Raw genomic sequence first — 57,671 nt, 5'->3', positions numbered from 1 at the left:
TATATCCTTCACTGACATGAGGTCAAGACTTATCCGCAGATGGATAAAAGACAGCAAAACTGTTGAGTCATTTTGAACGATATATGGGTTCAAAATGTGGTTGGAAATAAAATGTGGTTGGAAATAAATATGAGTACATACCGATAAGGAGGAGACAAATCATGCCATTTTGTACACAATGTGGGAAAAAGCTTGAAGATGGGGAAGTATGCTCTTGCCAGACGGAAATAAAAGAAGCAGCAGGGCAGGAAGAAGAGAATCCAGTACATGATGCGGAACAGGCGCTCCAGACTGAGGAAACTGCCGGGCAGAGCCAGCCGGAGGCCAAAGAGCCTGAGCAGGACCTGACTTCAGCTGAGAAACCTGATCAGGACCAGCAGAGTGATGATATAACACTTGAGAGCATGTCTGAGGATACTGTACTGGATCAGGATCAGACGGAATCGGATGATGCTGATGAAGTACAGGAGCAGGACACTGAAGCCGGGGCAGCAGATCAAATCCAGCTGGAAATAGAGACGGAAAACCAGAGTGGACCGGGTGCAGAGGACCAGAGTCAGTCAGAAGCAGAGACAGAGGATCAGAGTCAGTCAGAAGCAGAGGCAGAAGGCGAGAGTGATCCGGAACCAGAGGCAATACATCAGGGCCAGCCAGGACAGAAGGGACCAGTACCAGGAATGCCGTATCAGGGTCAGCCAGGCCAGGGAGGACCAGTACCAGGTATGCCGTATCAGGGCCAGTCAGGGCAGGGAGTGCCAGTACCGGGAGCGCCGTATCAGGGCCAGCCAGTACCGGGAATGCCATATCAGGGCCAGCCGGGAGCCGGAGCACCGTATCAGGGCCAGCCGGGTCCTGGAGCGCCATACCAGGGAGGGCCGATACCGGGAATGCCATATCAGGGCCAGCCAGTACCTGGGGGACCATATCAGGGTCAGCCGGGAGCAGGAGCGCCGTATCAGGGCCAGCCGGGTCCTGGAGCGCCATACCAGGGAGGACCAGGAGCCGGGGGACCATATCAGGGTCATATGGGGCCGGGAGCGCCGTATCCGGGAGGACCGGGAGCCGGAGCACCGTATCAGGGCCAGCCAGGTCCGGGACCATACCAGGGACCGTATCAGGGGTATTACGGACAGCAGCATCACCGCCAGCCGGGAGCTTTCGGCGCAGCTATGTCGGGCATGTGGAAAACATTTATCAGCGGCCTGAAGAATCCTGAGTCTTTAAAGCAGTTTACAGCAAAAGGTGACGTAAAAGAAGGAATGCTTCTGTTAGGAGCGGAATCTGTCCTGATGGCACTCTATGTTCTTGTAGTAGTTTTAAGGACACTTTCCGGGTCTACGAGCGGTCTGGGCGGAACTATTTTCCTGATGTTCCTTTCAGTACTGATCGCTTCTTTCGGAATCAACATAGCCTTTGCAGCTGTATTTATGCCCATTTACCACGGGATTTCAAAGCAGCCTGTCAGCTTTGGACAGTCAGTCTGCTGTGTGGCAGCTAAGACAATAGCAGTTCTGCCGTTTTTGGCAGGAGGGATCCTTTTCGGAATCCTTTCGCCGCTTCTTTCCTACATGATAGCAGGGCTCGGTGTCATCCTTGGGTATTTCTTCTTCTTCACCGGTATGAAGGGGATTACAAGAGCCAGTGACAGCCAGCTGGTTTATGCAGCTTTCCTGGGATTTTTAGTGAACAATGTGATTACAATCGTGATTTATGCTTTTGTTATCCTGGGGATTGGTTCTACAGTCCTCAGATATGCATTTGGACAGTTTTCTTTCCTGTTCTGATGTGGGAATCCCCGGCCGTATTTATGCAGCCGGGGATTTGTGCACTCTTGATTAAATTCATTCATAAGAGGAGAAGCGTATGCTGTATAATCTTGTAGATTCCATTTACCCTATGCTAATATACTATGTTGCAGGTTCCGTCCTGTATATACTTCTGGGAACTGCTCTGGGAGATACTCTGGTTACGGCTTTAACGGCGCTTGTCATGCTGCCTGTAGTGCTGTGGCTGTACAGCAGGGACAAGAAGATGGGAAAAATAAGGATCAAAAAAGCAGAATATAAAGCCTGGACATATATCCTGATCGTTGTGGGAGCTGTGATAATCAGCCAGGCTTTTACATGGATCATGAATCTGGCAGGTGTGACTCAGACATTTTCTAATGAGGCACAGGAATCTCTAATGGCAGGCGCTCTTGTGGTTCAGATAGCGGGATTCGGACTCATAGCGCCGGTTACAGAGGAACTGATTTTCAGAGGACTTTTATATGGCAGGATGAAGGCATTTCTTAAAGGGTATCAGGCAGTGCTGCTGTCATCAGCGATATTTGCCCTCTACCACGGAAATATGGTTCAGATCATTTATGCATTTCCCATGGGACTTATCCTGATCTATGTATATGAAAAATGGGGGGACCTCAAAGCGCCGATTGTATTCCATATGGCGGCAAATCTTGTTTCGGTGCTGATAAATGCCTTTTACAAAATGTAATACCTAAATTTGTCATTTTAAACGACGCTGATAAAATGCGGTTTGATGGAGGGATATGTGTTATGACAGTAAATAAAGGTTTGGAATGGACATTTGATACAGTTGCAGCGGCATATGAAAAATTTCGGCCCGGATATACAGATGACCTTTACAAGATGCTTTTTGAGTATATTGACATCGATAATTCATCCCATGTTGTCGAGGTGGGGATTGGAGGAGGACAGGCAACATTACCAATTCTGAAAACAGGATGTATCTTAACAGCGGTTGAATATGGAGAGAAATTCTCAAAATTATGTGAGAAAAAGTTTGAGGAATATAAAAATTTTTCGGTTATAAATGAGAAATTTGAAAATGTTTCTTTTCCTGATTCTCAATATGACCTGGTTTATTCTGCGTCTGCTTTCCATTGGGTACCAGAAGATATTGGATATACAAAAGTTTATGGTATGCTGAAACATGGCGGAGCTTTTGCAAGATTTGCCAATCATCCGTATCGGGATAAGGGCAATCCTGACATTTCAGCAGAAATTGATAAGCTGTATTCAAAATATTATTGTGAATACTACGGCAAAGATATAAAAGCTGAAAGGGAATACAGTGAAGAACAGGCTATTTGTCGGGCGAAAATTGCAGAAAAATATGGTTTTACTGATATAAGGCACGCTATGTTTTACAGGACAAGAACATTTTTGGCTAAAGAATATATTGAATTACTTGGTACGTATTCAGACCATATTGCAATTGAAGAAAAGATAAGAACGGAATTTTTTACAAAAATAGAAGAAACAATAAATCAGTATGGCGGGACATTTACAATATATGATACCATTGATTTACAGCTGGCAAGGAAGCCTTAAAATAACTGTAATTGTGAATCGGATTTATATGTTTATCAGGATGATATTTTGCAGCAAAATTATCTTGTCAAATTAAGCTGTTTATAGGCTTAACTACGGATTTTTAATTTATTTTTGATTGTCCGGCATATTTCTTCTGATGCGATGTTAAGACATAACACTGCATCAGAAGAAAACAGAAGAATAAGTGTACACATTTTGCATTAAAATGATAAATAAACAAATAATCTGACAGTTTGGAAAAAATTTGGGGTTTACAGATTTAAAAAATAGGTGTATATTATCAGCAAACCAAAACAGAAAGGAATGGGCGTATGGAATATAGAGCGCAAAGTCCTGCTGCTCAGAGTCCGGGGCTGTACCGGCCGGAGTTTGAACATGACAATTGTGGAATTGGTGCCGTAGTTAATATAAAAGGTATCAAGACACACAGGACAGTAGAGAATGCATTAAAGATAGTTGAAAATTTAGAACATAGAGCTGGCAAAGATGCCGAAGGAAAAACAGGTGACGGTGTAGGAATCCTATTACAGATTTCTCACAAGTTCTTTTCGAAAACCTGCAGATCCCTCGGCATCTTTTTAGGTTCTGAGAGAGATTACGGTGTGGGGATGTTCTTTTTCCCGCAGGATGAATTAAAGCGTAATCAGGCTAAAAAGATGTTTGAGATCATTGTGGAAAAAGAGGGGATGGAATTTTTGGGATGGAGGATGGTCCCGACCATGCCTGAGGTGCTGGGGCAAAAGGCTGTGGAATGCATGCCGTGTATCATGCAGGCATTTATCAAAAGGCCGGCGCATCTGGAGCGGGGACTGGACTTTGACCGCAGACTCTATGTAGTCAGGAGGGTATTTGAACAGAGCACGGATAATACATACGTGGCATCACTCTCCAGCAGGACAATTGTCTATAAGGGCATGTTCCTGGTAGGACAGCTGAGAACGTTTTTCAAAGATCTTCAGAGCGGGGATTATGAATCAGCGATCGCCACGGTTCATTCCAGGTTCAGCACAAATACAAATCCCAGCTGGGAAAGGGCACATCCCAACAGGTTTATCGTGCATAACGGTGAGATAAATACGATCAGAGGAAATGCAGATAAGATGCTGGCCAGGGAAGAGACCATGTCATCTGAGCACTTTGCAGGGGAACTTCACAAAGTGCTTCCTGTAGTGAATACCCAGGGGTCTGACTCAGCAATGCTGGATAATGCTCTGGAATTCCTGGTAATGAGCGGGATGGAGCTGCCGCTGGCAGTTATGATCATGATACCCGAACCCTGGGCTAATAATCAGACTATCAGCCAGAATAAAAAAGATTTCTACCAGTATTATGCCACTATGATGGAACCGTGGGATGGTCCGGCATCCATTGTCTTTTCAGATGGTGATATTGTGGGAGCTGTTCTGGACAGAAATGGCCTGCGCCCCTCCAGATACTATATCACTGAGGATGGCGAGCTGATCTTGTCATCTGAAGTTGGCGTACTGGATATAAGTCCGGAAAAGATCGTGCAGAAGGAACGGCTGCATCCGGGAAAAATGCTGCTTGTAGATACAGCTGCAGGGAAAGTCATCGATGATGAGGAGCTTAAGGAAACATATGCCAGGAAACAGCCTTACGGGGAATGGCTGGATGAATATCTGGTGCAGCTAAAAGACCTGAAGATACCAAACCAGAGAGTCCAGGAATATTCCGGGCAGGAGCTTGCAAGGCTTCAGAAGGCATTTGGGTATACGTATGAGGAATACAGGACATCGATCCTGAACATGGCGCTGAATGGCGCGGAGAGTATAGGAGCCATGGGGGTGGATACCCCGCTTGCAGTTCTGTCAAAGGAACACCAGCCTTTATTCAATTACTTTAAACAGCTGTTTGCGCAGGTTACGAATCCCCCGATCGATGCCATCAGAGAAGAAGTGGTGACATCAACAACCGTGTACATTGGGGAGGACGGAAACCTGCTTGAAGAGGAGGCTGCAAACTGCCAGGTGCTCAAGGTAAATAATCCGATCCTGACAAACACTGACATGCTGAAAATAAAAAATATGAAGGTGGAAGGTTTTAAGGTCGCTGAGGTTCCTATCACCTACTACAAGAATACAAAACTGGAGAGAGCCATCGATCATCTTTTTGTGGGAGTTGACAGGGCTCACAGAGACGGGGCCAATATTCTGGTGCTGACAGACAGAGGGGTGGATGAGAACCACGTGCCGATTCCTTCACTGCTGGCAGTGTCAGCCGTTCACCAGCACCTTGTTAAGACTAAGAAGCGGACATCACTGGCCATAGTCCTGGAATCAGGTGAGCCAAGGGAAGTACATCACTTTGCTGCGCTGCTGGGATATGGGGCCTGCGCCGTGAATCCGTATCTGGCGCAGGAGACTATACGTGAGCTGATTGACAGCAGGATGCTGGATAAAGATTATTATGCGGCAGTCAATGATTATAACAGCGCTGTGATACACGGTATTGTAAAGATCGCCTCCAAAATGGGTATCTCTACTATACAGTCATATCAGGGATCACAGATTTTTGAAGCTGTGGGCATTGATGAAAGTGTCATTGAAAAATATTTTACAAATACGGTCAGCCGTGTAGGCGGCATCACATTGGAGGATATTGCAAGAGATGCTGACCAGCTGCACTCAGAGGCTTTTGATCCCCTTGGGCTGGAGACGGACCTGACTCTTGAAAGTGTGGGAAGGCATAAGCTCAGGAGTGCAGGTGAGAAGCACAGATATAATCCACAGACAATACATCTGCTGCAGCAGGCATCTCAGAGGGGAGATTACAGGCTGTTCAAGGAATATACCCATCTGGTGGATCAGGAGGACAGCGGGTATCTGAGAAGTCTGATGGATTTTAACTACCCGGAGAATGGTGTCCCCATTGAAGAAGTAGAGAGCGTGGATTCTATTGTGACCAGGTTCAAGACAGGAGCTATGTCATACGGATCCATTTCCCAGGAGGCTCATGAGACTCTGGCGATAGCCATGAACAGGCTGCACGGAAAGTCAAACAGCGGAGAGGGCGGAGAGAGCCTGGAGCGTCTTGTGCCCGGAAAAGATGGAGTCAACAGGTGCTCCGCGATCAAGCAGGTGGCAAGTGGCCGCTTCGGTGTCACATCCAGGTATCTGGTGAGTGCAAAGGAGATACAGATCAAGATGGCTCAGGGGGCAAAGCCCGGTGAGGGAGGCCATCTTCCGGGAGGAAAGGTCTATCCGTGGGTGGCCAAAACAAGACATTCCACACCAGGAGTCAGCCTCATATCACCGCCGCCCCATCATGATATCTATTCCATAGAGGATCTGGCCCAGCTCATATATGACCTGAAAAATGCTAACACAGACGCCAGGATCTCTGTAAAGCTGGTCTCAGAGGCAGGAGTGGGGACAGTTGCAGCAGGTGTGGCGAAAGCAGGCGCCCAGGTTATTCTCATCTCAGGCTACGACGGCGGGACAGGGGCAGCGCCCAGAAGTTCAATCCACAATGCGGGGCTTCCGTGGGAACTGGGGCTGGCAGAAACACATCAGACTTTGATAATGAATGGACTCAGAAATAAAGTCCGCATTGAAACAGACGGAAAATTAATGAGCGGGCGGGATGTAGCAATCGCTGCTTTGCTGGGAGCTGAGGAGTTCGGTTTTGCCACAGCTCCGCTGATTACCATGGGCTGTGTCATGATGCGTGTCTGCAATCTGGATACATGCCCGGTGGGAATTGCCACACAGAATCCGGAACTTCGAAAAAGGTTTAGAGGAAAGCCGGAATATGTCATGAACTTTATGTGTTTCATAGCCCAGGAGCTGAGGGAATATATGGCAAGACTGGGAGTCAGGACAGTAGACGAACTTGTAGGCAGGTCAGATCTCCTGAAGAGAAAGGAGCAGACAGTGACTCCCCATGCTGCAAGAGTGGATCTGACAAATGTACTTGAGAATCCATATGTAAAAGAGCCGGTGAAGGTTATTTATGATCCGGCCCAGGCATATGATTTCCAGCTTGAAAAGACAAAGGATGTCAAAGTGCTTTTAAAGAAACTAAAAGGCCCCCTTGCTTCAAAGCAAAAACGGAGCATTGAGGTGGATGTCACGAATACAGACAGGGCTTTCGGAACTATTTTCGGGTCTGAAATCACGAAGATGTATGGGGACACTCTGGAAGATGACATGTATACTGTGAAATGCAGAGGGGCTGGCGGCCAGAGCTTTGGAGCATTTATCCCTAATGGGCTGACACTGGAGCTTGTGGGTGACAGCAATGACTATTTCGGAAAAGGACTTTCAGGAGGAAAGCTGATCGTTTATCCTCCGGCCGGAATCCATTATAAAGAGGATGAGAATATTATTATAGGAAATGTGGCCCTGTATGGCGCCACCAGCGGAAAGGCTTATATCAACGGTGTGGCAGGCGAGCGCTTCTGCGTGCGCAATTCCGGCGCGTCAGCAGTAGTTGAAGGCGTAGGTGAGCACGGATGTGAATATATGACAGGCGGCCGTGCAGTCATCCTGGGAAGGACAGGGAAAAACTTTGCAGCCGGAATGAGCGGAGGTGTTGCCTATGTCCTGGATGAGGATAATGACCTTTATACAAAGGTAAATAAACAGATGGTGTCTATTGAGAAGCTCACGTCCAAGTACGATGTGGGAGAATTAAAGCAGATGATCATAGACCATACAGCATATACAAACTCGGCCAAGGGCAAAGAGATACTTGAGAATTTTGCAGAATACCTGCCTAAATTTAAAAAGATCATTCCAAATGATTACAATAAAATGATGATGAAAATCGTACAGATGGAAGAAAAGGGCCTGAGCAGCGAGCAGGCACAGATAGAAGCATTCTACGCTAATAAGAAAGGATAGGAGGGATAAGAAAATGGGAAAACCAACAGGATTTTTAGACTATGAGAGACAGACCAGCAGGGAGTTATCCCCCAGGGCCAGAATTAAGGACTTTAAAGAATTCCATGTCCCTCTGTCTAAAGAACAGCAGCAGCTCCAGGGTGCCAGATGTATGGCCTGCGGAGTGCCATTCTGCCAGTCTGGGCAGATGATAGGCTCAATGGTATCAGGCTGTCCTCTGAATAACCTGATACCAGAATGGAATGACCTTGTCTACCATGGAAACTGGGAGGCAGCGTATGCCAGGCTCTCAAAGACAAACTGTTTCCCGGAATTCACTGCCAGGGTATGCCCCGCACTCTGCGAGGCTGCCTGCACATGCAGTTTAAATGGCGAACCGGTATCTACAAAGGAAAATGAAAGAGCGATCATAGAGAATGCGTTCCTGGCAGGACTGGTGAAACCGCAGCCGCCAAAAGTGCGTACAGGAAAGCGTGTTGCCATAGCCGGCAGCGGCCCGGCAGGACTGGCAGCGGCATATTATCTGAACAGGCGGGGACACAGTGTGACTGTGTATGAGCGGAGCGACAGGCCGGGAGGCCTGCTGCGCTATGGCATTCCGAATATGAAGCTGGAAAAAGACGTGGTCGACAGACGTATCGAGCTCATGAAAGCTGAGGGAGTAGAATTTGTTCTAAACACGGATATAGGAGCTGATGTCAAGGCCGAGAAGCTGCTCCGTGACTACGACAGAGTACTGCTTGCCTGTGGCGCTTCTAATCCCAGGGACATCAAAGTACCAGGCAGAGAGTCAAAAGGAATATACTTTGCAGTGGATTTTTTGAGCTCTGTCACAAAGAGCCTTATGGATTCTGGTTTGGAAGACCAGAGGTATGTTCCTGTGAAAGGGAAAAAAGTCCTGGTGATCGGAGGAGGAGACACAGGTAATGACTGTGTGGGGACTTCTGTCCGGCTGGGGGCGGCATCCGTCCTTCAATTGGAAATGATGCCGAAGCTGCCTGATGAAAGGGCTGAGAATAATCCCTGGCCCCAGTGGCCCAGAGTGTGCAAGACTGACTACGGCCAGCAGGAGGCCGCCGCGGTATTTGGACATGATCCGAGAGTATACCAGACTACTGTGACAGAATTTATCGCAGACAAGAAGGGCAATGTATGCAAGGCCAGGCTTGTGAAGCTGGAATCTAAAAAGGATGAAAAAACAGGACGCATGGTCATGGCTCCCAGGGAAGGCACTGAGGAAGTGGTGGACGCAGACCTTGTTCTCATAGCGGCAGGATTTCTGGGAAGCCAGAAATACGTCACAGATGCCTTCCGTGTAGAGGTCAATGAACGGACAAATGTAAAGACAGAGCAGGATAAATACCAGACCTCAGTAAAAAATGTATTTACTGCCGGCGATATGCGCAGAGGCCAGTCCCTTGTAGTGTGGGCCATACGGGAAGGCCGGGAGGCAGCCAAAGCAGTAGACGAATCCCTTATGGGATATACAAATCTCTGACCTGTTATGATCTATTCGTTCAGCAGATATAAGGACAGATTCAGATAAAGCCGTACCTTTGGATCGTCCAGATCCATCTGTATCATTTCATTGATCCGGTCCAGACGGTAAAACAATGTGCTGCGGTGTATATAAAGATCTTGGGCAGTCTTGGTGGCATGGCGTTCATTACGCAGATATGCAGCAAGTGTCTTATACAGTTCAGTCTCATTTGCCTTGTCATAACGGCGCAGTTTAAAGAGTCCCTGGGCACAGACAAGGCCCGGGGGCATTTCCAGACAGCCATGGTCCAGGATGTAGGGCAGGACGTAGTCAGAAAAATGGTGGCACCATACAGTGCTGTTTTTAGATACGCCATATTCCAGGGCTATCTCTGCCTGACGGTAGAAGTAGGAGAGCTGGAAAAAATCACGGCAGATATTGCCCACACCGGCTTTAAATAATCCTTCGCGGATGATATAGGCAAGCTGTGTGAGGCATTTACCGCTGTCTATCCCGCCTTCTGTCAGGTTGACTACAGTCACAATATCAGATTTGTACTGGAAGGCGTAGCTGCCCGAAATATTCGCCTCAATAAAATTACATGTACTGATCAGCGCCATATTGTCAATGTGGCGCTGTTCTATTGAAATTTTGATGCACATGTATTTATCATCCATACTCCAGCCGCAGAATCCCAGCTCTCTTTCCACAGTTTCTATATCGGATATGCGGCGTTCCAGGACGTCTTCTATCAGATGTTCGATGGGGCGGGAAAAGTTGCCCGCTGTCAGGTTGCGGCGGCGGAGAGCTATTTTGACCATATCCACCAGGTGCTCAGCAGCCAGGAATTGTCCCGGCCTGAGGGGAGTGTGGAGCTCGTCAATACACAGACGTCCTTCATAGCGGCCCTGGTCACCCCAGATATTTACATACAGGATGCGGTATCCTCTGAGGTTTTCAGAAAACATGTGGGCGCCCTTTGTTTTGAGTGTCTCCAGGTATTCAGGGTCTACCTTGAAATCATTGATCAGATCCAGAGGGACCATGTCCATGCCCGTGCGGTCATCCCTCTCCCAGGATGTCATCCCCTTCGTGTGGGTGGGACATTCAATAATGTGGAAGTGGGCATCGTGGATGAACAGGGGATTCTGGAAGTATTCCACGCTGATCCGGCAGAGCTCTGCTATGCCAAGATCGTGGTTGAGGGCATACTGGAGCCGTTCATCCCACCGTCTGTTCTTGTCAAAAATATCCTGGATCCGTTCGAAAAGCACTTCGATGTCAATTGGACGGTGAAGTACGATAAAACTGGATTCTGTCTCCAGCCAGGCCGGAGGGAGGCTGCCGAGTATGATAAAAGGAATGCCTCCCCCAGGAGGTTCAGGAGGCAGTTTGGAGGCCTCAGCCAGATAGACGTAATCCTTATGCAGGCCCAGCTGCCCTGTATAGATGCGCGGGCCGATAAGACGGCATCCTGAACATGACGGACGGGATGTCCTGTCATAGAATAGAATATCGTTGCCTTCGATCCCCAGCTCATCGATGATGATGCCAAGATTGATACGGAAACCTTCACTGACAGAAGTAACAGGGCTTTTCATTGCAGACCTCCTCTGAATCAAATTTAAAACCGGCAAAAGACTGCAGTCAGCCTTTTGCCGGATATTTCTATATGCTTTATTTAATTAAAACATTTCTTTGCTGCATTTGTCAATCTCATCCTTGATGATGGGATCTACATGGGGGAAAATACTTCCTGTCAGGCCATATGTGAGGCAGGGGATGAATCCCGGCACATTCCTGTAATCAGTGCATGCGCGTCTCACCTCTGCGCGGATCTCTTCCTCTGTGGCATCGGCACGGTCAATGATCGCGGCATCCAGCCCGCCCATAAGACCCATTCTGCCTTCTACCAGCTTCCCGATCTTTGGAATATCATTCTGCGGAAGTACACCCTGCCAGATGTCAACACCGATCTCAGCCATATCTTCCACGATTGGTTCCAGATAAGAGTCAGCATGGTGGATAACTTTTACCCCGTGGTCATGCATCATACCATACATTTTTTTATAATGAGGCTTGAACATCTCACGCCATACGTCAGGGCTGAAGAAAAGGCTCTTCTTAGCACCCCAGTCGTCATGAGAAAGGATAAAATCAGGCTTCAGATTCTCTACAAGCATCTCGGCATAAGTATATCTGTATTCTGCCACAGCTTCAATCAGTTCCTTCATATCATCAGGCTCAGCGAGCAGGTTCATCAATGTATCTTCAAATCCCATGAGGAAATGGAGCTGTTCAAAAATTCCTGTTCCCATAAAGCCCATTACGAAATATTCATTTCTGTCAACGGCAGCTGCAGAAGCCAGGGCATCTGTCCAGTCTGTACAATTGGCACGAAGGTCAGGAACCTTTACATATTTGCGCCATTCTGTGACATCAGGACATACTTTGTCAGATACTGTCACGTGAGGCATAGCGGCGAACTGGTCCTCAGGGAATACGATCGTTGTTCCCCAGCGGTCCTTAGATGTAGTGCCCCGGACACGGTTGCCGCGGGTATAGCGGGCAAGCGGTTCATTCATAATTGGGACGAATGGATCGTATTCATTTACAAAACGGTCTGGATGGCCGTCTTTTTTCAGAGTTTCCAAGAGATTTTGTTTAGTGGTAAGCATAATATAAACCCTCCTTCAGTTACTATTCATGGCACAGCGGCCCATTAACAGTAATTCCTTCATACATTTGGTACGCACCATACAGCAGAGGTCAGGACGCCCTGGGGTGTCTGATATACTGCTGATTTACTTTACATATACCAATTATATGACTTTCACAGGAAAGGTTAAATACTCCATTGCGTTGAATGTTTTTCCGATACATTCCGACGTTTTGTAGGAGAGTGATGCGGGCGGTATTTATAAAGCTTTTACTCCTCAAGATGTTCCATGCCCTGGCTCAGAATGCTGCACACATGTTCATCCAGGAGGGAATAGAAGATGGTCTTGCCTTCCCGGCGGAACTTGACAAGCCTGTTCTGTTTCAGGATGCGCAGCTGGTGGGATATGGCGCTCTGGGTCATATTCAGCAGCTGCGCGATATCACAGACGCACATTTCGCTTTCCAGCAGTACATACAGTATCTTTATCCTGGTTGAGTCTCCGAATACCTTAAAGAGTTCAGCAAGGTCATACAGCAGCTCCTCGTCAGGCATACGTGTATTGACAGAGTTGACGATGTCAGGATGTGCATGTATATAATCGCATTTTGGTGCATTTTCTTCATGTTTCATTTTGTAGTCCTCCTTCTATCTAAGCGGCAGACCGCTTCATGCGCTTTAGCCCCATTACTGTGAGGAACATCAGCACAGGGAAAATAATTGCGAATAATAGTCCTATCTTAAGGGAGTCCCCGGCGGCATTGGAGACTGCCCCCACAAGGCCGGGACCCGCTGCGCAGCCGATATCGCCGCCCAGTGCCAGAAGCGCGAACATTGCAGTGCCGGCCTGGGGGCAGTACTCACAGGAAAGGCTGAATGACCCGGGCCACATGATCCCCACCGAGAGTCCGCAGAGGGCACAGCCTGCAAGAGAGAGCAGAGGCCATGGGGACAGCGTGGCAAGGAGATAGCTCAAGATGCATAAGACGGCGCTGCACATAATAAAATGTTTCAGATTTATCCTGGCCCCGAATTTTCCATAGAAGACTCTGGAGGCGCCCATCAGCACGGCAAATGCACATGGTCCCAGAAGATCACCCAGCAGCTTTGAAACGCCCAGGCCTCTTTCGGCGAACAGGGATGCCCACTGCGACATGGCCTGCTCTGAAGCGCCGGAACAGATCATCAGAAGCAGGAAGATCCAGAACAGTTTCATGGAAAACAGCTTCCGCAGAGGCATTGGAGCCTCTTCCATATGTGAGGTGTTCAGGGGGACTTTCGCAAAAAAGAAAGTGTTGAACAAAGGAAGCAGCGCCCATACAGCTGTCAGGATATACCAGTTGGAGACGCCGGCAGTAACAAAAAACAGGGTGGACAGTATGACTACGCCTACATGTCCCCAGCAGTAGAAGGAATGCAGCAGGCTCATTGCAGAAGCTTTCTCATCACCTGGGAGGGACTCCACGATCGGACTGATTACGACTTCGATCATGCCCCCGCCCAGTGCATTGATAAAGACTGCGGTGAGAAGTCCAATAAAAGGATCAGCAAAGAGGAAGGGGAACACACCCATTCCTATCAGTCCTGCTGTGCAGCAGATATGTGCGGCCACAGTACAGATTCTGTACCCGATCTTGTCCACAAATTTTGCAGCCAGGATGTCTACGATCATCTGAATGCCAAAGTTAAAGGATATAAGCAGGCCGATCTTCTCCAGGGAGACAGAGAACTGGTCCTGAAAGGTGACAAACAGCAGCGGTGCCAGATTATTGACGATGGCCTGGGTGATATAACCCAGGTAGCAGGCATATCTGGTGTGGTTGTAATGCAGCTTCATTTGAGAGAACCTCCGTAGTCATAGATAATTTGATATGAGAGTGCAGCGTTGCCATTCCCGGATGGATATGATAAAATAATAATATTGTAACTATTCAGCAGGTCTGTGCATTTACATAATATTTTACAAGCGGGCTCCATCCGACTCACTTGCGTTCATTATATCATCGAATGTAAAGAAAGGAAATATAAAAATGAGGATAGCAGATATGCATTGTGACACCATGGGAAGGATCCACCTGGATGGCCAGTGCCTGAAAGAGAATAAGTATCATGTGGATCTGCAGAAGATGATAAAGGCTGATTACCTTGTCCAGAATTTTGCCATGTTTATTGACAGCAGAAGTGTGGAAAGTCCTTTTAAGGCTGCGGTTGAAATGATAGATACTTATGAAAGGGAGATTGAAAAGAACAGAGCATATATCAGAAAGGCTCTTTCCTTCAGGGATATCGTTGATAATCAGGCGGATGGAAAAATGAGCGCCGTCCTTACTCTTGAGGAGGGGGCAGTCTTAGAAGGGAAGCTCTCCTATCTGCGGACCTTTTATCGCATGGGTGTCAGGATGATGACTCTTACCTGGAATTATGAAAATGAGATAGGTGTCTGCAACCTGATAAAGGACGGGGAGGGGAGGCCCCTGTTCAGGGAGAGGAATCCAAAAGGCCTTACCACGTTCGGGACAGAAGCCGTATGTGAGATGGAACGTCTGGGGATGATAGTGGATGTTTCACATCTGTCGGACGGAGGATTCTGGGATGTGGCAAAGCATACGAAGAAGCCTTTTGTGGCCAGCCATTCGAATGCTGCTGCAGTCTGTGACGTGTGCAGGAATCTGACTGACGATATGATACGCTGCCTGGGAGATAGGGGCGGAGTCATGGGCCTGAATTTCTGCGGGGCTTTCCTGACGCAGCCTGATTCGTGGGAGAAGGACCCGGACAGTACAGTGGAGGCTATTGTGCGCCATGCCCGCCATATCGTCAATACAGGCGGAATTGATGTATGTGCTCTTGGAACTGATTTTGACGGTATTCCTGATAATCTGGAGATAAGCGATGCCGGGAAGATGGGCATGCTGGTCATGGCTCTGGAGAAGGACGGCTTTACAGCGGAGGAAATTGAGAAGATATGCTATAAAAATGTTATGAGGGTATACAGGGAAGTCCTGCATGAGCAGGGAACAGAGGAGTAGAAAATACAAAAGGAGGATGACAAATGGATTTTGAGCAGGATTATATAATGAGAATGATCAAACAGATGATAAGAGCGCTTGCAGTTGTGATCTTTGGCAAGAAATTCCAGGAAGATGAGATAGAGGAAGCCTGGACCACAGAGGGCGGCATGAATGAAAAAGAGCTTATGAAGATGGCAGATGCAGGAAGGATCAACGAAGCCGAGAATATCCTTCTGGAATCTCTTGATACATCCAGAAAAAGTGATCTGAGGGCTGCGCTGATATTTTATGACCATATCAATGATTTCAGCGATGATTTCCTGGAAGAGCACAATTATTCCAGAGAAGAGATCAAGGACGGAATCAAAAGCGTAGTTGAAGATTTCGGGATGATGGATGCAGTCGGTGCCATGCTTGAATAAACCATTAATGAGACAGGATGGTAATCAGAAGATGCAGACTGGCAGTCACAGAAAAAGCAGTACAGAGAATAATGATTCCCGCAAGAGAAACGGAAATGGAAAACAGACGTCCAGCCGGGGATTCTTGTGGGAGAGCACTGTATTTGCAGCAGTTTTTTCTATTATTATATGTATTTATGTGTATGTGCAGACAGGCAGGCTGGATGTGAAGACAGCAGCCATTAGTTTTGCAGGTATGTTTCTGGCATGTACCATACTTTTTGGAGGGGTCAGGCGCTCTGTTGAAAAAAGGCTGGCATCCCTGGAAGATGAGGAAAATGAATTCTGCGCAGGGGAAGGTGCAGACGAGGCTAAAGAGACAGATGTTTCGGAAGACAAAGAACATCCTTTCTGAGTTTCTATGGTCTAAAGCCATGAACTCAGAAAGGATGTTTTGCCAAACTGCGGACCATTATTTTTTCAGACGGATTACATTCCAGGATGCTTTAGAGAGCATACTTGTCAGCCTGCCGCCGTCCAGAGTACTTCTCTTAACTGTCCTGGGAGCGACCAGTTCCTGTCCTGCGCTGTTGCAGAGCTTCATATCATTGCTTTCCAGCACAATGTGCTCTGTAAGCTGATAGCCTTCCATACTTCTCAGATCCGTGATCAGTTCCATATCTTCCTTTGTGTTTCGGTTTACGGCAAAAATAGTCAGCTCATCCGCTTCCTGATTCCATACTGACACACTGGAAAGATCGGTTACGTTCTCATGAGTCTTAGTGTCATGAACGGGTGTGTCAACAAGAGGCTGAAGCACAACGCCGCGCCCGTAACGGGAAGCATGCATGAACGGATAGAAGATAGTCTGTTTCCATGCAGGTCCTCCGTTTTTATCTGTCATAATGGGAGCAATAACATTTACAAGCTGTGCCATACATGCCATTTTTACACGGTCAGCATGTTTCATCAGTGTGATCAGCATCAAACCTACTAAAATGCTGTCTTCAAAAGTATATACATCCTCCAGAAGCGGCGGAGCTGCCTGCCATGGATGATTTGTCATTATATCATCGTCTGCCTCATTGGAATGGAACCATACATTCCACTCATCGAAGCTTAAGTTGATATTCTTTTTGCCCCGTTTTTTCGCTTTTACATAATCACAGGTTGCGATAACGGAACGTATAAACTGATCCATATCATCTGACAGGGCGAAGAAGTCTTCTGTATCGTTATTTTTATTTCCGTAGTACTGATGTAGGGATACGTAGTCTATATGGTCGTATGCATAGTTCAGTGTGGTTGCCTCCCACTCAGGGAAGGTAGGCATTTCCAGGTTGGAGCTCCCGCAGGATACCAGCTCGATGGACGGGTCGATAAGCTTCATTGCTTTGGCAGTCTCTTCTGCCAGGCGGCCGTATTCATCCATGGTCTTATGACCCAGCTGCCATGGTCCGTCCATTTCATTTCCCAGGCACCATACCTTTATGTTGTGGGGATCCTTCACTCCATGTCTGATACGCATGTCGCTGTATTTGGTGCCGCCGGGATGGTTGCAGTATTCCAGGATATTGCACGCATCCGCAATGCCTCTTGTTCCCAGATTAAGTGCCATCATCATCTCGGAGCCGGCCTTTTGTGTCCATTTGGCAAATTCATTCAGGCCGATCTTATTCTCCTCCAGACTTCTCCATGCAAGCTCCAGACGCTTCGGCCTGTCTTCAACAGGACCTACGCTGTCTTCCCACATAAAGTTGGAAACAAAGTTTCCGCCGGGATATCTTACGATGGGGACGTCTAATTCTTTCACCATTTCCAGCACATCTTTGCGGAATCCGTCCTCATCGGAAAGGGGACTGTCCGGCTGGTAGATTCCGTCATATACTGCTCTTCCAAGGTGTTCAATGAAAGAACCATAAATACGTTTGTCTGCTTCTGAAATTTTAAAAGCCTTATCAATTATCATTCTGGATTGTTTCATTATTATTTTCCTCCCGGATTTCTTTAGCCTTTTACGCCTCCCGCAGTCATACCTTCAATGAAGTAACGCTGGAAGCATATAAATAAAATAAGTATTGGTATGATCGCAAAGCAGGAACCTGCAATCAGTATATCATAGTTGTTGCCGTAAGGAGAGATCAGGCTCTGTAAACCAACCGGCAAAGTGATCTTGTCAATATCATTGGTAACGATCATGGGCCACAGGAAGTTATTCCAGCTCTGCATGCCCTGATAAATACCCATTGCTGCAAAGGACGGCTTCATTAAGGGCAGCATGATTTTTATGAAAATACCATATTCACTGCATCCGTCAACGCGGGCAGCATCCAGGAAATCCCTTGGAATTCCGGAGAGATACTGGCGGAAGAAAAAGATCAGCATGGGAACTACCAGGTAAGGCAGGATAATTCCCCACATTGTGTTCATGAGTTTCATATTTACGATCAGACGGTACAGGGGAAGAAGAATAACTTCTGCCGGCACCATCATGACCAGCAGTACACATACGAATGCGATGTTTTTTCCTTTGAAGTCATACATAGCAAAGCCATATCCCACACATGCGCTTAAGAACAGCGCCAGTCCCACCTGCACGATAGTAACGACAAGACTGTTTTTGTACCAGGTAAAATATGGGTTTGCTCCGCTGAAAAGCATGCGGTATTCATTCAGGTTCGCAGTCGTCCAGTCAACAGAAAAATTAAGCCCGTAACGCATCAGGTCGGAGCCGGGGCGCAGGGAGGATACTGCAAGCAGTGCCAGCGGAAGGAGTGTGACCATGGTGATCACAAGGAAAAAGAGTACCAGACATACGGAAATAATCCTTGATTTTTTAATCACTATTTATCCCCTCCTTTTCCCATTGTTCCGTTGAGCCTAAGCTGAATAAAGTTGATTCCAAGAACTATGAGCAGGAAAATAACGCCGATGGCGCTGGCGATTCCAAAATTGTTCTGCTCCAGTCCAAGTCTGTAAAGAAAGCCCACCAGTGTGGTTCCAATATTGTTCGGTGATTTGTTTCCATTGAACAGAATGTATGATTCCGAGAACATTGCCATACCGCCGAAAATGGAGATGGTCAGTACATAGATTGTTGTGGGCTTCAAAAGCGGTATCGTTATGTAACGAAGCTGCTGCAGGGAGGTTGCACCGTCGATGGATGCAGATTCGTATAAATCACCGGGAATCTGCTGAAGTCCGGATAGATAGTACATCATATTGACCCCGGTCCAGCGCCACAGGCACAGAAGGAACATTGCTGTCCACGCAGTCACCGGCTTTCTCAGCCAGACGACAGGTTCTTTTCCAAACACGCTCAGCACCTGGTTCATAAAGGAATTATCCAGCTCTCCAAACATCAGCCGGAAGACAACACCTGCCACAACGATGGAAGTCAGTGCAGGAATAAACAATATGCTTCGGAAGGTGGTTTTCGCACGCATATGTTTGCTGTTCAGCATTGCAGCAAGTACCATAGGAATAGGGATCATCAGTATGCAGCTGCCTATTGTATAAAAGATACTGTTTTTCAGACTTTTTATAAAAACAGCGTTTTTTAAAATATTATAATTTTCAAATCCCACAAAGGTTGTATTCGGTCCCGCTACTTTCTGGAAACTCATAATGATCATGCTGACTATGGAGTAAGCAAAAAATACCAGAAATGTGATGATGAACGGGGAGATAAATACATATGGGGCGGCTTTCCGTGAATATATAAATTTTTTAAATACGCTCTTTTTCTTCATAAGCGCCTCCTTTTTAAAATAAGAGTGCCGTGAAGTCACGGCACTCCCATTCATTACTTTTCAACGCAGTGCTTAGTAAATAATAGAGTCCTGTTCGCTCTGCAGTAATTCCATTGCGTCCTGATCTGCTGAAATTTCAAATGCATTTGCATAAGTTGTGGATACTAAGCTGCCATATACTGCTGAATAAGCGCCTGCAATGTTTGGTGCAATAATATCTGTTCCATTTGCTTTCAGAACGTCAAACGGGTTTGTAGTGAAATAGCTCAGGAATTTATTATCCTTATTTTCTGTGATGGCCGGGTCATCCCATAATTCAGTACGAATGGGGTCAAATCCCAGAACGTCCCATTCATAAGTACAGCCTTCTTTGGAAAGCTTTGCAAATGCGAGGAAGTCTTTCGCAAGCTGTTCATGTTCTGTTCCTTTGATTACAGATGTGCCGGTACCGCCCTGAAGAACTGCACGAACATCGCCTTCGTTCCATACAGGAATGGGATAGATGGCAATTTTGCCCTTCAGATCTGAACAGTAGTCTGTAAATCTTCCCATGTACCACAGAGGCATTGTGAGAGATGCCACGCCGCCGCTGTTTAAGTGGCCGTACCACTCTTCTTTATGAACACCGCCGCCGGGAGCGATTTCACAAACGCCTTCATCTAAAAGACCTCTGATGAAATTGATAACATCTGCATGTTCCTGAGTGGCGAGATTCGGATTTCCTTCTTCATCCACATACTGACCGCCTTTTTCAAGGAGCATTGCCTGTGGAAGGAAGAGGTCATTTGTCTCTACTGCAAACATTGGTTTGCCTGTAGCTTCCAGTACTTTTCTTCCTGCTTCTGCGTAGTCATCCCATGTCACGATTTCTGCCGGATCTACGCCGGCTTCATTCATAATGTCCATATTGTAGTAAGTAACTGTTTCACCAAGATGGAAGTCTACTCCATAGTAATTGCCTTCTGTGTCGCCGTACATGCTGACACGGGAGAAAACAATGTCATCTTTATAAGGTTCTACTGCTTCGTTGATGGGGAGCAGATATCCGTCTTTCAAGAATGAGCCGTAATATCCGATCTCTACGTCTGCCAGATCCGGAGCACCGCTGCCGGACTGACATGCAATTAAAAGTTTACTGTGCATAGGCTGAGATTCTCCTGATGTAACAGTAAGGTTAATTGCTCTGTCCGGATTCTGTTCATTCCAGACATCCGCCATTGTTGTCCAGAAACCTACGTGCAGCTCCTGAAAAGTCCAGAAATTCAAATCAGTAGCTCCGTCAACAAATGTGTTTTTTCCCTGTGTGGATGCATCTTCTGCGGCACTTACGTTCAGCGCCGTTCCCAATACTATTACAGATGCAAGTGTTCCAGCAAGCAACTTTTTCATCATGTTCAATTCCTCCTTTGATTTTGATACTGCGGTAACTGTTTGCAGTGTTTCACGATGTTTTGTATCTCTAGATTAACGTTAATCTTATAATTTGTCAATACTAATTTTAAAGTTTTTCGTTATTTTGTTGGAAATTTACAATAGTGCATTCTTGTTTTTGTGCATTGTGTTATCTCTTGCTTTTTAATGCTTCCTCAGGTAAAATATAAATACAATAGATGAATAGATACATAAAATGTAACTGTGAAGGTATTGAACAGTTACCAAAAATATTACAAAAAATAATACAAGGAGATGGACACATGGAGTCTAAGAACAAACGTGTCACATTGAAGGATATCGCTGATGTGTGCGGATATTCCGTAAACACTATATCCCGGGCGCTTCGAAACGATACGCGGCTTCCGGCTGATACTATTTCCAGAATACAGACTGCTGCCACAGAACTTGGCTATATCCGCAATGTCGCAGCCTCCTCTCTTCGCTGCGGACAAACTAACCTGATCGTGGCCATTATCGATGATATTCAGAACCCGTACTATTCTGAGATGCTGGCGCAGATTGCACGGAAGCTCCAAGCGTTTAATTATCATCTTTTTATTTTGTGCGCGCAGTTTCAGGGGATGCACGATGCAGATGCACTTTCCCTTGTCATTTCCTATAATGTCAGCGGTATTTTTCTCTTTCCGAGAGCAGAGAGCCATTATATGATCCAAACCATTAACCAGAATCAAATTCCCCTGGTTTTCATCGGCCGTGAGCTTCCTAACCGGACAAACGATGTTGTTCGGTGCAATGATTATCAGGGCGGATATCTGGCGGGCAAGTCTCTCATCAGGCAGGGGCACCGCAAGTTCGCCTTTCTGTCAGGTCCGTGGAACAGTGCTTCCCAGGTGCTTCGTTACAATGGCTTTATGCAGGCTCTGGCTGAATCCAGTATAAGCGCCGATAGCGTCAGAGAAGTATCGTACAAAGATTTTCAGGATGCTATCGTCTCCCAATCACTGAAAAAACTTCTGATTCCGGTGGACTACACTGCCATCTGCGCATTCAGTGACCTGGTTGCCTATTCCGCAATGAATACACTTCAGGAAGAAGGATACCGTATCCCGGAAGATGTTTCTATCGTAGGCTTCGACCATCTGCGCCAAAGCCTTCCTCATCTTCTTCCGCTGTCCAGTATTTCCTATACTGCAAACGAACCAATCGCTGATGAAGCCGTAGATCTTATGATCAGCCGGATAAAGGATCCGGCACAGGATATCCGGTCAAAGATCCTTTCTGTCAAGCTTTATGACGAAGGAACAATTGGGGCAGTGCCTAAAGAAACAAATTTTAATAGAATTTAATGCAAGAAAAAACAGCGGAAAGGTCACCGGTAAGGTGTCATTTCCGCTGTTTGAATCCATATATTACCTACAGATCAGAATAATCACTCTTTTCAAAAGGTATCTCAAAGGTCTTCATTACTTCTGAGAGATTTTCCATGTTCCTGGGACCGTACAGAGGCAGGCACGGGAACTCCTGCTGTGTGAAAAAGCCGAGGACCGCCTGGGAGACTGTTATGCCATATTTCTCAGTGAGTTCTTTGATCCTGGCGGCTGTCCTTATATTCCCCTCTGTATAGTAGGGGCTGTCTTTTACGCTGTCCTCCCCTTTTTCCAGGAAGTGGTGGAAGAATCCCCCGCAGATACCCATATAGGGGATCAGGAGGTTTCGGGAATTATTTTTATGATATTCCTGCATTTCACTGTCTGCATAGCAGAGCGTGTCGTCAGCCAGAGGATTCATATATTTGTATCCGATATTAAGAAGCGCCTCATTACCCACAAAGCTTCTGTATCCCATGCGGCGGCAGTATTCATCAGCTTCCTTCATGCGTGAGGAAGTCCAGTTAGAACAGCCGTAATAGCGGATCTTTCCTTCCTTCACAAAAGATTGAAGTGTCTCAATTAATTCAGAGACAGGTATGGATTTATCATCTCTGTGATAAAAGTAGATATCAATGTAATCTGTGCGGAGGGCCTTCAGAGAAGCCTCCACATCATAAACCATATCCTGGCGTGACAGCCTGTTTAAATGAAGGTCCGGGACAGGGATATTCATATCAGGATGGCCTCCCTTGGTAAACAGGATAACATGGTTTCTCTTTTTAGAACGGGAAAACCAGTCGCCCAGCACGCGTTCACTGCGGCCAATCTCAGGCTTCACCCAGTCTGAATAGACTCGTGCTGTATCAATGACGTTTCCTCCGAAAGAGAGGAAGGCATCAAACAGCCTGTCGGCATCTGCGCCGTCCCACTTAAGCCCCGCCTGTGCAGCGCCCAGCCCCAGAGGGAACATGGGGCCAAGGTCTGTGTCTGGAATAATAATCTGTTGTCTCATCATAAAGCTCCTCTCTTAAATACCATGGTTATCTCACCTTGCGTCCGCAGTTCGGACAGTAGACAGTATCTTTTGTCAGCGGAAGATGACAGCCAGGACAGAAGGCCGGGCCGCAGTCACCGATCTCGTCCAGCGGAATACCTGTGTCACTGCCTGAAAAACCTGCGCCTCCCATCAGCAGAGTATCACCTGTATCCTGGCCGCTGCCCGGGGCGTCAGGTCCGGGTACCGGCACGGATGGGGGAACAGGCGGCTTGGCGGCGGGAGTGTTGTCTTTGGCTGCCGGGTTATCTGAAGCAGAGGCGCCAGGCCTGATGTCAGGAGCTGCAGCAAAATCACGTGCAAATTCAGCAGAAAAATCGGCCTCCTGTTTTGGAGCTGCCTGTCCGTAAAAGTTCTGGACGGGAGCCGTATAAGAGGCGGCCGTTCCCGGCCTCTGCCAGCCATACTGTCCCGGATCATCATAAGGGGCAGCGGAGGCAGGATTTTGAGGTGCGCGTCCATACATATCTTTGCCGGAATAGCGGGGATCCTGCTGGGGGACATGGCTGCCGCAGATCATATCCAGCTTGCGGTTAAGCTCCTCTAACAGTTCATTTGTGCGCTGCTGTTCTTTCAGGCGGTGATTGATCTTGAAGTACCAGCAGTTGATCAGCCGGAACAGGAAAAACAGAAGTACAAACACGGCAATTCCAACTACGATATAAAGTGCCAGAGTTGCCGGCTCAGGGATCTTGAATCCATAAAAATACATTATTATCATTCCTCTCTTAATATTATTTGAAGTATTCCCATGTTCTGCCATATAAATACAGCTTTCAGCCAAGAATCAGCCTCTGCTTTTACACAGAAACGAAAAAATGCCCTTTTACAGTGGCTGTGAATAATAACTTTCTTCATGGCTGTTAAGCATCTTCACAGTTATTTTTATTCTATCACCGGACCAGAAAAATAACAATAAATTTCTTGACAAGTTTGGACATGAGTTGTATTATGTAGGCAGATGGAGCGAAACGGTTCGCTCTGCGCGGCCCGGTCAGGATGGAGGTGGTAAATTGGCTGCTACAATACGTGACATTAAGAAGATGACGGGGCTGTCTCTGGCTACGGTATCTAAATATTTAAACGGCGGGAATGTACTGCCGGAGAACAGGCTGGCTATAGAGCATGCCATTGAAGTCCTCCACTATGAAGTAAACGAGGTAGCCAGAGGACTGGCAACAAATAAGACGAAGACCGTGGGAGTGCTGATAGAGCGGTTTGACAATATTTTCGCAGGGACAGTGATCTCGGAAATAGAGGATATCCTCAGGGCACATGATTATGGGACGATAGTATGTGACTGCAGGGGAGATGAAAAGCTGGAGGAAGAGTCCATAAAGTTCCTTCTGGGAAAAAGAGTGGACGGGATACTTACGATACCAACTTCCAGGTCATCTAAATATCTTCAGGCAGCATCAGACAGAGAGGTTCCTGTGGTGCTGGTGGACAGGGCCTTTGAGGACAGGGACTGGGACAGTGTGCTGGTGGATAATACAGCAGCCTCTTATGAGGCCGTAAAGAGCCTGATACAGCGCGGACACAGGAAAATAGCCATAATATGCGGGGAAGATAAGTTCTATACTGCTAGGATGAGGCTCCAGGGGTATTTTAAGGCTATGGAAGAGGCAGACCTGCCGATCTATCCCAGATATATAAAGAGGGGCAGACTGGAGGTGGAGCACGGCTACCATTCCATAACAGAGCTTCTGAAAATGGAGGATTCCCCCACGGCGGTATTTCTTTCCAACTATGAGATCACACTTGGGGCGGTAATAGCGCTGAATGAGAAAGGTGTGAGATTTCCTGATGATATCTCGATCATTGGGTTTGACAATATGATGCTGTCACAGGTGGTGAAGCCAAATCTCTGGATGGTGGTGCAGCCCATGCAGGAGATCGCCAGGCATGCGGCACAGATGCTGCTGGATCGAATGGCTGGCCGGGTGCCGGAGACGACAGAGAAGATAACACTAAAAACAAGCCTGCTGCCGGGTGATTCGGTTGCCGACTTAAGTATAAAACCCTGAGGCAGGTCCGCGGGGAAACCTACAAATCAAAGAGAGAACGAAACGGTTCGTTCACAGAAAGAGAGGTCAATATGTCTTTTGTAACGAGTAAACAGATGCTGCTTGACGCACAGGCAGGAGGATATGCTGTAGGAGCCTTTAACGCAGAAAATATGGAAATGGTGCAGGCAATCATAGCGGCGGCAGAAGAGGTCAAGGCTCCTGTCATGATCCAGACAACACCTTCCACAGTAAAATATGCCAGCCTTGCCCTTTATCTGGCAAATGTGAAGGCTGAGGCAGAGAAAGCAAGCGTGCCGGTATGTATCCATCTGGACCACGGCAGCAGTTTTGAACTGGCTATGCAGGCGCTGAGGACAGGATACACTTCAATCATGATCGACGGTTCACACAGTGTCTTTGAAGAAAATATTGCACTTACGAAAAGAGTTGTGGACGCCTGTGCGCCTTCCGGCGTGCCGGTGGAGGCGGAGCTTGGCAAGGTGGGCGGCAAAGAGGATGACCTGGACGGAGGCGCAGGCGGTTATACTGTACCTGAGGAAGCGAAGGAGTTCGCTGAAAAGACAGGCGTTGATTCACTGGCAGTGGCTATTGGCACAGCGCACGGTGTCTACAGCGGAGTGCCTAAGCTGGATCTGGACAGGCTGACAGAGATAAGAAAGCTTGTTGATATCCCTCTCGTGCTCCATGGGGCTTCCGGGCTTTCTGATGATGCTGTGAGAGAAAGCATCAGGAGAGGAATCTGCAAGGTGAATTTTGCTACAGAGCTGAGGATCGCATATTCTGACGGGGTCAAAAAGGTGCTTTCTGAAAATCCTGAAGTATTTGATCCTAAGAAATACGGGGCAGTGGGACGTGAGAATGTAAAACAGCTGGTCATGAACAGAATGAAGGTCTGCGGCTGTGACGGCAGGGCCTGATAAAGGCGGAACAGGTGGTACATAGATGGAACAGTTGTTATTAGGGATCGATATTGGGACTTCAGCCTGCAAGGTGGCTCTCTTTAACAGGAGGGGCGAGGTGCTCTCCCAGTCAAACAAGGGGTATCCCCTCTACTATCCCCAGCCCGGGTGGGTGGAGCAGGACCCTGATGAGTGGTGGGAAGCAATCTGTGCAGGAATCAGAGAAGTTCTGGATAATTCCGGCGTAAGACCGGAGGATATAGCAGGAATAGGGATAGACGGCCAGAGCTGGTCCGCCATTCCGGTGGACAGGGACGGGAACTGTCTGGCAAAGACGCCCATATGGATGGATACAAGGGCAAGGGATATCTGTGAACGTGTGAAAGAGGAAGTGGGTTTTGACAGGATATTTGCAGTGGCGGGAAATGATTTTCTTCCATCTTATTCCACGCCTAAGATGCTCTGGTTTAAGGAAGAGCGTCCTGAAATCTTTGAAAAGACATACAAATTCCTCCAGAGCAACAGTTATATCGTCTATAAACTCACAGGAGTGATGTCCCAGGATATGTCCCAGGGATACGGGATCCATTTCTTTTGTAACAAGACATGTACATATGATGCAGAACTGGCAGAGGAGCTGGGCCTCTCAGCTGACCTTGTACCTGACATTCTGCCATGTCATGCAGTGGCAGGGACTGTCACGGAGGAAGCGGCGCAGGCAACAGGGCTGGCCCCAGGCACAAGAGTGGTGGCAGGCGGTCTGGATGCGGCCTGCGGGACGCTTGGCGCAGGTGTTATCAAGAAAGGCCAGACACAGGAACAGGGAGGACAGGCGGGAGGCATGAGCATCTGCCTGGAGGAAGCTCTGGCACATCCAAAGCTGATACTCAGCCCCCATGTAGTGCCTGACAAGTGGCTGCTTCAGGGAGGAACAGTGGGCGGAGGAGGAGTCCTGCGCTGGATGAAGCTGGAGTTCGGAGAGGGAGTTTCCTTTGATGAACTGACTTCCCTGGCAGAGAAGATACCGGCGGGAAGTGACGGCGTTATATTTCTTCCCTACATGTCGGGAGAGCGTTCGCCAATCTGGGATCCTGATGCAAAAGGAGTATTCTATGGCTTGAGCTTTGACAAGACAAAGGGGCATTTTATAAGGGCAGCGCTGGAAGGCGTGGCATATGCCCTGGAGCATAATCTGAGGACGGCTGCCGAGGCAGGCGTGGAGGCGGATGAGCTCATTGCCATGGGAGGAGCTTCCAACAGCATCCTCTGGACTCAGATCAAAGCCGATGTGACAGGCAGGAAGATCAAGGTCCCCACATCAGACACGGCTACTACCCTGGGGGCATGTATCCTGGCGGGAGTGGGAGTAGGCGTGTATGACAGCTTTGAGCAGGCAGCAGAGGAGACTATCGTGATCACCAGGGAGCAGCAGCCGGATGAAAATGCACATGAGCAGTATAAGAAATCAATGGAGCTGTATCTGGAGCTGTATGATGACCTGAAGGATACCTTCAGGAGGTTCAGATAAGAATCAAAAAAGAGGTAAGAAGGAGAGACAGGACATGAGCAAAATGAAAGCGGGCGTAGTCTATGGGATGAATGATATACGCTATGACGATATCGAAAAGCCTCAGGCAGGCCCGGGAAAAGTACTGATCAAGGTAAAGTATACAGGGATCTGCGGCTCTGATGTGCCAAGGGTGAACGGAGATGCATGTCATTTCTTCCCGAATGTGCTGGGCCATGAGTTCTCCGGCACCGTGGAAGAGGCCGGGGAAGGAGTAACCTCCCTGAAGCCGGGAGACAGGGTTGCGGGAGTTCCTCTTGTGCCGTGTATGGAATGTGAGGACTGCCAGAAAGGAAACTATTCTCTGTGCAAGCACTACAGCTTTATTGGCTCCAGGGAATTTGGAAGTTTTGCAGAATATGTGGTGGTTCCCGAAAAAAATGCAGTAAAATTTGATGATTCTGTCAGCTTTGAGCAGGGCGCGTTCTTCGAGCCTGCCACTGTGGCGCTGCACGGGCTTCAGAGATGCGATTACACGGGCGGAAAGACCGTGGCTGTCTTAGGCGGCGGTACAATCGGCATGATGACTATGCAGTGGGCAAAGATATTCGGGGCACGGGAAGTAGTTGTATTCGATATTGTGGAAGAAAGGCTTGAGCTTGGCAGGCGCCTTGGGGCAACTGCATGCATAAACACTCTGGAAGAAGGCTTCATGGACAAAGCCATGGCCCTCACAGGCGGAAGAGGCTTTGACTATGTATACGAGACAGCAGGCAATACCATTACTATGAAAATGGCATTTAAACTGGCAGCCAATAAGGCTGAGGTATGTTTTATCGGGACACCTGTAAAGGAATTGTCCTTTAGCGTATCCGAGTGGGAGAACATGAACAGGAAAGAATTCAAGCTTACAGGTTCATGGATGTCATACAGCGCGCCCTTCCCCGGTAAGGAATGGGAGCTGGCGGCACATTATTTTAAGACAGGGGATCTTAAATTCGATGATTCCTTTATCTTTTGCAAAATGCCCCTCAGCAGGATAGCTGATGCATTTGAGATGTATAAGACACCTGGTACTGTAAAAGGGAAGATTTTAATCGACAGTGAGAAATAAAATAGTAACTATTCAGCAGGTCTGTGCATTTACTGCACAGACCGTGAGAAAATGATTCAAGGGTGCAAAAATCCCATTGCCGGAGGCGATTTTAAATGGATTTTTGCATGTAACTGTGAAGGTACTGAACAGTTACATAAAATTAATATAGAATATAGGAGGAGTCAAAATGACAACCGTAGATTTAACTAAAGTGCCTGTAAGAAAATTATATACAGGTGAAGAGATTCCATGTATTGGAATGGGAACCTTCGGTTCCGACCGTTTCACGGCAGAGCAGGTATCGGCAGCAGTTGCAGGCGCTATCCGCGCGGGTTACCGTATGTTCGACTGTGCAGCATGTTATGAAAATGAGGATATGATCGGTGATGTTTTCAAAGCGGCTTTTGATGAAGGTGTGGTAGAAAGAAAAGACATGTTCATCATGACAAAGGTATGGAACGATATGCACAGAAAAGTCAGGGAAGCGCTTGAAAAAAGCTTAAGTGACCTGAAGCTGAAATATGTGGATATGTACTTTATCCACTGGCCGTTCCCGAATTACCATGCGCCAGGTTGTGATGTGGATTCACGCAACCCGGATTCAAGGCCGTTTTCTGTGGAAGAGTTTCTTGATACATACAGGCAGTGCGAGGAATTAGTTGATGAAGGAAAGATCCGCTATATTGGAATCTCCAATATGACGATCCCGAAGCTTGAGGCTGTTCTCCCTAAAATGCGTATCAAACCGGCAGCCTGCGAGATGGAGCTTCATCCGTGCTTCCAGCAGCAGGAACTGTTTGACTACCTTGCGGCAAGAGACATTCAGCCTGTAGGGTTCATGCCTATCGGTTCCCCCACAAGGCCGGAGAGGGATATGATGCCTGAGGATATCGCGGATATCCAGACACCCGAGATGCAGGCCATCGCTAAGGCACATGGCGTACACCCGGCAGTTATCTCCCTGAAATGGGCAGTGCAGAGGGGCCAGATCCCAATTCCGTTTTCTATCCATGAAAATGAATATGTGAGCAATCTGCAGTGTACAACAGAGGATCCTCTGACAGAAGAAGAGATGGCGTCTATTGCAACTCTCGAGAGGAATAACCGCCTTGTAAAAGGACAGGTTTTCTTATGGGAAGGTGCAAACGACTGGCATGATCTGTGGGATGAAGATGGAAAGATCGTAGACTGTACAGACTGCTGATCAGTGGAAGTGAGCTGCTGACCATGTTCTGACAGGCAGAAGTGCCGGTTCCCGGGGATGTGTCCCCGCACAGGGAACCGGCATTTTAAATGCTGTATCCGGAGAAAAGAATATATTCCGGAAGTCAGAGTATAGATTTGGAGGAAAGAAAATGATAACAACAGTGACCTTAAATGTAGCGGTCGATAAAGCTTATACTGTAAAAGAACTGAACAAAGGTGAGGTAATGCGTGTTCTCCAATGCTCCAACACGGCAGGGGGAAAAGGCCTGAATGTGGCTAAGGTGGTAAAGCTATGCGGTGAGGAAGTGCTTGCAACCGGATTTGTGGGAGGACATAATGGCGCCTATGTAGAGGATCTTTTAAAAGAGAAGATGGTTCCCAGCCGTTTTGTACATGTACCGGGTGAGACCAGAAGCTGTATCAATGTTCTGGCAGAAGACGGAAGCTCAACGGAATTTCTGGAACCGGGTGAGCCTGTAAGACCCGAAGACGTACAAAATTTTCTGGACCAGTTTGATGAGATCATACGGGAAAGCAATGTGGTGACCATTTCCGGAAGTATTCCCAGGGGAGTCCCGTCAGATATCTACGGGAGTCTGATAACCAAGATTAAAGGAGCCGGAAAGCAGGTGATCCTGGATACCAGCGGAAAGCTTCTGGAAGAGGGCGTAAAATCCCGCCCTACAATGATCAAGCCGAACGATGATGAGATAGAAGCCCTGCTTGGGGTACCTGTCACAAACAGGGAAGAGATCATAGAAGGAGCCGGGAAGCTTCAGAAGATGGGGATAGAAATAGTAGTAGTATCCCTTGGCAGTGACGGTGCTCTGGTGGTGACAGAAGATGGTGTGTTACAGGGAAAACCTCCTAAGATCGAAGTTGTAAATACTGTGGGATGCGGTGATTCAATGACAGCAGCTTTTGCAGTGGGACTCTCAAGAGGGTATTCTATAGAAGAGACGCTCCGCTATGCAGTAGCTGTATCAGCGGCCAATGCCATGACTATGCAGACAGGAAATTTCAGGCAGAAAGATATGGAAAGAATTCTTCCCGAGGTGGAAATCAAACGGATCTGAGAAAGGTATACCTCAAGGATAAGTATATTTTTAAATATAAACTTCTGACATATGTATCAAATTTTAATTAAAGTTTGATACTATTTGTCAGAAGTTTTTTTTGACCAAAAACCTCATTCCCTATAGTATGTGAATATTTTGCAACATTATTTTATGGAGGAGAATTGATGATGGAGAAAGAAAAATCATATGCATCTCACTTGGAAGGATTTAAAGACAGCCTGCACAGAAATGAGAAATCACAGGCAACTATTAAAAAATATACAAGAGAAATTGGACAACTTATTGATTATCTGAACGGCAGGAAAATCACAAAAGATCTGCTGATTGATTACAGGGAGTATCTTCAGAACCTGAATCTTGTCCAGACAGTGAATGGAAAGCTGTCAGCTATTAATGCGTTTTTAGAATATATGGGGCTGCAGTGCTGCAAATTAAAATTATTCCGGGTCCAGCGGGCGGCATTTGTAGATGAGAAGAGAGAATTGACGGAGCAGGAGTATAAACGTTTGCTGGATGCCGCTAAGAAGCAGGACGATGACCGCCTGTACCATCTGATGCTGACTATCGCGGGAACAGGCATACGTATCAGCGAGCTGAAGTTTATTACCATAGATGCCCTTGAAAAGGGGCAGGCCAAAATATATCTGAAAGGGAAAGGCAGGACTATCCTTCTGCAAAAAAGCCTCAGGACACGGCTGATGAAATATGTAAAAGGGCAGGGGATCAGGGAGGGATATGTTTTTCAGACAAAGAGCGGAAAGCCTCTCGACAGGTCTAATATATGTCATGACATGAAGAAACTCTGTAAGCTGGCAGAAGTGGAACCAGGCAAAGTATTTCCCCACAACTTCCGCCATTTGTTTGCCCGTACTTTTTATGCCATCGAGAAAAACCTGGCTCATCTGGCAGATATTCTGGGTCACAGCAGCATAGAGACAACGCGTATTTATGTGGCGGCCAGCGCCAAAGCATATGAAGAAACTTTAGATAAGATGTGTCTGCTTTTATAAAAAAACCACAGAATTCTCATTCTGTGGTAGTTCCGCATCAATTAAATGGATACATAAAATCATTATAAAAGATTTTAAGATAGAATACAAGAATTATTTGTCGAAAAATTATATTTTCATAACAGTTTTGCCAAGATTATGTCATAAATACTTTTCCAGAAGATCCCAATCCGGTCTGAATATAGCACGAGCAGGCCTATAGAAATTTTTATTTCTGTAGGCCTTTCTGCAGATACGCAAAAATGACATTTATAACCGGCTCTCAGGAAAATAATTCAGGCGCTTACCACAGAATGAGAATTATGTGGTAGGGCAGATAAAACAAGGTTCCAGATAAGCTGCAGACGCTGTAGGGAGATGATATATAATGACAGGATTAAAGGTAAGAAGAAAAGATATTTATACTGCCCTGCTCACTGTTTTAGAAGCAGTTAAAAATAAACGCCGCAGCCTGAACAAAAGGATGGAGCAGCATTATTCTCCGGTACGGCTCGCATTTGCGTCGGCTGTAGTATGCATGCTGATCATGGTGCTTATGCTCTTTATTTCACCGTATCTGGGAGTTGCCAACGACAGCATGGCAAATCAGAAGATGAAGGGGTTTGGCCTGGATTACCTTGAGAAAGATACAGCACGGGAAGACAGCTTTCAGTCAAATGAATATTTTATTAAAACTTATGAATCCGTACATGCGGACGGGCAGGAATTTACAGTACATACATTATTTGTAACAGCTGCCAAAGCTGTTGATTCTTTTTTTACAGGAGACAATCTTTTTGATATCCGCTTTTTAGGCGCTCTTTATGGGATATGCTGGCTGCCGGGAGTATTTTTGCTTATAAAGTCAGCCCTGGAGAGGGTGAAGTACTTTTCTGAGGGAGTGGTTCTCTCAGTAGCCGGAGTACTAATATTTGCGGATGTAAGTTATCTGACATATTTCAATTCTCTATATACAGATGCGTTGATTTATATATGCATTCTGTATGCTGCAGGCGCTTCACTGGCCCTGCATAAAAACAGCAGATGGAGTCCTGCGTACATATTGATATTGACAATCTCAGGGACTGTCTTTTGCTTCATCAGCAGAAGATGCTTCCTGGCAGGAATACTTTTAGCTTTCTTTTGTATCCTTCAGATCAGAGTTTTTCAAGAATACCGTTTTAAGAAGATGCTCATCATGGCGGCAGCCGTCCTTTTAGCAGGTTCAGTTGTGAGTTTTTTTCAGTGTACGGAAGAATTTGACGAAACTGGCAAATTCCATGCCATGACAAGAGGAGTTCTGCTCCAGTCCCCCAACCCTGTGGAAACGCTGGACAGTTTTGGGATAGATGCTTCGTATGCTGTTCTGGCTGACTGCTCCCTGTATGATTATTATCCTGTGTCAGAGATAGAGAATCCGCTGTTGCATGAGGAATTTATGGATAAATATACTACGGGAGAGATTGCGCTATATTACATTAAGCACCCCGGTGCCATGCTTTCCATGTGGGATCTGGGCGTTAAATCTGCCTTTAACCTTCGCAGGAGTTACTGCGGCAACTATGAGAGCAGTACAGGAATGCCTGCTATGGGAAAAAGTATTTTCTGGTCGGCATGGAGCATCTTCAAGGAGAGATCCGCGCCAAAGACTATAGGTTATCTGGCCTTGCTTGTTGTCGTATTTTCTGCAATGTCGGGGAGAAAAGTATTTAATAAAAGAGTAGTCAGGAGATGGGACTATGTCTATTTTACAGTAATGGTTATCTTTTTATTGATTGGAGTAGTGGACATCACTTATGTAATGTTAAAGAGTGGTGACACGCAGCTGGTACAGTTTAATATGGTCATGGGAGTGAGCATGGACATTTTATTTTACTATGTACTGGCTGAAATCCTGCACAAATTAAATATACTGGAGGCCAGAAATGAAGAAAAAAGATGAAAATCAGGCAAATTTGATCATCAGGACAAAACAGGCGGAATCAGTGCTCCAGGATGTGGGCCTGCTGGTATTTCTGGGAGGAATACTGGCCGGAGCGCTTGTGATCGCCGCATCTGAAGGAGATGCCAGGATAGAAAATGTGGTGATGTTCTTTGTGCTGGGAGCGGGCATCCTTCTGGCATCTTATAAAGCCAGGTACATAGCTGTCGTGCTGGGATCTGTACAGACTTTATTTTATACAGTCTACAAAATTTATCAGGCTGTTGCAAACGGTGTGGAGATTACATGGATGTCATATATATGGCTGGTACTTCCGCTTTTATGCATTGCCGCCATGCTGGTGTTTATGCAGACAACTTATAAGACTGAGGTAATGACGGAAATGCTGGAGGAGCAGCTCAGAAATATGGTCCTGGTGGACGTTGTGACAGGGCTGTATAACCTGAAAAGTATGTACATGGATTTGGAAAGACAGATGGCTTACAGCAGAAGGAATCAGCTTAAGCTGTCCCTGATGATCGTGGAGCTGCGGTATGTCCAGGAACTGCGGTCTATATTAAATGCCGGACAATTTGATGAACTGAAACGGAGGATGGCGGAGGCAATAGAAGATTCCGTCAGGCTGGAAGACCGTCTGTATGCCATTGATGCTTCCGGCTCCATCGGGATCATCTGTACATGTGACAGGGGCGGCACTGAAATTATGAAAAGCAGGATATTGAAGAAGATGGGAGACAGGGAAACTTTTGAAGATATTCTGGACAGGGCGATCAAGGTGGAAATTAAGACAGGGTGTTTTGAATATGACGAAGAGAAGGTATCTAATGCGATTGAATTTAAGCAGAAGGCAGAAAATGAACTGCAGTACGATGTTTAAGAGGTTACCTGTACTGGCGGTGCTGCTGTGGCTGATATCAGCTGTGCTGGTACAGGCAGAGGAGGAGCGGGAGTATCTGCCGGCCGGTGAAGCTGAGATACTTCTTGTGCATAATGAATCCCCTTCAGATGATGAAGCGGAAGACATTGAATATATCAGCATGCTAGCCAATGCATTGAACAGGAGCCTTGATTTTGGAACACCAGAGCAGTGTGCGGATATTGTCTCCAAATACAGTTATATCATCTGCTATGGTCTGGATGAGGTTCCCGGGAAATTTATGGAAGAGTTAGGGGACTATGATGGCAGTCTGATGGTACTGGGCAGCGCCTTCATGGAAAAATATCTGACAGAGACAGGACAGGCAGCGTTTTGCGCAGGCAGGGAGACTCAGGAAAAGGGAAAGCTGGAATACTGCTTCTCCGAAGAGAACAGATTTGAAGAGCTTGTGGAGATCAGGGGCATGAGAAAATTTTTGGAAGAAGGCTACACAAATGGTGAGATTACAGCAGGAAATAAGTCCTACCCATTTTGTTCCCAGGTGGGAAATGTAAGGTTTATACCTGTCACTGATTTTTCAGGAAGTCTTGCCAGGGCGGCCCTTATGCAGGAAATCGTACAGTGGATGTGGCCCTATCTGGATTCTCCGCCGGATTATGCCCAGTATTTTGTACTTGACAAGGTTTATCCGTTTATGAGTGCAGAAAAATTAAAGGAGAGGGTTGATATCCTGATTGAGTCGGGCATACCTTTTGTGATTTCTGTTATGCCGGTCTTGCAGAATACGGAATTTCCCTCCATGAAGCAATTCTGCCAGGTGCTGAGCTATGCCCAGGCAAACGGCGGAGCAGTTATCTTAAATGCGCCTGTGATACATAAAGCAGATACAGATATTGATGAACTTTATGAAAAGCTCACTGATATGACTGTGGCATATACGGATTATGGAGTATATCCTCTTGGGATTGAAGTACCTTTAAGCTGGACAAATGATGAGACATATCTGAAAGTCCTGCAGAGATACAGGACGGTATTTGTCTGTGATGACGGCAGCAGCAGCGGATTTGACCTGGATTCCCATAAGAATTCTCTTTATTACAATTATCACCAGCTGGTACTGCCTCTGATCGGGCTGGACAAGACTGGGACTTCCTATCTAAAATGTTACTCTTCTGCCCTGTATCTGGATTCCTGTGAAGAGACAGGGGTCCTGGAAGAAAAAATAAAAAACTGCAGGGAATCTTCAGTACCGTTTAAAAATCTGTGGGATATGAACCACAGTGTATGGGCGAATGATTTTTGGATGAATTATGAAGACCGTATCCTGAGCATCAATGGAAAGGAGGCTGTCATTGAATTTCAGCCGGAGGCATTTGATGAGGATTTTGATTATGGAAGGAATATCATACAGAGGATAACAGTCAGCCTTCAGAACCAGAATAAGATCCTGATGGTTTTAGTCGCGGCAATAGTAGTGATATTTGTATCATTTATTATATATGCAAGAAAGAGGAACAGAAGGAATTTTTTCTTTGATGATAAGAGAGAGTAGGGAAGGATATGTCATTTATAGATTTATTATCACTTTTTGCAATTATTGCGATCTGGCTCTTAATGATCATGAATGTGATCCTGTCAGTAGGAGGCTTTATCTACTATATGCAGGTAGGAAAAGGCGACGGCAGGATACCCCTGGAAAAATATCCAATGGTAAGCGTCCTTGTTCCTGCCCACAATGAGAGTATTGTCATTATGCGAACAGTCAGATCCCTGCTGAGATTTACTTATCCGAAAGAGCTTTATGAGATCATTGTGATCAATGATAATTCAAATGATAATACGTCTGAAATGCTTAAAGGGCTTCAGAGGGAATTTCCGGGGCATAAGCTGATCGTTATCAACACAGGCCCTGAGGTGGGAGGAACAGGTAAATCAAATGCGCTGAACATTGGGTTTTCCATGGCAAGAGGTGAGGTGATCGCAATATATGATGCCGATAACACGCCGGAACCAGATGCATTGACAATATTGGTGGAAAACCTGATGTCTGATGATAAGCTGGGGGCTGTCATAGGAAAATTCAGGACCAGGAATAAATATGCATCACTTCTCAGCCGTTTTGTGAATATTGAGACACTGGCATATCAGTGCATGAATCAGGCGGGCAGGTATTTTTTCTTTAAGCTTTGTACGATACCCGGTACGAATTATGTAATACGCAGGAGCATTATTGAAGAAATCGGAGGCTGGGACACCAAGGCGCTTTCGGAAGATACGGAGATCAGCTTCCGTCTGTACAGGATGGGATACTACATTAAGCAGATGCCGCTGGCGGTCACATGGGAGCAGGAACCTCATCTGATGAAAGTTTGGTTCAAACAGAGGACAAGATGGGCCAAAGGCAATATCTACGTGCTGCTGAAAAATTTCAGATATGGCTTTGACAAAACTGCCGGCCCCATGAGACTTGATGTCTTCTATTACACGATCGTATATGTACTGATGCTGTCTTCACTGATCATATCAGACATTATATTTTTCAGCGGCATACTGGGGTTTGTCCATATTACGCTGGGAGGATTTTCCTCTTTACTGTGGGGGATGGCTATCCTTGTTTTTGTAGTAAATATTATGCTCACCCTTGTAACAGAAAAAAATGAATTTTCACTGGAGTCGGTGATCCTGTCATTTTTAATGCTTTTTACATATGCAAAGCTTTGGGTATTTGTAGTGCTCAAGGCGGTCTGGCTGAGTATCACAGATCAGGTATTCCATAAAGAAGTGATGTGGGACAAGACAGTGAGGTATGTGGAGATGGCAGCGTCAAAGGAAGATGACCAGGACATGGAAGATTTTTTGGATAAGAAATCAAGGAGGAAGAAAAATGGCAAGAAGTAAAAGCGGTTTCGCCATAGCAGCAGTGCTTTTCCTTTTATCAGTAATACTGGTATCGGGAAGAGATGTATATGCGGCAGCCCAGGATACGCCCACAAAGGAAGAGGCGCTGGGGGATATTATGGATTCAGATCCGGAGGATGCTTTAGAGGCGAACACTAAGGAACCCGATGTGAGCGCTGAAAACCATAAGGATTTTGAATACAGCGATGATATTGTTCTGAGCGGTATATTTCAGACGAACACTTATTATTTCCAGGTCCCGGATTACTGGGACAGCGAATACGCATATGCCAGGATACAGGTAGAACTTAGCCAGATGATACAGGACGTCCCGGCTTCCCTGACGTTTATGGTCAACAATGTCCCTGTCACTTCTTATAAAATGGATTACCAAAATGGGAAGACACAGACGCTGTATGTGGAGATCCCCATTGAAATGATAAAGGAAGGCTATAACAGCTTCGATGTGACAGGGTATGCCAGGATCTATGATGAGGAAGGATGTATTGATGATTTTTCAGGGGCTAACTGGATAAGCATCCGCAAGGAATCTTTTATTCAGGTAGGATATAGCTTAAAGGATCATGATCAGATGATATCTTACTATCCGTACCCGTTTATATCTACAGTTGATGAGTCGGGAAGTTTGGCATATATTGCCGTATCTGACGCAAAAGATGAGAAAGAGCTGGAAGCGGCGCTGATGGTGAGGGCCGGTCTGGGAAGCAGGACTGATATGGAGGATGATATTTCACTCGTCACTTATTCTTCGCTTCCGTGGGATGAGGGAAATAAAATCATCATATCACTTTTTGACAGCCTGGACGGGGAACTGAAGCAGGCTGTGCAGGAAGGGCTGAATGGCAGAGATCTGAAAGAGCAGGCGATGGTGAAATTCATGGCGGATAAAAACGGCAATCCGCTTCTACTCATCACATCGGAAGACGGTGACTGCCTTGTGGAGGCAGTCACCATGCTGCTGGATGAAGAACGTGTGTCACAGGAAAAAACAAGCCAGACATTTGTTAAAAAGGGGAGTGCGCAGATCATCAGGGAATCTTCGGCAAAGAGTGATATGATAGCCGGCAGGTATACGCTGGATGCACTGACTGAAGAAGGATTGAATTTTATAGGGCCATTTCATCAGACAGCTGATATTTATCTGCCGTTTTCAGGCGGATATGTGCTGGCGGATTCAGGAAAAGTAGTGCTGAAATTCCGCTATAGTGAGAATCTGGATTTCCGCCGTTCTATGGTGACTGTTTATTGGGGAGACGTGCCGGTTGCCAGCAAGAAACTGACGCAAGAGAACGCGGACGGCGATGAACTTTCCTTTACTATGCCCGAAGATGTGATTGGCACATATGCCGGCAAGATATCAGTGGCATTTGATCTGGAACTGCCGGAACTGTTCTGTACTCCAAGGATGGACCAGATGCCGTGGGCGTATGTGACAGAGGATTCTGTTTTCTATCTTCCTGTCGGTGTGGAAAGTAATTATTCATTATCCACCAGGCCGTATCCTTTTGAGATATCCTCTATGTTTAATGATCTTCTTGTTGTGATCCCGGATGAGATAACAGAGGAGGAATTAGATACATTAGGCCATATCATAGCTCTGTATGGGGAAAGCATCACTCCATATGGGGATATACAGGTAAAAAGGGCAGGGGAATTAGGTACCGGGGAGGAGAAATCCCATAACATCATTACAGTTGGAAATTACAATGATAACAGTCTTATACAGGAACTCAACGGTCAGCTGTATTTTAAATACAATGAAGATGGGACAGCTTTCCAAAGTAATGGCCGGCTGGTGCTTTCAGATGATTATGCCGGGAAGATAGCTTCTCTGCAGCTGCTCTATTCACCGTATGCGGACAACAAGGCCATACTTGTGGCAGGGGCATTAAATGATGAGACCTTGTCAAATATAAAATCCTTTATCAGTAAAGATGAAAATGTGTGGAAGCTGGAAAAGGATACAGTGCTTATAGATGATGAACTGGAAATCAAGACATTTGAAATGGCAGCTGTTGAAAAGAACAGAAAGCAGCCTGTTCTGAAGACGATTTTTGAGAATAACAGGGATTCTGTGATTTTCGCTGTTGCAGCCACATCTGTTATGCTTCTGCTTCTGCTGGCAGTAGTCTTAATACTCATACGTATATACTGGAGGCAGAGAAAGAAATAGCATACACCAAGCTAAAAGTAAGAAAGGTCAGGTTGCATATGGAACCCAGAAAAAATGTATTCAGCTATTTTGTGATCATCCTTTATATAACGGCGGTATTATACACCTTGATCAGCGGAGTGACTGCGCTGGGGGAAGGGCAGGAATATCCCTATCTGCTCCAGGGGGTATTTCTTGTGATGCTTCTGGCAGTGTGGCTGGCCCTGAACGGGATCACGGGGATGCTGGCCAGATTTGATATAGGTAACCGCCTGAAAGCCAGGGAGCAGGTTCTTAAATATGCGGAGGCGGCTGTAGTAATTCTTGTGCTGGCGGCGGGGTTTATCATCCGTATAAGATATCTGCAGTCAATGCCTATGGAGCCGGAATCAGATTATAAGACTTATTATGAGATTGCTGATTTGATAAACAGAGGGACTTTGTTAAAGGAAGGGCCGGGATACTGTGACTATATAGCTATGTTTCCACATGTGTTCGGCTATCCGTATGTGCTGGCAGTTTTATTCAGGATATTCGGGACAAGTGTACAGACCGCCCAGTATTTTAATGTGGTTCTGGCCATGGGTACTGTATTTCTGGCATACAGGACAGGAAAAGCTGCGGGAGGAAGGATATGCGGTTTGTCTGCCCTTTTCCTGACAGCATTCTGGCCGTCTCAGATCCTTTACATCAATATGGTTGCAAGTGAATATTTATTTTCATTTTTGCTCATGCTGTGTCTTTATCTTTTTGTGAAAACAATAAAAGAATATCCGCCTGATACAAAGAAGCCCGTGAGAGGCGTACTCCTGCACTTTGCAATTGGGGTATTGCTGGCTGTGACGGCAGCGGTCCGCCCCATGGCGCTGATCCTTCTGATAACGATCGTGATCTGCATACTTCCGCAGAAAATGCGCCTTCCGGTAAAATTGCCCAGCGATCAGCCACTGTCACTTCGGATACTGGGAAAAGGGTGGATGAGATGCCTTGTTATTGTTATTACATATTTCTGTGTCTCTAATTTCTTTTCCATGGGTATTTCTTATACCATAGATCAGAAGACCGCCTCCGGGACGTCCTCCTTTGGCTATAACCTCCTGGTCGGATTGAATGAAGAGTCATATGGAGGCTGGAACCAGGAAGATGCTGATTATCTGTATGGCGCCATGGAACAGACGGGCAGCGCCACCCAGGCCCATATAGCCTGCCGGGACCTGGCTCTGGAAAGGCTTAAAAACCCAAAGGGAATATTTAACCTTTTCGTACATAAATTCCAGGCATTGTGGGCTAATGATGACTATGGGAGCACCTGGAATATTTTATTTATGGACCAGCAGGGAACACTCACCCCTGCCCGGGAAAAATTTCTCTATGGAGTCCGTGATATAAGCAACTTATTTTATTTAACATTAGTGGCGCTGGCCGGGGTAGAAGGGATATTTTTGTGGAAGCGGGGAAACGGCATCACTTTTCCGTTCATCCTGATCTTTGTGGGAACTGCGGGGATGCATCTGTTTGTTGAGAGCCAGAACCGTTATCACTATCACGCGCTGTTTATGTTTGTGCTGCTGGCAGGATTTACGATAAAAGAAGTCTATGAAATGAACCGCTGCAAAGTGCTGGCTTCCCGGGAAGAAAAGGAACGCTGTCTTCTGGAAAAGCAGGAAGATGAGAAAAAGATGGAAGTTCTCTTAAATGAGGAAGAGGAATTGAAAAAGCGCAGGGAAGAAGCTATGAGATGCGGTTTTGATATGATGGATGCATTGAAAAAGGGATATGTCACTGTCAGCGTATCTGAGGCATATGAAAAGGATGGGACGCCTGACCCGTCAGAGCCGGATAAGGAAAAGGAAGATGGACAAAAAGGTTAGATCAGCGGAAAAAATATGTATAGCAGCCATTATTGTTTTAGCAGTTATTGCGCTTGCATGTATTGCCATTTTACTTACAGGCAGAGAAGAACAGCCCACAGAGACGGAGAAAACAGTACAGAAAGAGACAGAAGGGGAAAAGAAACTGACAGAGGAGAATGATTTTCTGCCTTCTGGTGTACTGTACGGGGAAAGATTGCCGGTCACTGAATTCACAGATGGGACGGGAGAAAAGAAAGAGCTGTCAGAATACCAGGGGAAAATGCTTGTTATAGCTTTCTGGGGGAGCTGGTGCAAATATTGTGAGCAGTTCCTGGAGCATTCTGAAGAATTCAGGGAACTGCTTGAGGAGCGAAAAGATACAAATATGGTATTGATCGATAAACTGGACCAGGATAAAGGTGAGAGCAGAGAAAAAGTCCGGGCCCTGCTGAGTGAGAAAAAGGTTGGGCTTGAGTGTCTGTATGACGAAGGGCTGAAAGCTTATAAGGCATATGGAGTTAAAAGAATTCCCACTGTGATCGTGCTGGATGATGAGGGTATCGTGAGATATGCAGCAGCAGATGTGCCAGAGAGCAGGGAAGCTCTGGATTCAGTACTGGATTATGTAAAATATGGGGGGAGTGAAGCAGCAGAAAAGTTTATAGCCAGCCAATTGTCCGGGAGCGAAGGCGGAATCTATACAAATTACAAGGGAAAATCAGGTACTCACCCCACAGGACATGATGTCCTGAGTGAATCCCAGGGGCTGATGATGGAATATGCTGTCTTAGCGGATGATCAGGGAGCTTTTGACAGGGCGTATGATTTTCTGAAAGCAAATATGTATGAACAGGGGATATTTTCGTGGTATGTGACTGCAGATGGAAAAAAGGCAGGAGCGAATGCGCTGCTGGATGATCTGAGGATCTGCAGGACACTGTGCATGGCAGAAGAGCAGTGGGGAGGCTACATCAAAGAGGCAGAAGAGCTGGCGGATGCCATACTTAAATACAATGTGTACGGGGACAGCATGAGCAGTTTTTATGATTTTTCCCAGGAAAGCCCGGGGAGTGTTATCTCCCTGTGTTATGGGGAATTGGATGCTCTGGGGAGGCTTCAGGAGCAGAATAATAAATGGGGGGAGCTTAAGGATAGGATGGCTGCTATTGTGCAGGACGGATATATCGGTGATGGATTTCCTCTGTATTTTTCCAGCTATGACTATGACAAAAAGAAATACAGCCAGGACAGCATAAATACAGCTGAGGCACTGATGACCCTGTATCATCTGGCAAAAGCCGGGCTTTTAAAGGAGACTTCGGAGGAATGGCTCCTGGAACAGCTGGAAGGAGACGGGCTGGCTGCCAGATACAATGTGGATGGTACAGTGGTCCCGGGATATGACTATGAAACGACAGCTGTCTACGCAATTGCAGGGCTGATTGGATATGAAAGCGGGAATGCCGGGATATATACAAGAGCGCTGCAGAAAATAGAGCAGAACCGGGTATGGGATACAGGAAGCAGTTTTTATGGAAGCTTTATGAACCAGGAAGCCGGTGACGATGTTATCGCATTTGACCAGTTAATGCCATTGATTTTATATGGATATTCTAAAGACGTATTATTCGGAAGCTAAGGAGGGGGCATATGTTATTCAATTCCCTGGATTTTTTGATATTTTTTCCTGTTGTTACTTTGATCTACTTTTTGATACCGCATAAAATACGGTATATCTGGCTTCTGATCTGCAGCTATTATTTTTATATGTGCTGGAATGCGGCTTATGCTTTACTGTTATTTACATCTACAGCCATAACATATGCCAGCGGCCTGGCTATACAGGCAGCCGGAAAACATGAGGAAAATGATCCGGAACGGCTGAAAAGCAAAGGGTTTGTGGCAATTTCCTTTATATTAAATCTTACAATCTTAATATTTTTTAAGTACACAGGCTTTATTATTGATAATTTAAATCTGCTGTTTGGCAGGTTCGGTATGGAACTTGTTATTCCGAAGTTCGATATCCTTCTTCCGGTGGGAATCTCCTTTTATATTTTTCAGGCATTGAGCTATACGGTGGATGCCTACAGGGGAGATGTGAAGGTAGAGAGGAATTTCCTTAAATATGCAGTTTTTGTCTCTTTTTTCCCTCAGCTTGTTGCAGGACCGATTGAGAGGTCATCACGTCTGCTGAACCAGTTTAATGACAGGCACAAGTTTGATTATGACCGCGTCTGCAAGGGCCTGATGATGATGGTATGGGGATTCTTTCAGAAAATGGTGATCGCGGACAGGGTGGCAGTGTTTGTGAACCAGATATTCAACTATTACAATTATTATTCAGGACTGGAGATTTTCATAGGAATGCTGTTTTTTGCAGTCCAGATATACTGCGATTTTGCAGGTTACTCTAATATTGCATTGGGCGCAGCGCAGGTGATGGGATTTGATTTGATGCAGAATTTTACACAGCCGTATCTGGCCCGTTCAGTAGCTGAATTCTGGAAGCGATGGCACATTTCCCTCACCAGCTGGTTCAGGGATTATCTCTACATTCCTTTGGGGGGAAACAGAAAAGGAAAGTGGATAAAATACAGAAATATTATGATCATATTTTTGACCAGCGGGCTGTGGCATGGGGCCAGCTGGACATATGTGATCTGGGGAGGGCTGAATGGAGCGTTTCAGATAGTTGGAGCCCAGACACTGAATCTGAGGAAGAGGATAAAAAAAGCAGCAGGCATACGGGAAGAAAGCTGGAGCTATAAAATGCTGGCCACAGTAATCACATTTCTGCTTGTGGATTTTACATGGATATTCTTCCGGGCAGATAATATAGAGGCGGCATTTTCACTGATCAGGCAGATGTTTTCCGGGTTCAGGCCATGGATCTTGATCGACGGGAGCCTGTATGCAATGGGACTGTCATTCATAGATTTCTGGATTGGGATGATCGCCATAGCTGTACTGCTGGCTGTTGATATATTGCACAGCAGGAATATACATATACGTGAATGGATCGTAAAACAGAACCTGTGGTTCCGCTGGGGCATTTATCTGCTGGCTGTGTATTCCATTTTGATTTTTGGGTATTACGGTCCAAATTTTGATGCCACACAGTTTATTTATTTCCAGTTTTAAGAGGATGCCATATGAAAGACAAAATAAAGAAAATTGTAAAAACCATAGTATTTCTGGGATGTTTTCTGGTTGGACTGTATTTTATCTGCAGTATATTAAAGTTTAAATATGCTGATGGTGTGAAGCCCATGGAAAATTTCTATGACCTGCCGGAGGATACTGTGGATGTACTCCTGCTTGGCAGCAGCCATATGGGGATGAATGTAGATCCAAGTATCCTCTGGGACGAGCAGGGTATAGCCGCTTATGCCTGCTGGGGCGGTATGCAGCCCACATGGAATACTTATTACTTCCTGAAAGAATGCCTGAAATACCAGACTCCCAAACTTGTTGTGATGGACACGTATCTGGCAGTAAATGATTTAGAGTACAGCGCCTATGAGAATTCTGTAAAAAATGTCCAGGGTATGCGTTTCTCAGAAGATAAGCTGGAAGCTATAGAAGCAGGGGTGGAACCAGAATACAGAGACAGTGTACTGCTGGGGCTGCCTACCTATCATTATAGATATGGAAGCCTGACCGCCGAAGATTTCAGCAGCTTTTTCTGGAATAAAAATACAGACATACAGACGATTGAATCTTCCGGCGGCATCGTACAGCCAATCTCTATCCGTGACACGTCGGCAGTCACTGAAAAAGCAGAGCTGTCAGAAAAATTGGGCAGATACTTTTATATGATCATTGATTACTGCCGGGAAAAGGATATCCCCCTGATGCTGGTTACTTCCCCCTATGATGTCCAGGAGATTGAACAGAAACGCTATAATAAGATTTCTGAGATAGCAATGGAGAACGGGATTGAGTTTTTAAATTTCAATAATTTTTATCAGGAGGCGGGGATCAATCCTGAAACAGATTTCAGGGATCCGGGGCATTTGAACGACAGCGGGATACTGAGATATTCCACTTATCTGGCAAATTATCTAAGACAAAATTATGAACTCCCTGACAGAAGAAAAGATGAGAGCCACATATGGGCACAGAAGAAGGAGACATCCGAAAATATTGTTTTTGCTCTGGATGAACAGTTTGTGGGCGGCGGCTTAAATTATAGGGATACAGAAGTGAAGTTATATGATAATCCGCTGGCTTCTTATACTCTGTTAACAGAAATATCTACAGAATGTGACAGTGAAGACCAGGTATGGATGTCATGCTTTAGTGAGGAGCCTGATAATTATACAGGCCTGCTGATAAATAAAAAAGATGGAAAAATATATGTAATTTTTAATGCCATCAGCAGGATAGAGATCACCGAATTTGGCGAAACTTTGAAGCTTGCGGTTGTGAAAAACGGTCTTAATTATAAAGTTTACGCAGACGGTTCACTGGCAGGAGAATTAACAATGGATAAGATCAGTCCATATGAGGGAACGCTGCTGCTGGGGTGCCAGGCGGATGCCGAAGGCAGGAGGTTCAGGTACAGCGATACGGATGTGAAAGACCTGGAAGTGTATGATATCAGCCTGGATGAGCAGGAAGTGCGCGAGTGGGAGCCAAGGGAACTGCCCAGGCCGCAGGAGTATCAGGCGCCTGCTGCCGGCTCAGAAGCTGATTATGAACTGGCACAACAGTTTGCCGGCGACGGTGCAGAAAAGTATCTGGACACGGGCATTCCTCTGTACCAGGATCCGGGGGCATCCTGGACGGTCATGGCACAGTTTGGTGAGACGTCAGAAATAGGGGCCGGAGTTTATTTTTCATGTTTCTGTGAGGAAGAAAGCAATTACAGAGGGCTGCTGGTAAGGAGGCTGGAACCAGGAAACATTAATATAATGTTTGGAAACCACAGCACGAATGTCCAGGTAGAGAAGGACTCTGTTATCCGCCTTGTGATTACAAAGGAACAGGCGTCTTACAATATTTATCTGAATGGAAAGAAGATCATAAGTGATGAGATGTCAGCAGTGGATGAATACAAGGGTAATCTGCTCATTGGCTGCCAGGAGACGGCAGAAGGCGAGAAATTCAGATTCAGTGATATTAAAGTCTATAACTTTGAAGTGTACGACGGGATCGTGGGAGAGAGCCGGATAATGGAATGGAATCCTGACTATAAAGAGGAGCAGCCCGGTAAAGAGCCTTCACCAGTTGATTATGTCCTGCCTCATCCATTCCTGGGCGACGGTATTTCTGAATTTGTGGATACTGGAATACAGCTGTATGATACAGCAGATAAAAACTGGACGCTGAAATTAAAATTCAGGAAGGGGGAGGCTGGACAGATGCTGGCCACGTGTTTTGCGGAGGAGCCTGTAAATTACAGGGGGCTGATCATCAATGTTCTGGATGAGTCTACCTTAAGCCTGACACTTGGACAGACTGCAAAGGAGGTAGAACTGCCGCCGCAGCCGGAGTCAGAACTGGAGATCATCAAGTCAGGGTATATGTATACCGTGATTCTGAATGGTGAAAAAGTGCTGGAAAATGTAGAAAGCAGGACATCTGAATATGATGGGACGCTGCATCTTGGATGTGCTGTAGATATTGACGGAAATGAATTCAGATTCTCCAAGGCTGAGATTCTGGAAATGACAGTATCAGATGTTCTCCAAAATGAGTGAGAGAAATCAGGCTGAAAGAACCCGGGGGGATATATGGATGAAAAAAGTATTGATCTTTTTAAAGAAGATATTGGATAACGATGCAAGAGCCATGGGACTGCTGTTTGGAATCCTGGCATTCGTGGTGACTGTTTCCGGGCTTGCCTCATCTCCCAGGCTGGGGACAGTTGATTCAGGAAAATACGAAAACGTGATGGCCAAAGCAGGTCTTGTCTATACCCCCGGGGATCAGGCAGAGGAGAGTACCCTGACGTATACCAGGGTGATCGAAAACTATGGATACGGACATTTTTCTTATGCGAAGCTGCTGGCCCCCAGCGGGTGCGGAAGCCTGATATACCCGGTGGCCCTCATACGTCTGGTGACAGAACCTTTCGGACTGGATTTTTCTACTATATATTTGTACATGATCTATGCAGCTGCGGCAGCTTACAGTGTATATGCGCTGGTACGGGGAACCGCATATCTGGCAGGGAGAGCCGCCTGGCTGCCGGGGGCATTGCTGCTTCTGCTCCTCTCTGACAGGAATCTGACAGTATTTTTTAATTCCCTGTACAGCACAGGTACTATGATCATAGGATTTTTACTGGCATCCTCAATGTTGTTAAGAGCGTTGACTTACAGGAAGGGAAGAGGCGGTTATGCCCTTTTCCCTCTTGCAGGCGCATTAGTATTTCTTATTAATGCATCGCCGGTGATGGTAGTTTTTATACCATTTGCTATTGCCGCCGCCGGGGTATTTGTGTGTGAACAGAAGAATTTTTCACGGAAAGTGATCTGCGGAGTGATATTGGCGGGAATCCTGGTGACAGGGATCAGCTCCGGTGTACGGCAGTATCAGAGCGACCCGGATATGAATTCTGAGACATCCGCCTACCATGCAGCCTTCCAGGGATTTCTGGAGGCATCGGCTGACCCGGCCGGGGATCTTAAGGATTTTGGTCTTGATGAAGATTATATATCTGATATCGGCAATTCATACTATCAGGATGCGGGCACTTATGTACATAATCCCAGAGATGAGGAAGAAGCAGAGATGCTATTTTCCAAGCTGAACCAAAAGACAATTTTCACATGGTATTTAAATCATCCCGGGAGGATTTTAAAAACACTCATTTGCCAGGAAGAACCTTTTAACAGTTTTGAGACAGAATGGGTCTTGGGTGTAGGACAGTTCAGTTCACAGCAGGATAAAGTGACAAAGAGCTGGTCGTTGGCAGATACACTTCTGAAAATGCTGTTTCCGGAAAATTGTGCCATGCTGCTGATCTTATTTTTACTTTTTGCTGCCGGAGCAGTTCTGATATTTATAAAAGGAATAAGAAATAAAAAACGGGGCGCCTGGGTATTGCCGGCAGTGATCCTTACATGGGCGCTGGGAGCAGCCAGCAGCCTGCCTTTGTACATTATGGCTGAGGGCAGGGCATCAATGGTATTTATGAGAGTTTTTGCCGTCTTCGTCATTGCATTACAGGCAGCAGGGGTCCTGACCTGTTTATACATAGGGGCGGTTAAGGCTTCCGGGTGGTTTCGCAGGATATACAGCGAGCTGCCGGAGCAGGACAGCGGATTGCTGATCAGCGGGGAAATCACTGGGGATGAAAATGAAAACGTCTTTTTGTACAGCTGGATAGCCGGGAAAGCCGGGAAGCTGTATAAGCTGGTCATGAAAGCTGCAGGAAACAGGAAGTATGTAATGACAGCAGTATCCGCCGCCGCTGTGTGCATGACTGCAGTCATACTGCTGGCAGACCCAAGGGCAGGGTGTGTAAATAACGGCGATTTTGGACGTATGATGGAACAGACAGGCCTTATATGGACTGGTGATATCTTCTATGATACTAACGCACAGCTGGGAAACAGGGTGATCGAGGAATATGCATACCGCTCTGCTTTTGATTTCAGGACGCTTACTCTTATAAAGCCTACATACAGCCTGATCTATCCTGTAGCAATTGTAAGAGGGATCTGCTATATCCTGCAGCAGCCATTCAGCACCTATTATGTAAGCATTGTCATGAGTATCATATTGCTGCTGTGCATTTTGTCAATTGTGAGGGATATGTTTCCTTATTTAAAAAAATACACGCTTTTATTTGGTATAGGGATGTGTGTTGTTTTTCTGTGTGAAAGCTATCTTGTATGGTTCAATTCCCTGTTCGGTGAAGGATGTATTTTTCTGGGCGTCTTTATGGTGGCGGCCTGCTGTGTGCATTTAGCTGTAATACCCCAGGGAAAGGGCATGCTGCATGTATTCCTTCTGCTGCTTGCCTGCAGGTTCCTTTTGTGCGCAAAGGCGCAGATGCTTGTTGCCCTGCCTGTGCTGGGAATCCTTTTGATCGTATTCGCCCTGTATCACAGGCCGCTAAAGCTGAAAAAATTAATTCCCTATACAATCCTGTTTATGATACTGTTCGCCGGGATGACATATGAGGGAATACGCATCTATCAGGACAATGGCAATATTTCAGAAAGGCAGACTGTATGGCAGTCCGTATTCTATGGAGCGCTGATGGTTTCTGATGATCCTGTGGGGGATATGGAAGAACTGGGAATAGATCCCAGGATGGCGGCTGACATAGGAAAAGATGCCTACCAGCCTGATGCAGATTATGTGATCAGCCCTAATTCACCAGAAGCAGATGAAGCATTCTATGATCATGTGAATACCTTCACCATGGTTAAATATTATTTGAAAAGGCCTCTGCAGCTGCTGAAAATGCTGGACTACTCAGCGGCAGAGTCAAGGGAACTGTACAATGGGTTTAGGGCTTATAAAGGCCAGAACTATGGAGGGGAGCATGATCCTGTTGACAGGCTGGGACTTTGGCTGTATTGGAGGCCGTTCTTCTCCTTTGGCGCCTTTTGGGAATATGCGGCTGTCTATGGAGTTTTGCTGTGGTACTGCATCAGCTGTATCAGAAAACGTGATAACCCGGCACAGAAGAAGCTTTTATGTGTTGTTTATATGGGAATCATGCTCATTGGATGTCTGCAGTACCCTCTGTCTGTGATTGGAAACGGGTTTGCGGACAATCAGAAGCAGATGTTTGGATTTATGGTATGCCACGATTTGCTCACAGTGATCACAGTGGTTCAATTGATAAGCTGGCTGAGAAGGGGGAAAAAGGATGAAAAAAGTAGCAGTAGTATTCGGGACACGGCCGGAAGCAATTAAAATGTGCCCCCTTGTACTGGAACTGAAAAAGAGGCACGGGATCCAGACTATAGTGTGTGTGACAGGACAGCACCGCCAGATGCTGGACAGTGTCCTGGGGGTATTTGACGTACACCCTGATTATGACCTGAACATCATGAAAGAAAACCAGACACTTTTTGACGTGACGGTCCTGGTGATGACCAGGATGAAAGAGGTGCTGGAAAAGGAAAGACCGGATGTGGTACTTGTACACGGAGATACCACGACTGCTTACGCGTCAGCTCTTGCCGGCTTTTATCTCAGGATACCTGTTGGACATGTGGAGGCCGGGCTGAGGACCTACAACATATTCAGCCCCTTCCCGGAAGAGATGAACAGAAGATCAATAGGGATCATGGCAAGTTATCATTTTGCCCCCACGGCAGCGGCCAGGGAGCATCTGCTGAGAGAAGGGACAGCGCCGGAAAGGGTATTTATTACAGGGAACACGGCAATCGACGCCATGAAGACAACGGTCAGGAAAAATTATTCTCATGACCAGCTTAAATGGGCCCGGGGAAGCAGGTGTATCCTGATCACAGCCCACCGGCGTGAAAACCTGGGAAGGCCGATGGAGCAGATGTTCAGGGCAATCCGGCGGATCGTTGATGAGTTTGAGGATGTGAAAGTGATCTATCCTGTGCATTTAAACCCGCTTGTACAGAAATGTGCAAAGAGATATCTGGGAGATTCTGACAGGATCCATCTGATAGAACCTCTGGATGTAATGGATTTCCATAATCTCATGGCGCGCTGCTATCTGGTGCTGACGGACAGCGGCGGAATACAGGAGGAGGCTCCCGGCCTGGGAAAGCCCGTCCTGGTAATGCGTGACACTACTGAGAGGCCGGAGGGAGTTGAGGCGGGAACGCTGAAGCTTGTAGGAACGGAAGAAGAAAGAATATATCAGGTATTCAGACAGCTGCTCACGGATAAAAACGAGTATGATAAAATGAGCCGGGCATCCAATCCATATGGAGACGGGAATGCATGCATCAGGATAGCAGATATTTTAGAGAAGGATACAGGCGGGCAGCCAGCTGTCTGAAGGACCTGGTTTAATAGAAAGGGGCAGGGCATATGGGATGTGGATTATATTTGGTGGTACCATGCTATAACGAGGAGGAAGTACTTCCGGAAACTACAAAACGCCTGAATGATAAGATGGAGCGCATGTGCAGGGAGGGGCTTATCGATGACGGCAGGAGTAAGGTACTCTATGTAAATGATGGTTCAAAGGACAGGACATGGGAGCTCATACAGCAGATACACAGAGAAAATCCGCGGTTTACAGGCATCAGCCTGGCCCATAATATGGGACACCAGAATGCACTGCTGGCCGGGCTGATGACAGCCAAAGACTATGCAGATGCAGTGATCTCCATGGATGCGGATCTTCAGGATGACGTGGAGGTTCTGGATGAAATGATCAAAAAGTATATGGATGGGAATGATATAGTCTATGGAGTGAGGTCCTCCAGAAAAAAAGATACATTTTTCAAACGTTTTTCTGCGGAGAGTTTCTACAGGGTCATGTCTGCCATGGGGGTGAAGACAGTATTTAACCATGCTGATTACCGCCTGACAAGTAAAAGAGTCCTGGAAAGCCTGAAAGATTTCCGGGAAGTAAACCTGTTTTTAAGAGGGATATTTCCGCTGATCGGTTATACCTCCGATGTGGTCCTGTACGAAAGAAACGAGCGCTTTGCAGGAGAATCCAAGTATCCTTTTAAAAAGATGCTTGCTTTTGCCTGGGACGGCATTACTTCTTTTACAGTAAAGCCATTGAAGGCCATATCCGTGATCGGTATCCTTATTTCATTTATCAGCCTTCTTTTTTTACTGCATTTCCTGCTGACTAAATTATTAGGGTATACTGTTCAGGGATGGACAAGCGTTATCTGTTCCATCTGGCTGGTAGGAGGGCTGCAGCTGTTCTGCCTGGGAATCATCGGTGAATATATAGGAAAAATTTATGGGGAAGTAAAACAGAGGCCCCGGTATATCATAGAAGAAAATCTGCTGGATGCAGCGGAGCAGGAAATTTAAGGCAGTCTTACTTTGTAGTTTTTTTATAGATAATTGTATGTTACACTAATAAAATGTGGATTACTTCCGGGGCAGGTGAAAAGTATGTGGATAAGGGAGGAAGAAAAAGAATGCAGTATAAAATATTGGCTGTGGATGATGAAGAACCTATCCGCAGGCTGCTGAAGGATTTTTTTAATATGCAGGGATATCTTGTCTATACGGCTGCTGACGGCAGAGAGGCTATAGAACTGCTGGAAAAAGGGCCGGACCTGATTTTGCTGGATATCAATATGCCGGATATGGATGGCTTTGAAGTATGCAGGAAAATAAGGAACCATGTGAACTGTCCTATCATTTTCCTGACAGCAAAGGTGGAGGAAAGAGACAGGGTAAACGGGCTGATGATCGGCGGAGACGACTATGTAGTAAAGCCGTTTTCCATGGAGGAACTTTCCGCAAGGGTAAAGGCGCATCTGAGACGCGAGGAACGAAGTGGTTCAAAGGAGAAATTGAAATTTTCCGATGAGCTGGTCATTAATTATACTGAGCGGACTGTTTTTTATCAGGATAAAGAGATTCCTCTCACAAGAATGGAATTTGACATCGTAGAACTGCTGTCTATGCACAGAGGGCAGATCTTCAGCAAGGAAAAGATATATGAGACCCTAAGAGGCTTTGAAGAAGAAGGTGACAGCAGCACTATTGCTGAGCATGTGCGCAGGATCAGGCTGAAAATAGGAAAATTTTCAGACAAGGTTTATGTAGACACAGTGTGGGGAGTTGGATATAAGTGGATTGGATAGAAGAGATCATTGAAAAGATCCGGAAAAAACTGCTGGATGCTTCTCTGAAGAAGTCGCTGGCCGTCTATATAGCAGTGGCAGCTGCTGCAGTTATCTGCCTGTCCGTTGGCACAGGCATGTTGTGTGAAGGCTGGCGTAAGCTTATAAATATGAGATATGCGCCCATGGACACGGCATACGAGTGGGAACGGGAAGCGGAAGAGGATATGTACAGGATCCTGGTAAGCGGAGAGTATTACAGTGTAATGAGCGGAACAGATAAAATCATATATTCTGTATTCTGGTATATAGAAAACTGGTGTGTTTTATTCTACTCAATTGGCGCTATTATCCTTGTGTCCTGGATGTTTTACAGGAATAAACTGGAGGAACCCATTACGATCATCCAGGACGGAGCCATGCATGTAAGCCGGGGAGAACTGGACTTTGACTGTACTTACACTGCACTGGACGAAATGGGTGAGCTGTGCGGCGCGTTTGATGCCATGAGGCGCAGGCTGATTGATAATTACCAGACTACATGGAATCTGATGGAAGAACAGAGATGTCTGAATGCGGCATTTGCCCACGACCTGCGGACGCCGCTGACTGTGATCCGCGGTTACACTGAATTTCTGAGGACATATTACCCGACAGGAAAAGTCAGTGAGGAGAGCCTGACAGAATACCTGACATTGATTGATGACCAGGTGATACGCCTCAGGGATTTTTCTAATACTATGAAAGAAATCAATACCATGGAAGAGCTGGAGCCAAAGCTGAAAAAGCAGGATATACTGGCCCTGGTAAAAAAGCTGAAGGAAACTGTACTGATCCTGGACGGCATGGAAGGCATATCATTTACATTCGAATATGCAGTAAAAGAGGGAAAGGAAGTATATGCGGATGAGGCCATGATCATGGAAGTGGCGGAGAATCTGATCTCAAATGCCATGCGCTACGCGAAAGAGCACATAGAGTTATATGCGGATATCAGTGAGGACGGGGATTATCTCCAGGTTTACGTCCAAGATGACGGGCCGGGCTTCACGAGGGAGGGCCTTGAGAAAGCCTCCAAGCCATACTTTGGGGAAAAAGGAAAGGGCGGGCACTTTGGTATCGGCCTGTTTATCTGCAAGGTATTGTGTGAAAAACACAGAGGACGGCTGGATCTGTCAAACAGTATAGAGGGCGGGGCTATCTGCTGCGCCAGTTTCTATATAATCTGATTCAAAATGCATTTTCAGGGATGCCGGAATTTACAAGCCGGCCCGGCATTCCTGGAGATGCATTTTCTTTGTTCTGTAGGAAAAGTATAGAAATTTTCTGTTTATACTTTGCTTATAACAACAGGGAAGTACCTGAAGATATTAAGAAAGAAGGAGAAAACATGTCTACTGAAATAGTTATTCAGAATCTGGATAAAACATATGGAAAAAAGCAGGCTTTAAAAAATGTGAACCTGACAATAGGGAGCGGGATGTTCGGGCTGCTGGGACCAAACGGAGCGGGGAAGACAACGCTGATGAAAATCCTGTCCACACTTCTTCCAAAAACAGGGGGAGAGGTCAGAATATGCGGTACAGACATTGGGCATTCCAGGGAAATAAGAAAGATGACAGGGTATCTGCCCCAGGATTTTTCAATGTATGGAAACATGTCATCGTATGAGGCTATGGATTACCTGGGAGTACTCTCAGGCCTGCCAAAGTCCGTCCGTAAAGAACGTATACCGGATCTTCTGGAAAAGGTAAACCTCCAGAATAATAAAAGGACAAAAGTAAAAGCCATGTCAGGCGGTATGCGCAGACGCCTGGGAATTGCCCAGGCCATCCTGCATGACCCCAAGGTGCTTATTGTAGATGAGCCTACTGCAGGCCTGGACCCGGAAGAGAGGGTGCGCTTCAGAAACCTTCTTTGTGAGATCGCAGAAGACAGGATCGTTATCCTGTCTACGCATATAGTGGGAGATATCGAAGCTACCTGTGAAAATATTGGGATACTTAACGAAGGCAGGCTCATTTACAGGGGATCGGTAGAAGGCCTGCTGGGTGAAGCCTATGGGAAAATCTATACTGCCAGGGTGTCTAAGAAAGAACTGCCCAGAATAAAGGAAGAATATATTGTGACCGGAATGATGGTCAGTGCAGCTCACGCAGATGTGCGTCTTGTATCGGAAAAACTTCCTTTCCAGGGAGCAGCCCTCTGCGAGGCAAATGTCGAAGATGCTTATATGTATCTGATGCAGAAGGAAAGGAGAGTACGATAATGTTTCTGTCATTATTTTGGAAAGAATGCAGGCAGCTTTTAAGAAGCATTACATTTTACCTGTACCTGGTCATACTTGTCCTTTTCTACTTTTCACAGCTTTCTACATTTACCCCGCTGGTGAAACCCCAGCCGGGCATGAAGAGCTACGGTGCAGATTATGCAGTCGATAAAAAGGACATTATGGATGGCACTTTGGGAAAGCTGGCTTATTGTTTTTACACTAATAGTTATACTGCCTATCCGATGGGATTTTACAAAAGTGTAAAGCTGGATGAAGATGAGGCCGCCCGTGTAGCAGAGATCATTGAAAAAGACACGGGCATGGATAAAAATGAAATTACTCAATTCATGCAGAAATATTTTAATGCAGAGGCAGATGTGAATGAAGGGCCTGAAGTTTTCACAGAAAATTATGGTCCGGACAATTATGATATGGAGAGTTATGATCCTGAAAATTTTGATGATGAATCATATGAGGCCCAGCCATCTGATGATTTTGAGAGGCGCATGCAGTTCTGGCCTGATATTCCGGCAGTGGAAGGACTGACATATGATGAGTTTGAAAAGCAGATGAAAGAAATAGACGGCCTTATCGGGGGCGGATCTGATTTTGCCCCGTCGAGACTCTATATGAACGCTGAGAAGGAACTGACATTTGAGGATCTGCAGAAAGAATATGAAGATACCTTGTACAAAGATAAGATATCAAACGCATATGCAAGAGAATTCTGTGATTATCTGGGGCTCATGCTGGCTATCCTCCCGGTATTTCTCTCGGCGACGAGAGCGCTCAGGGACAGGAGGGCAAAAGCAGCCGAAGTTATCTATGCAAGGAAAGTATCATCTGCAGCGGTCATCCTCTCAAGATACCTGGCTACACTTTTATTTGCGCTTCTTCCTGTCATAGTTCTGGGTGCGATGGTCACGGTACAGTGTATATATTATGGCAGGGGCCTTGGCGTGGATGTGGATGCCTTCGCATTCCTGAAACATATTTTCGGCTGGCTGATGCCCACCGCCATGACAGCCCTGTCTGTAGGATTTTTCTTTACCGAGCTGACAGATTCTCCGATTGCAGTCCTGGTTCAGGGAATATGGTGGATGGCAAGCAATTTCATGGCGTTCGGAAAAGGAACCCTGGAAGGGAGCTTTGGACTGAACCTTATACCAAGATGGAATACCTGCGGTAAATATGAAAAATTCACAGAACAGCTGCCTGACCTTATCACAAACAGGATATTCTATGCAGCAATAGCCCTGCTGCTGCTGGCGGGAACAATTATCGTCTATGAACTGAAAAGGAAAGGAAAGTGGGAAGTGCCATGGAAACGTGCGTCGAAATAGGAAAGGTAAATTTAAAATATCATCTGTCACGCCATCTGCTGATAGCGGCGGCTTTCCTGGTAATGTCTCCGCTTCTGATCAGCGTGAGAAACCTGGAGCCGGCCCAGACCGCCCAGTCGCTTGAGATGTATGCAGCCCTTATAGGCATCATCCTCCTGGTACCCATATTTCTTCCAGACCAGGACAAAAATATCCGGGACCTGACAGCGGCAAAATATACCCCGGCCCTGAAAGTCCAGATGGTCAGACTGGCAGAGAGCTTTATATTTCTTGTATTACTCCTGGGGGCCTTCACATTGTATCTGAAGACAGGCGGCTGTGAGTTTCCGGTCCTTGAAATGTATGCAGGCGTCCTGTCAGAAGCCTTCTTCCTGGGAGGCCTGGGGATAGCGGCATACGGCCTGTCTGACAATGTGATCATTGGATACATGATCCCCATAGTCT

At 46.3% G+C, this 57,671-nt stretch carries 43 protein-coding genes (1 of these 43 only partly in view); 33 read left to right on the top strand and 10 right to left on the bottom strand.

The window, feature by feature from the left end; translation table 11 throughout:
- The first annotated feature begins 161 nt into the window (after positions 1 to 161).
- The 5 genes from NSB28_RS14015 to NSB28_RS13995 all read left to right on the top strand — a co-directional run bounded on the left by NSB28_RS14015 (position 162) and on the right by NSB28_RS13995 (position 9,719).
- The gene (locus tag NSB28_RS14015; RefSeq protein WP_257497827.1) at positions 162 to 1,784 is read left to right on the top strand and encodes a hypothetical protein; all 1,623 of its coding nucleotides are present in this window, start codon (positions 162 to 164) and stop codon (positions 1,782 to 1,784) included.
- Positions 1,785 to 1,863: 79 nt separating this feature from the next.
- Positions 1,864 to 2,493, top strand: coding sequence for a CPBP family intramembrane glutamic endopeptidase (locus NSB28_RS14010; RefSeq protein ID WP_109747376.1), 630 nt, complete (start codon positions 1,864 to 1,866; stop codon positions 2,491 to 2,493).
- Between the two features lie 62 nt (positions 2,494 to 2,555).
- Positions 2,556 to 3,353 carry a class I SAM-dependent methyltransferase gene (locus tag NSB28_RS14005; RefSeq protein ID WP_109747377.1) on the top strand — a complete coding sequence of 266 codons (798 nt, stop codon included), beginning with the start codon at positions 2,556 to 2,558 and terminating at the stop codon, positions 3,351 to 3,353.
- Between the two features lie 314 nt (positions 3,354 to 3,667).
- Entirely contained in the window at positions 3,668 to 8,221 is a 4,554-nt protein-coding gene (gltB, locus tag NSB28_RS14000) for a glutamate synthase large subunit (protein ID WP_109747378.1), read from the top strand.
- 13 nt (positions 8,222 to 8,234) lie between these two features.
- Positions 8,235 to 9,719: a glutamate synthase subunit beta gene (locus NSB28_RS13995; protein WP_109747379.1), complete on the top strand. Its 1,485-nt coding sequence runs from the start codon at positions 8,235 to 8,237 to the stop codon at positions 9,717 to 9,719.
- An 11-nt stretch (positions 9,720 to 9,730) separates the two neighbouring features.
- Here NSB28_RS13995 and NSB28_RS13990 read toward each other — a convergent pair whose 3' ends face one another.
- From NSB28_RS13990 to NSB28_RS13975, 4 genes are all read right to left on the bottom strand, one after another.
- Positions 9,731 to 11,302 (bottom strand): PucR family transcriptional regulator, encoded by a 1,572-nt coding sequence (locus NSB28_RS13990; protein ID WP_109747380.1) that lies wholly within the window; start codon positions 11,300 to 11,302, stop codon positions 9,731 to 9,733.
- An 84-nt stretch (positions 11,303 to 11,386) separates the two neighbouring features.
- On the bottom strand, positions 11,387 to 12,379 hold the full coding sequence (locus NSB28_RS13985; protein ID WP_109747381.1) for a uroporphyrinogen decarboxylase family protein: 993 nt from the start codon (positions 12,377 to 12,379) through the stop codon (positions 11,387 to 11,389).
- A gap of 251 nt (positions 12,380 to 12,630) precedes the next feature.
- Positions 12,631 to 12,993 (bottom strand): ArsR/SmtB family transcription factor, encoded by a 363-nt coding sequence (locus NSB28_RS13980; protein ID WP_109747382.1) that lies wholly within the window; start codon positions 12,991 to 12,993, stop codon positions 12,631 to 12,633.
- 19 nt (positions 12,994 to 13,012) lie between these two features.
- Positions 13,013 to 14,197: an MFS transporter gene (locus NSB28_RS13975; RefSeq protein ID WP_109747383.1), complete on the bottom strand. Its 1,185-nt coding sequence runs from the start codon at positions 14,195 to 14,197 to the stop codon at positions 13,013 to 13,015.
- 193 nt (positions 14,198 to 14,390) lie between these two features.
- Between NSB28_RS13975 and NSB28_RS13970 the strand changes: the two genes are divergently transcribed.
- From NSB28_RS13970 to NSB28_RS13960, 3 genes are read left to right on the top strand one after another with little or no spacing between them, the layout of a single operon-like run.
- Positions 14,391 to 15,389 (top strand): dipeptidase, encoded by a 999-nt coding sequence (locus NSB28_RS13970; protein ID WP_109747384.1) that lies wholly within the window; start codon positions 14,391 to 14,393, stop codon positions 15,387 to 15,389.
- Between the two features lie 23 nt (positions 15,390 to 15,412).
- Complete coding sequence (locus tag NSB28_RS13965; RefSeq protein WP_109747385.1) at positions 15,413 to 15,793, top strand: DUF6483 family protein; 381 nt, start codon at positions 15,413 to 15,415, stop codon at positions 15,791 to 15,793.
- 31 nt (positions 15,794 to 15,824) lie between these two features.
- A complete protein-coding gene (locus tag NSB28_RS13960) occupies positions 15,825 to 16,187 on the top strand; it encodes a hypothetical protein (protein ID WP_109747386.1) in 363 nt (120 codons plus the stop codon).
- A 57-nt stretch (positions 16,188 to 16,244) separates the two neighbouring features.
- Here NSB28_RS13960 and arfA read toward each other — a convergent pair whose 3' ends face one another.
- From arfA to NSB28_RS13940, 4 genes are all read right to left on the bottom strand, one after another.
- Positions 16,245 to 17,756, bottom strand: coding sequence for an arabinosylfuranosidase ArfA (arfA, locus tag NSB28_RS13955; protein ID WP_257497828.1), 1,512 nt, complete (start codon positions 17,754 to 17,756; stop codon positions 16,245 to 16,247).
- Between the two features lie 23 nt (positions 17,757 to 17,779).
- Positions 17,780 to 18,616: a carbohydrate ABC transporter permease gene (locus NSB28_RS13950; RefSeq protein ID WP_276509155.1), complete on the bottom strand. Its 837-nt coding sequence runs from the start codon at positions 18,614 to 18,616 to the stop codon at positions 17,780 to 17,782.
- Positions 18,616 to 19,524, bottom strand: coding sequence for a carbohydrate ABC transporter permease (locus NSB28_RS13945; RefSeq protein WP_109747389.1), 909 nt, complete (start codon positions 19,522 to 19,524; stop codon positions 18,616 to 18,618). Before NSB28_RS13945 ends, NSB28_RS13950 begins: the two co-directional genes overlap by 1 nt.
- A gap of 72 nt (positions 19,525 to 19,596) precedes the next feature.
- Positions 19,597 to 20,916, bottom strand: coding sequence for an ABC transporter substrate-binding protein (locus NSB28_RS13940; RefSeq protein ID WP_109747390.1), 1,320 nt, complete (start codon positions 20,914 to 20,916; stop codon positions 19,597 to 19,599).
- Between the two features lie 302 nt (positions 20,917 to 21,218).
- On the opposite strand from NSB28_RS13940, the gene NSB28_RS13935 reads away from it, so the two are divergent.
- Positions 21,219 to 22,265 carry a LacI family DNA-binding transcriptional regulator gene (locus NSB28_RS13935; RefSeq protein ID WP_257497829.1) on the top strand — a complete coding sequence of 349 codons (1,047 nt, stop codon included), beginning with the start codon at positions 21,219 to 21,221 and terminating at the stop codon, positions 22,263 to 22,265.
- A gap of 67 nt (positions 22,266 to 22,332) precedes the next feature.
- On the opposite strand, the gene NSB28_RS13930 is transcribed toward NSB28_RS13935, so the two are convergent.
- A complete protein-coding gene (locus NSB28_RS13930) occupies positions 22,333 to 23,304 on the bottom strand; it encodes an aldo/keto reductase (protein WP_257497830.1) in 972 nt (323 codons plus the stop codon).
- A 25-nt stretch (positions 23,305 to 23,329) separates the two neighbouring features.
- Complete coding sequence (locus NSB28_RS13925) at positions 23,330 to 24,055, bottom strand: hypothetical protein (protein WP_257497831.1); 726 nt, start codon at positions 24,053 to 24,055, stop codon at positions 23,330 to 23,332.
- Positions 24,056 to 24,356: 301 nt separating this feature from the next.
- Here NSB28_RS13925 and NSB28_RS13920 point away from each other — a divergent pair, with 301 nt between their 5' ends.
- From NSB28_RS13920 to NSB28_RS13805, 24 genes are all read left to right on the top strand, one after another.
- Entirely contained in the window at positions 24,357 to 25,370 is a 1,014-nt protein-coding gene (locus NSB28_RS13920) for a LacI family DNA-binding transcriptional regulator (RefSeq protein ID WP_109747394.1), read from the top strand.
- A gap of 71 nt (positions 25,371 to 25,441) precedes the next feature.
- A complete protein-coding gene (gene fba, locus NSB28_RS13915) occupies positions 25,442 to 26,290 on the top strand; it encodes a class II fructose-1,6-bisphosphate aldolase (RefSeq protein ID WP_109747395.1) in 849 nt (282 codons plus the stop codon).
- A gap of 25 nt (positions 26,291 to 26,315) precedes the next feature.
- The gene (gene xylB / locus NSB28_RS13910; RefSeq protein ID WP_109747396.1) at positions 26,316 to 27,800 is read left to right on the top strand and encodes a xylulokinase; all 1,485 of its coding nucleotides are present in this window, start codon (positions 26,316 to 26,318) and stop codon (positions 27,798 to 27,800) included.
- Positions 27,801 to 27,843: 43 nt separating this feature from the next.
- On the top strand, positions 27,844 to 28,893 hold the full coding sequence (locus tag NSB28_RS13905; protein WP_109747471.1) for a galactitol-1-phosphate 5-dehydrogenase: 1,050 nt from the start codon (positions 27,844 to 27,846) through the stop codon (positions 28,891 to 28,893).
- A gap of 169 nt (positions 28,894 to 29,062) precedes the next feature.
- A complete protein-coding gene (locus tag NSB28_RS13900) occupies positions 29,063 to 30,079 on the top strand; it encodes an aldo/keto reductase (protein ID WP_109747397.1) in 1,017 nt (338 codons plus the stop codon).
- A gap of 151 nt (positions 30,080 to 30,230) precedes the next feature.
- Entirely contained in the window at positions 30,231 to 31,157 is a 927-nt protein-coding gene (pfkB, locus tag NSB28_RS13895) for a 1-phosphofructokinase (protein ID WP_109747398.1), read from the top strand.
- 167 nt (positions 31,158 to 31,324) lie between these two features.
- The gene (locus NSB28_RS13890; RefSeq protein WP_306812193.1) at positions 31,325 to 32,170 is read left to right on the top strand and encodes a tyrosine-type recombinase/integrase; all 846 of its coding nucleotides are present in this window, start codon (positions 31,325 to 31,327) and stop codon (positions 32,168 to 32,170) included.
- Positions 32,171 to 32,537: 367 nt separating this feature from the next.
- On the top strand, positions 32,538 to 34,091 hold the full coding sequence (gene wsfD / locus NSB28_RS13885; RefSeq protein ID WP_109747400.1) for a glycan biosynthesis hexose transferase WsfD: 1,554 nt from the start codon (positions 32,538 to 32,540) through the stop codon (positions 34,089 to 34,091).
- Positions 34,075 to 34,968 (top strand): GGDEF domain-containing protein, encoded by an 894-nt coding sequence (locus NSB28_RS13880; protein WP_109747401.1) that lies wholly within the window; start codon positions 34,075 to 34,077, stop codon positions 34,966 to 34,968. Before wsfD (NSB28_RS13885) ends, NSB28_RS13880 begins: the two co-directional genes overlap by 17 nt.
- Positions 34,946 to 36,520, top strand: a complete 1,575-nt coding sequence (locus tag NSB28_RS13875; RefSeq protein ID WP_257497832.1) for a DUF2334 domain-containing protein — start codon at positions 34,946 to 34,948, stop codon at positions 36,518 to 36,520. Before NSB28_RS13880 ends, NSB28_RS13875 begins: the two co-directional genes overlap by 23 nt.
- A gap of 8 nt (positions 36,521 to 36,528) precedes the next feature.
- A complete protein-coding gene (locus NSB28_RS13870; protein ID WP_109747403.1) occupies positions 36,529 to 37,866 on the top strand; it encodes a glycosyltransferase family 2 protein in 1,338 nt (445 codons plus the stop codon).
- Positions 37,853 to 40,060 (top strand): cellulose biosynthesis cyclic di-GMP-binding regulatory protein BcsB, encoded by a 2,208-nt coding sequence (locus NSB28_RS13865; protein ID WP_257497833.1) that lies wholly within the window; start codon positions 37,853 to 37,855, stop codon positions 40,058 to 40,060. The genes NSB28_RS13870 and NSB28_RS13865 overlap by 14 nt, the downstream gene beginning before the upstream one ends.
- 38 nt (positions 40,061 to 40,098) lie before the next feature.
- Complete coding sequence (locus NSB28_RS13860; protein WP_109747405.1) at positions 40,099 to 41,910, top strand: glycosyltransferase family 39 protein; 1,812 nt, start codon at positions 40,099 to 40,101, stop codon at positions 41,908 to 41,910.
- On the top strand, positions 41,894 to 43,531 hold the full coding sequence (locus tag NSB28_RS13855; protein WP_257497834.1) for a glycosyl hydrolase family 8: 1,638 nt from the start codon (positions 41,894 to 41,896) through the stop codon (positions 43,529 to 43,531). The genes NSB28_RS13860 and NSB28_RS13855 overlap by 17 nt, the downstream gene beginning before the upstream one ends.
- A gap of 11 nt (positions 43,532 to 43,542) precedes the next feature.
- Positions 43,543 to 45,036 (top strand): MBOAT family O-acyltransferase, encoded by a 1,494-nt coding sequence (locus tag NSB28_RS13850; RefSeq protein ID WP_109747407.1) that lies wholly within the window; start codon positions 43,543 to 43,545, stop codon positions 45,034 to 45,036.
- 11 nt (positions 45,037 to 45,047) lie between these two features.
- Complete coding sequence (locus NSB28_RS13845; protein WP_109747408.1) at positions 45,048 to 47,600, top strand: hypothetical protein; 2,553 nt, start codon at positions 45,048 to 45,050, stop codon at positions 47,598 to 47,600.
- Positions 47,601 to 47,637: 37 nt separating this feature from the next.
- Entirely contained in the window at positions 47,638 to 50,778 is a 3,141-nt protein-coding gene (wsfD, locus tag NSB28_RS13840) for a glycan biosynthesis hexose transferase WsfD (protein ID WP_257497835.1), read from the top strand.
- On the top strand, positions 50,732 to 51,847 hold the full coding sequence (gene wecB / locus NSB28_RS13835; protein ID WP_109747410.1) for a non-hydrolyzing UDP-N-acetylglucosamine 2-epimerase: 1,116 nt from the start codon (positions 50,732 to 50,734) through the stop codon (positions 51,845 to 51,847). The genes wsfD (NSB28_RS13840) and wecB overlap by 47 nt, the downstream gene beginning before the upstream one ends.
- A gap of 32 nt (positions 51,848 to 51,879) precedes the next feature.
- A complete protein-coding gene (locus NSB28_RS13830; RefSeq protein WP_109747411.1) occupies positions 51,880 to 52,848 on the top strand; it encodes a glycosyltransferase family 2 protein in 969 nt (322 codons plus the stop codon).
- A gap of 110 nt (positions 52,849 to 52,958) precedes the next feature.
- Positions 52,959 to 53,633, top strand: a complete 675-nt coding sequence (locus NSB28_RS13825; protein WP_109747412.1) for a response regulator transcription factor — start codon at positions 52,959 to 52,961, stop codon at positions 53,631 to 53,633.
- Positions 53,621 to 54,841: a HAMP domain-containing sensor histidine kinase gene (locus NSB28_RS13820; protein ID WP_109747413.1), complete on the top strand. Its 1,221-nt coding sequence runs from the start codon at positions 53,621 to 53,623 to the stop codon at positions 54,839 to 54,841. Before NSB28_RS13825 ends, NSB28_RS13820 begins: the two co-directional genes overlap by 13 nt.
- A 161-nt stretch (positions 54,842 to 55,002) precedes the next feature.
- Complete coding sequence (locus tag NSB28_RS13815; RefSeq protein WP_109747472.1) at positions 55,003 to 55,881, top strand: ABC transporter ATP-binding protein; 879 nt, start codon at positions 55,003 to 55,005, stop codon at positions 55,879 to 55,881.
- Positions 55,881 to 57,227 carry an ABC transporter permease gene (locus NSB28_RS13810; protein WP_109747414.1) on the top strand — a complete coding sequence of 449 codons (1,347 nt, stop codon included), beginning with the start codon at positions 55,881 to 55,883 and terminating at the stop codon, positions 57,225 to 57,227. The genes NSB28_RS13815 and NSB28_RS13810 overlap by 1 nt, the downstream gene beginning before the upstream one ends.
- On the top strand, positions 57,206 to 57,671 hold the 5' portion of the coding sequence (locus tag NSB28_RS13805; RefSeq protein WP_109747415.1) for a hypothetical protein. It continues 152 nt past the right edge of the window; the window shows 466 of its 618 coding nt (coding positions 1–466); its start codon is at positions 57,206 to 57,208; its stop codon lies off the right edge, out of view. The genes NSB28_RS13810 and NSB28_RS13805 overlap by 22 nt, the downstream gene beginning before the upstream one ends.

The organism is Murimonas intestini (assembly GCF_024622195.1).
GTDB lineage: Bacteria > Bacillota > Clostridia > Lachnospirales > Lachnospiraceae > Murimonas > Murimonas intestini.
This window is presented reverse-complemented; position numbering and strand designations above follow the sequence as displayed.

Excerpts from the sequence above, each read along its gene's own strand:
- NSB28_RS13980 (WP_109747382.1), bottom strand. The coding sequence starts at position 12,993 with ATGAAACATGAAGAAAATGCACCAAAATGCGATTATATACATGCACAT.
- NSB28_RS13865 (WP_257497833.1), top strand. The coding sequence starts at position 37,853 with ATGGCAAGAAGTAAAAGCGGTTTCGCCATAGCAGCAGTGCTTTTCCTT.
- NSB28_RS13845 (WP_109747408.1), top strand. The coding sequence starts at position 45,048 with ATGAAAGACAAAATAAAGAAAATTGTAAAAACCATAGTATTTCTGGGA.
- wecB (WP_109747410.1), top strand. The coding sequence starts at position 50,732 with ATGAAAAAAGTAGCAGTAGTATTCGGGACACGGCCGGAAGCAATTAAA.
- NSB28_RS13825 (WP_109747412.1), top strand. The coding sequence starts at position 52,959 with ATGCAGTATAAAATATTGGCTGTGGATGATGAAGAACCTATCCGCAGG.
- pfkB (WP_109747398.1), top strand. The coding sequence starts at position 30,231 with ATGATAACAACAGTGACCTTAAATGTAGCGGTCGATAAAGCTTATACT.
- NSB28_RS13925 (WP_257497831.1), bottom strand. The coding sequence starts at position 24,055 with ATGTATTTTTATGGATTCAAGATCCCTGAGCCGGCAACTCTGGCACTT.
- NSB28_RS13930 (WP_257497830.1), bottom strand. The coding sequence starts at position 23,304 with ATGATGAGACAACAGATTATTATTCCAGACACAGACCTTGGCCCCATG.
- NSB28_RS13880 (WP_109747401.1), top strand. The coding sequence starts at position 34,075 with ATGAAGAAAAAAGATGAAAATCAGGCAAATTTGATCATCAGGACAAAA.
- NSB28_RS13855 (WP_257497834.1), top strand. The coding sequence starts at position 41,894 with ATGGACAAAAAGGTTAGATCAGCGGAAAAAATATGTATAGCAGCCATT.
- NSB28_RS13970 (WP_109747384.1), top strand. The coding sequence starts at position 14,391 with ATGAGGATAGCAGATATGCATTGTGACACCATGGGAAGGATCCACCTG.
- NSB28_RS13810 (WP_109747414.1), top strand. The coding sequence starts at position 55,881 with ATGTTTCTGTCATTATTTTGGAAAGAATGCAGGCAGCTTTTAAGAAGC.
- NSB28_RS14010 (WP_109747376.1), top strand. The coding sequence starts at position 1,864 with ATGCTGTATAATCTTGTAGATTCCATTTACCCTATGCTAATATACTAT.
- NSB28_RS13850 (WP_109747407.1), top strand. The coding sequence starts at position 43,543 with ATGTTATTCAATTCCCTGGATTTTTTGATATTTTTTCCTGTTGTTACT.
- NSB28_RS13935 (WP_257497829.1), top strand. The coding sequence starts at position 21,219 with ATGGAGTCTAAGAACAAACGTGTCACATTGAAGGATATCGCTGATGTG.
- NSB28_RS13830 (WP_109747411.1), top strand. The coding sequence starts at position 51,880 with ATGGGATGTGGATTATATTTGGTGGTACCATGCTATAACGAGGAGGAA.
- NSB28_RS13975 (WP_109747383.1), bottom strand. The coding sequence starts at position 14,197 with ATGAAGCTGCATTACAACCACACCAGATATGCCTGCTACCTGGGTTAT.
- wsfD (WP_257497835.1), top strand. The coding sequence starts at position 47,638 with ATGAAAAAAGTATTGATCTTTTTAAAGAAGATATTGGATAACGATGCA.
- NSB28_RS13875 (WP_257497832.1), top strand. The coding sequence starts at position 34,946 with ATGAACTGCAGTACGATGTTTAAGAGGTTACCTGTACTGGCGGTGCTG.
- NSB28_RS13905 (WP_109747471.1), top strand. The coding sequence starts at position 27,844 with ATGAAAGCGGGCGTAGTCTATGGGATGAATGATATACGCTATGACGAT.
- wsfD (WP_109747400.1), top strand. The coding sequence starts at position 32,538 with ATGACAGGATTAAAGGTAAGAAGAAAAGATATTTATACTGCCCTGCTC.
- NSB28_RS13870 (WP_109747403.1), top strand. The coding sequence starts at position 36,529 with ATGTCATTTATAGATTTATTATCACTTTTTGCAATTATTGCGATCTGG.
- NSB28_RS13860 (WP_109747405.1), top strand. The coding sequence starts at position 40,099 with ATGGAACCCAGAAAAAATGTATTCAGCTATTTTGTGATCATCCTTTAT.
- NSB28_RS14015 (WP_257497827.1), top strand. The coding sequence starts at position 162 with ATGCCATTTTGTACACAATGTGGGAAAAAGCTTGAAGATGGGGAAGTA.
- NSB28_RS13960 (WP_109747386.1), top strand. The coding sequence starts at position 15,825 with ATGCAGACTGGCAGTCACAGAAAAAGCAGTACAGAGAATAATGATTCC.
- NSB28_RS13995 (WP_109747379.1), top strand. The coding sequence starts at position 8,235 with ATGGGAAAACCAACAGGATTTTTAGACTATGAGAGACAGACCAGCAGG.
- NSB28_RS13890 (WP_306812193.1), top strand. The coding sequence starts at position 31,325 with ATGATGGAGAAAGAAAAATCATATGCATCTCACTTGGAAGGATTTAAA.
- NSB28_RS13945 (WP_109747389.1), bottom strand. The coding sequence starts at position 19,524 with ATGAAGAAAAAGAGCGTATTTAAAAAATTTATATATTCACGGAAAGCC.
- NSB28_RS13940 (WP_109747390.1), bottom strand. The coding sequence starts at position 20,916 with ATGATGAAAAAGTTGCTTGCTGGAACACTTGCATCTGTAATAGTATTG.
- NSB28_RS14005 (WP_109747377.1), top strand. The coding sequence starts at position 2,556 with ATGACAGTAAATAAAGGTTTGGAATGGACATTTGATACAGTTGCAGCG.
- NSB28_RS13965 (WP_109747385.1), top strand. The coding sequence starts at position 15,413 with ATGGATTTTGAGCAGGATTATATAATGAGAATGATCAAACAGATGATA.
- arfA (WP_257497828.1), bottom strand. The coding sequence starts at position 17,756 with ATGAAACAATCCAGAATGATAATTGATAAGGCTTTTAAAATTTCAGAA.
- NSB28_RS13900 (WP_109747397.1), top strand. The coding sequence starts at position 29,063 with ATGACAACCGTAGATTTAACTAAAGTGCCTGTAAGAAAATTATATACA.
- NSB28_RS13815 (WP_109747472.1), top strand. The coding sequence starts at position 55,003 with ATGTCTACTGAAATAGTTATTCAGAATCTGGATAAAACATATGGAAAA.
- NSB28_RS13990 (WP_109747380.1), bottom strand. The coding sequence starts at position 11,302 with ATGAAAAGCCCTGTTACTTCTGTCAGTGAAGGTTTCCGTATCAATCTT.
- fba (WP_109747395.1), top strand. The coding sequence starts at position 25,442 with ATGTCTTTTGTAACGAGTAAACAGATGCTGCTTGACGCACAGGCAGGA.
- xylB (WP_109747396.1), top strand. The coding sequence starts at position 26,316 with ATGGAACAGTTGTTATTAGGGATCGATATTGGGACTTCAGCCTGCAAG.
- gltB (WP_109747378.1), top strand. The coding sequence starts at position 3,668 with ATGGAATATAGAGCGCAAAGTCCTGCTGCTCAGAGTCCGGGGCTGTAC.
- NSB28_RS13985 (WP_109747381.1), bottom strand. The coding sequence starts at position 12,379 with ATGCTTACCACTAAACAAAATCTCTTGGAAACTCTGAAAAAAGACGGC.